Annotated in this window: 51 protein-coding genes (2 of these 51 cut by a window edge); 31 read left to right on the forward strand and 20 right to left on the reverse strand. The window is 60.2% G+C overall.

All coding sequences use genetic code 11. The features are described from left to right. Positions 1–453, forward strand: partial view of a lysylphosphatidylglycerol synthase domain-containing protein gene (locus BUB69_RS09975; protein ID WP_073165416.1) — the 3' portion only. Its footprint begins 558 nt before the window's first position; the window shows 453 of its 1,011 coding nt (coding positions 559–1,011); the start codon falls outside the window, past its left edge; the stop codon is at positions 451–453. A 62-nt stretch (positions 454–515) separates the two neighbouring features. On the opposite strand, the gene BUB69_RS09980 is transcribed toward BUB69_RS09975, so the two are convergent. After that, positions 516–1,424, reverse strand: a complete 909-nt coding sequence (locus BUB69_RS09980; RefSeq protein ID WP_073165419.1) for a MurR/RpiR family transcriptional regulator — start codon at positions 1,422–1,424, stop codon at positions 516–518. A 266-nt stretch (positions 1,425–1,690) separates the two neighbouring features. Here BUB69_RS09980 and BUB69_RS09990 point away from each other — a divergent pair, with 266 nt between their 5' ends. The 14 genes from BUB69_RS09990 to BUB69_RS10055 all read left to right on the forward strand — a co-directional run bounded on the left by BUB69_RS09990 (position 1,691) and on the right by BUB69_RS10055 (position 20,459). Further along, complete coding sequence (locus BUB69_RS09990) at positions 1,691–3,628, forward strand: bifunctional 5-dehydro-2-deoxygluconokinase/5-dehydro-2-deoxyphosphogluconate aldolase (protein ID WP_073165427.1); 1,938 nt, start codon at positions 1,691–1,693, stop codon at positions 3,626–3,628. 47 nt (positions 3,629–3,675) lie between these two features. Next, positions 3,676–4,575 (forward strand): myo-inosose-2 dehydratase, encoded by a 900-nt coding sequence (iolE, locus tag BUB69_RS09995; RefSeq protein WP_073165709.1) that lies wholly within the window; start codon positions 3,676–3,678, stop codon positions 4,573–4,575. A gap of 13 nt (positions 4,576–4,588) precedes the next feature. Continuing rightward, positions 4,589–5,398 carry a 5-deoxy-glucuronate isomerase gene (gene iolB, locus BUB69_RS10000; protein WP_073165432.1) on the forward strand — a complete coding sequence of 270 codons (810 nt, stop codon included), beginning with the start codon at positions 4,589–4,591 and terminating at the stop codon, positions 5,396–5,398. A 27-nt stretch (positions 5,399–5,425) separates the two neighbouring features. Beyond that, positions 5,426–6,928, forward strand: a complete 1,503-nt coding sequence (locus BUB69_RS10005; RefSeq protein WP_073165435.1) for a CoA-acylating methylmalonate-semialdehyde dehydrogenase — start codon at positions 5,426–5,428, stop codon at positions 6,926–6,928. 32 nt (positions 6,929–6,960) lie between these two features. Beyond that, on the forward strand, positions 6,961–7,788 hold the full coding sequence (locus tag BUB69_RS10010; RefSeq protein ID WP_073165438.1) for a TIM barrel protein: 828 nt from the start codon (positions 6,961–6,963) through the stop codon (positions 7,786–7,788). 232 nt (positions 7,789–8,020) lie between these two features. Continuing rightward, positions 8,021–9,958 (forward strand): 3D-(3,5/4)-trihydroxycyclohexane-1,2-dione acylhydrolase (decyclizing), encoded by a 1,938-nt coding sequence (gene iolD, locus BUB69_RS10015; protein WP_073165441.1) that lies wholly within the window; start codon positions 8,021–8,023, stop codon positions 9,956–9,958. Between the two features lie 60 nt (positions 9,959–10,018). Beyond that, positions 10,019–11,029 carry a bifunctional inositol 2-dehydrogenase/D-chiro-inositol 1-dehydrogenase gene (iolG, locus tag BUB69_RS10020; RefSeq protein WP_073165445.1) on the forward strand — a complete coding sequence of 337 codons (1,011 nt, stop codon included), beginning with the start codon at positions 10,019–10,021 and terminating at the stop codon, positions 11,027–11,029. A gap of 67 nt (positions 11,030–11,096) precedes the next feature. Further along, positions 11,097–12,116 carry a Gfo/Idh/MocA family protein gene (locus BUB69_RS10025; RefSeq protein ID WP_073165448.1) on the forward strand — a complete coding sequence of 340 codons (1,020 nt, stop codon included), beginning with the start codon at positions 11,097–11,099 and terminating at the stop codon, positions 12,114–12,116. A gap of 496 nt (positions 12,117–12,612) precedes the next feature. After that, positions 12,613–13,542, forward strand: coding sequence for a sugar ABC transporter substrate-binding protein (locus tag BUB69_RS10030; protein WP_073165451.1), 930 nt, complete (start codon positions 12,613–12,615; stop codon positions 13,540–13,542). Between the two features lie 62 nt (positions 13,543–13,604). Beyond that, positions 13,605–15,182: a sugar ABC transporter ATP-binding protein gene (locus BUB69_RS10035; RefSeq protein WP_073165455.1), complete on the forward strand. Its 1,578-nt coding sequence runs from the start codon at positions 13,605–13,607 to the stop codon at positions 15,180–15,182. 67 nt (positions 15,183–15,249) lie between these two features. Further along, entirely contained in the window at positions 15,250–16,275 is a 1,026-nt protein-coding gene (locus BUB69_RS10040) for an ABC transporter permease (RefSeq protein WP_073165458.1), read from the forward strand. A 312-nt stretch (positions 16,276–16,587) separates the two neighbouring features. Then, on the forward strand, positions 16,588–16,992 hold the full coding sequence (locus tag BUB69_RS10045; protein ID WP_004883780.1) for a TraR/DksA family transcriptional regulator: 405 nt from the start codon (positions 16,588–16,590) through the stop codon (positions 16,990–16,992). A gap of 527 nt (positions 16,993–17,519) precedes the next feature. Continuing rightward, positions 17,520–18,749 carry a methyl-accepting chemotaxis protein gene (locus BUB69_RS10050; protein WP_425439361.1) on the forward strand — a complete coding sequence of 410 codons (1,230 nt, stop codon included), beginning with the start codon at positions 17,520–17,522 and terminating at the stop codon, positions 18,747–18,749. A 228-nt stretch (positions 18,750–18,977) separates the two neighbouring features. Then, positions 18,978–20,459: a T6SS phospholipase effector Tle1-like catalytic domain-containing protein gene (locus BUB69_RS10055; protein WP_073165465.1), complete on the forward strand. Its 1,482-nt coding sequence runs from the start codon at positions 18,978–18,980 to the stop codon at positions 20,457–20,459. A 35-nt stretch (positions 20,460–20,494) separates the two neighbouring features. On the opposite strand, the gene BUB69_RS10060 is transcribed toward BUB69_RS10055, so the two are convergent. Then, a complete protein-coding gene (locus BUB69_RS10060) occupies positions 20,495–20,731 on the reverse strand; it encodes a DUF2789 domain-containing protein (RefSeq protein WP_024695611.1) in 237 nt (78 codons plus the stop codon). A 443-nt stretch (positions 20,732–21,174) separates the two neighbouring features. Here BUB69_RS10060 and BUB69_RS10065 point away from each other — a divergent pair, with 443 nt between their 5' ends. After that, complete coding sequence (locus tag BUB69_RS10065; protein WP_073165468.1) at positions 21,175–21,642, forward strand: hypothetical protein; 468 nt, start codon at positions 21,175–21,177, stop codon at positions 21,640–21,642. Between the two features lie 19 nt (positions 21,643–21,661). Here BUB69_RS10065 and BUB69_RS10070 read toward each other — a convergent pair whose 3' ends face one another. The 7 genes from BUB69_RS10070 to BUB69_RS10100 all read right to left on the reverse strand — a co-directional run bounded on the left by BUB69_RS10070 (position 21,662) and on the right by BUB69_RS10100 (position 28,824). Then, the gene (locus BUB69_RS10070) at positions 21,662–22,042 is read right to left on the reverse strand and encodes a Na+/H+ antiporter subunit G (RefSeq protein WP_073165471.1); all 381 of its coding nucleotides are present in this window, start codon (positions 22,040–22,042) and stop codon (positions 21,662–21,664) included. Then, positions 22,039–22,317: a K+/H+ antiporter subunit F gene (locus BUB69_RS10075; protein WP_073165475.1), complete on the reverse strand. Its 279-nt coding sequence runs from the start codon at positions 22,315–22,317 to the stop codon at positions 22,039–22,041. The genes BUB69_RS10070 and BUB69_RS10075 overlap by 4 nt, the downstream gene beginning before the upstream one ends. Then, positions 22,314–22,802: a Na+/H+ antiporter subunit E gene (locus BUB69_RS10080; RefSeq protein WP_073165478.1), complete on the reverse strand. Its 489-nt coding sequence runs from the start codon at positions 22,800–22,802 to the stop codon at positions 22,314–22,316. Before BUB69_RS10080 ends, BUB69_RS10075 begins: the two co-directional genes overlap by 4 nt. Further along, the gene (locus BUB69_RS10085; protein WP_073165481.1) at positions 22,799–24,484 is read right to left on the reverse strand and encodes a monovalent cation/H+ antiporter subunit D; all 1,686 of its coding nucleotides are present in this window, start codon (positions 24,482–24,484) and stop codon (positions 22,799–22,801) included. The genes BUB69_RS10080 and BUB69_RS10085 overlap by 4 nt, the downstream gene beginning before the upstream one ends. Beyond that, a complete protein-coding gene (locus BUB69_RS10090) occupies positions 24,481–24,825 on the reverse strand; it encodes a Na+/H+ antiporter subunit C (RefSeq protein ID WP_024689242.1) in 345 nt (114 codons plus the stop codon). The genes BUB69_RS10085 and BUB69_RS10090 overlap by 4 nt, the downstream gene beginning before the upstream one ends. After that, positions 24,825–27,743, reverse strand: coding sequence for a monovalent cation/H+ antiporter subunit A (locus tag BUB69_RS10095; RefSeq protein ID WP_073165485.1), 2,919 nt, complete (start codon positions 27,741–27,743; stop codon positions 24,825–24,827). The genes BUB69_RS10090 and BUB69_RS10095 overlap by 1 nt, the downstream gene beginning before the upstream one ends. 148 nt (positions 27,744–27,891) lie before the next feature. Further along, positions 27,892–28,824, reverse strand: coding sequence for a DMT family transporter (locus tag BUB69_RS10100; RefSeq protein WP_073165489.1), 933 nt, complete (start codon positions 28,822–28,824; stop codon positions 27,892–27,894). Between the two features lie 102 nt (positions 28,825–28,926). Here BUB69_RS10100 and BUB69_RS10105 point away from each other — a divergent pair, with 102 nt between their 5' ends. Further along, positions 28,927–29,496, forward strand: coding sequence for a helix-turn-helix domain-containing protein (locus BUB69_RS10105; RefSeq protein WP_073165492.1), 570 nt, complete (start codon positions 28,927–28,929; stop codon positions 29,494–29,496). Positions 29,497–29,541: 45 nt separating this feature from the next. Next, entirely contained in the window at positions 29,542–30,948 is a 1,407-nt protein-coding gene (locus BUB69_RS10110) for an FAD/NAD(P)-binding protein (RefSeq protein ID WP_073165495.1), read from the forward strand. An 11-nt stretch (positions 30,949–30,959) separates the two neighbouring features. Here the strand turns inward: BUB69_RS10110 and soxR are convergent, their stop codons facing one another. After that, positions 30,960–31,421, reverse strand: coding sequence for a redox-sensitive transcriptional activator SoxR (soxR, locus tag BUB69_RS10115; protein WP_122697930.1), 462 nt, complete (start codon positions 31,419–31,421; stop codon positions 30,960–30,962). A gap of 88 nt (positions 31,422–31,509) precedes the next feature. Between soxR and BUB69_RS10120 the strand changes: the two genes are divergently transcribed. Next, positions 31,510–31,857 (forward strand): hypothetical protein, encoded by a 348-nt coding sequence (locus BUB69_RS10120; RefSeq protein WP_073165501.1) that lies wholly within the window; start codon positions 31,510–31,512, stop codon positions 31,855–31,857. A gap of 13 nt (positions 31,858–31,870) precedes the next feature. Here the strand turns inward: BUB69_RS10120 and BUB69_RS10125 are convergent, their stop codons facing one another. Further along, on the reverse strand, positions 31,871–32,977 hold the full coding sequence (locus BUB69_RS10125; protein WP_073165505.1) for a sigma-54 interaction domain-containing protein: 1,107 nt from the start codon (positions 32,975–32,977) through the stop codon (positions 31,871–31,873). Continuing rightward, complete coding sequence (ssuD, locus tag BUB69_RS10130; protein ID WP_024689234.1) at positions 32,977–34,116, reverse strand: FMNH2-dependent alkanesulfonate monooxygenase; 1,140 nt, start codon at positions 34,114–34,116, stop codon at positions 32,977–32,979. Before ssuD ends, BUB69_RS10125 begins: the two co-directional genes overlap by 1 nt. A gap of 265 nt (positions 34,117–34,381) precedes the next feature. On the opposite strand from ssuD, the gene ku reads away from it, so the two are divergent. The 4 genes from ku (at position 34,382) to BUB69_RS10150 (ending at position 40,390) form a co-directional block, all read left to right on the forward strand. Then, positions 34,382–35,329, forward strand: coding sequence for a non-homologous end joining protein Ku (gene ku, locus BUB69_RS10135; protein ID WP_073165509.1), 948 nt, complete (start codon positions 34,382–34,384; stop codon positions 35,327–35,329). Between the two features lie 20 nt (positions 35,330–35,349). Beyond that, positions 35,350–37,932: a DNA ligase D gene (gene ligD, locus BUB69_RS10140; protein WP_073165513.1), complete on the forward strand. Its 2,583-nt coding sequence runs from the start codon at positions 35,350–35,352 to the stop codon at positions 37,930–37,932. 168 nt (positions 37,933–38,100) lie between these two features. Continuing rightward, positions 38,101–39,393, forward strand: coding sequence for an NTP/NDP exchange transporter (locus tag BUB69_RS10145; protein WP_073165517.1), 1,293 nt, complete (start codon positions 38,101–38,103; stop codon positions 39,391–39,393). A 10-nt stretch (positions 39,394–39,403) separates the two neighbouring features. Beyond that, the gene (locus tag BUB69_RS10150) at positions 39,404–40,390 is read left to right on the forward strand and encodes an aldo/keto reductase (RefSeq protein WP_240033525.1); all 987 of its coding nucleotides are present in this window, start codon (positions 39,404–39,406) and stop codon (positions 40,388–40,390) included. A gap of 48 nt (positions 40,391–40,438) precedes the next feature. Here the strand turns inward: BUB69_RS10150 and pssA are convergent, their stop codons facing one another. Continuing rightward, positions 40,439–41,782, reverse strand: coding sequence for a CDP-diacylglycerol--serine O-phosphatidyltransferase (pssA, locus tag BUB69_RS10155; protein WP_073165521.1), 1,344 nt, complete (start codon positions 41,780–41,782; stop codon positions 40,439–40,441). Between the two features lie 385 nt (positions 41,783–42,167). Between pssA and BUB69_RS10160 the strand changes: the two genes are divergently transcribed. Continuing rightward, complete coding sequence (locus BUB69_RS10160) at positions 42,168–44,357, forward strand: TonB-dependent receptor (protein ID WP_073165524.1); 2,190 nt, start codon at positions 42,168–42,170, stop codon at positions 44,355–44,357. Between the two features lie 53 nt (positions 44,358–44,410). Here BUB69_RS10160 and BUB69_RS10165 read toward each other — a convergent pair whose 3' ends face one another. After that, positions 44,411–45,565 carry a glycerophosphodiester phosphodiesterase gene (locus BUB69_RS10165; protein ID WP_073165527.1) on the reverse strand — a complete coding sequence of 385 codons (1,155 nt, stop codon included), beginning with the start codon at positions 45,563–45,565 and terminating at the stop codon, positions 44,411–44,413. 324 nt (positions 45,566–45,889) lie between these two features. Here BUB69_RS10165 and BUB69_RS10170 point away from each other — a divergent pair, with 324 nt between their 5' ends. The 4 genes from BUB69_RS10170 to BUB69_RS10185 all read left to right on the forward strand — a co-directional run bounded on the left by BUB69_RS10170 (position 45,890) and on the right by BUB69_RS10185 (position 48,585). Then, a complete protein-coding gene (locus BUB69_RS10170; protein WP_073165531.1) occupies positions 45,890–46,822 on the forward strand; it encodes a 2-hydroxyacid dehydrogenase in 933 nt (310 codons plus the stop codon). Between the two features lie 110 nt (positions 46,823–46,932). Beyond that, complete coding sequence (locus BUB69_RS10175) at positions 46,933–47,655, forward strand: CTP synthase C-terminal region-related (seleno)protein (protein WP_073165536.1); 723 nt, start codon at positions 46,933–46,935, stop codon at positions 47,653–47,655. Continuing rightward, positions 47,652–47,972 (forward strand): antibiotic biosynthesis monooxygenase family protein, encoded by a 321-nt coding sequence (locus BUB69_RS10180; RefSeq protein WP_073165539.1) that lies wholly within the window; start codon positions 47,652–47,654, stop codon positions 47,970–47,972. Before BUB69_RS10175 ends, BUB69_RS10180 begins: the two co-directional genes overlap by 4 nt. 121 nt (positions 47,973–48,093) lie before the next feature. Further along, complete coding sequence (locus tag BUB69_RS10185) at positions 48,094–48,585, forward strand: MarR family winged helix-turn-helix transcriptional regulator (RefSeq protein ID WP_073165543.1); 492 nt, start codon at positions 48,094–48,096, stop codon at positions 48,583–48,585. Between the two features lie 16 nt (positions 48,586–48,601). On the opposite strand, the gene BUB69_RS10190 is transcribed toward BUB69_RS10185, so the two are convergent. From BUB69_RS10190 to BUB69_RS10200, 3 genes are all read right to left on the reverse strand, one after another. Continuing rightward, a complete protein-coding gene (locus BUB69_RS10190) occupies positions 48,602–50,020 on the reverse strand; it encodes a short-chain fatty acid transporter (protein WP_024689223.1) in 1,419 nt (472 codons plus the stop codon). A gap of 243 nt (positions 50,021–50,263) precedes the next feature. Next, positions 50,264–50,920 carry a CoA transferase subunit B gene (locus tag BUB69_RS10195; protein WP_073165546.1) on the reverse strand — a complete coding sequence of 219 codons (657 nt, stop codon included), beginning with the start codon at positions 50,918–50,920 and terminating at the stop codon, positions 50,264–50,266. Between the two features lie 59 nt (positions 50,921–50,979). Next, positions 50,980–51,681 carry a CoA transferase subunit A gene (locus BUB69_RS10200; RefSeq protein WP_073165549.1) on the reverse strand — a complete coding sequence of 234 codons (702 nt, stop codon included), beginning with the start codon at positions 51,679–51,681 and terminating at the stop codon, positions 50,980–50,982. Positions 51,682–51,807: 126 nt separating this feature from the next. Between BUB69_RS10200 and BUB69_RS10205 the strand changes: the two genes are divergently transcribed. The 3 genes from BUB69_RS10205 (at position 51,808) to BUB69_RS10215 (ending at position 53,826) form a co-directional block, all read left to right on the forward strand. Next, a complete protein-coding gene (locus tag BUB69_RS10205; protein WP_073165552.1) occupies positions 51,808–52,701 on the forward strand; it encodes a LysR family transcriptional regulator in 894 nt (297 codons plus the stop codon). 109 nt (positions 52,702–52,810) lie between these two features. Beyond that, complete coding sequence (locus tag BUB69_RS10210; RefSeq protein ID WP_073165555.1) at positions 52,811–53,092, forward strand: hypothetical protein; 282 nt, start codon at positions 52,811–52,813, stop codon at positions 53,090–53,092. Positions 53,093–53,217: 125 nt separating this feature from the next. Further along, positions 53,218–53,826, forward strand: a complete 609-nt coding sequence (locus BUB69_RS10215) for a LysE family translocator (RefSeq protein WP_073165559.1) — start codon at positions 53,218–53,220, stop codon at positions 53,824–53,826. Between the two features lie 51 nt (positions 53,827–53,877). Here the strand turns inward: BUB69_RS10215 and ssuE are convergent, their stop codons facing one another. The 3 genes from ssuE to BUB69_RS10230 all read right to left on the reverse strand — a co-directional run. After that, positions 53,878–54,459: an NADPH-dependent FMN reductase gene (gene ssuE, locus BUB69_RS10220; protein WP_073165563.1), complete on the reverse strand. Its 582-nt coding sequence runs from the start codon at positions 54,457–54,459 to the stop codon at positions 53,878–53,880. A 249-nt stretch (positions 54,460–54,708) separates the two neighbouring features. Further along, positions 54,709–55,797, reverse strand: a complete 1,089-nt coding sequence (locus tag BUB69_RS10225; protein WP_073165568.1) for a polysaccharide biosynthesis/export family protein — start codon at positions 55,795–55,797, stop codon at positions 54,709–54,711. A 164-nt stretch (positions 55,798–55,961) separates the two neighbouring features. Further along, a protein-coding gene (locus BUB69_RS10230; RefSeq protein ID WP_073165571.1) for an undecaprenyl-phosphate glucose phosphotransferase crosses the window boundary here: on the reverse strand, positions 55,962–56,339 show its 3' end. It continues 1,032 nt past the right edge of the window; the window shows 378 of its 1,410 coding nt (coding positions 1,033–1,410); its start codon lies beyond the right edge, outside the window — the gene reads right to left on this strand; the stop codon is at positions 55,962–55,964.

Raw genomic sequence — 56,339 nt, forward strand, 5'->3', positions numbered from 1 at the left:
GTGTGTTTCGCCTACCTGCTGGCCTGTCGTTTTTCCAGGCGCCGCTCGTGGAAGATCCGCGATCAGGAATTTAATCTGCCTTCGCTTAAACAGGCCCTGATGCAGGCCAGTCTCGGCGCGCTGAACTGGTCGTTGATGGCTGCGGTAATCTTCACGTTATTGCCGGAAAAGGCGTTTTACCCGGCGATTCTGGGTGTGTTGCTGATCAGCAGTATCGCGGGGGTCATTACCCATATTCCAGCGGGGCTTGGCGTACTCGAGACGGTGTTCATCACGTTGCTGTCGCATCAGTTTTCCAAAGGCACTCTGCTCGCCGCACTGATCGGCTACCGTGCCATCTACTTCCTGCTGCCGCTGATGCTGGCGGTAGTGGTTTACCTGGTGCTTGAAAAACGCGCCAAAAAGATGAACGCGAAAAACCAGCAACGTATGGGTGATCAGGCCAAGTCTTGAGCCCGGCGGGGAAGTGCAGAGGCTGTGCTGACGAACTGCACTTTCCCGTGTCGTTTACCCGGTCAATCGTCGAAGCCGACCTGCTCGTGTATCTCGTCCACTTTCAGTTCCAGACGGTAAGCCACGGCGATGAACAGCGCCTGGCATAAACACAGGGTTGCACTGAGTGAGCGAAAGGCGAAGGAGCTGCCTTCATTGACCAGCAACACCGAATGGGCGCGCTTGGCCAGTGGCGACAGGTTGCTGTCGGTGATGATCAGCGTCTTGGCCTGATGGTGCTGGGCGATACGCAGGCAATGCTGCGTTTCCTTGCCATACGGTGTGAAGCTGATGGCGATTACCAGATCGTTGGCCCGCACGCTGCGCATCTGTTCGCGGTAACTGCCGCCCAGTCCTGAAATCAGATGAATACGCTTGTTGGTGTGCTGCAGGTTGTAGACCAGATAATCGGCGACTGCAAACGAACGGCGCACGCCCACCACATAGATGTTGTCGGCGTTGACCACAAGGTCCACGGCTTTTTCGAACTCCTCGTCATCCAGCTCCGAGCCCAGGCGTTCCAGCCCGGACAAGGTCGCATTCACGCACTCCCGGGCCAGGTCTGCACCGCTGGCCTTGTGCGACTTGTTGGCGATCATGCTGCGAATGCGCTGCTGATAGTTCTGCACCGGCGTGGTCTTGTGCGTATACGCCTCGCGAAACAGGGCCTGCATTTCACTGAAGCCGCTGAAGCCGAAACGTTGCGAGAAGCGCACGATGGCGGAGGGGTGCACTTCGCACTCCCGGGCGATATCGCTGATGCGGTCGACCATGATCCGGTCGCTTTGCTGGCTCATGTAGCTGGCAATGCGCTTGAGCTGGCGGGGCAGGGTGTCGTATTCCTCAGTGATCAGCCGCAGCAATCCATCGGCACTGGTCGGTGGCATGTCGACGTTCGTGTCGGGCAGAGGCGGTTGATCGGGGCTGTTCATATTCAATCCTTTTACTGTTTTCTTTTCAGGACACAGGGTGCTGATGTGCCCGGACAATAAGCGCTGCGTGTGGCGTGATCGCGAACTATATCGCACCTGTCAGCCCATTGTGCCAGCACTTGATGATGGGTATGGAAAAAATATTCCACATTAAAAAATTATAGAATAAATATTGATTGCTGCGCCGGGACGTTTTAGGCTGCATCACAAAGCAGTCGTGCGCCTGAAGCATGCACTGCAGGCTGATAAAAATAACAGGAGCCACCATGGGCCAGACACGCTTTGCCTCCGGGCGTCCGTTGGATCTGATTTGCCTCGGACGACTGGGCGTCGACCTCTATGCGCAGCAGGTCGGCGCCCGGTTGGAAGATGTTTCGAGTTTTGCCAAATACCTGGGCGGATCGTCCGCAAACATAGCGTTCGGCACCGCCCGGCTCGGGCTGCGGTCGGCCATGCTCAGCCGCGTGGGCGACGACCACATGGGGCGGTTTCTGGTCGAATCGCTGGCTCGCGAAGGCTGCGACGTCAGCGCCATCAAGCGCGATCCCGAGCGCCTTACTGCCATGGTGCTGCTGGGTCTGAAGGATCGTGAAACATTTCCGCTGGTGTTCTACCGTGAAAATTGCGCCGACATGGCCCTGCGCGCCGAGGACATCAATGAGCAGCAGATTGCTTCCAGCAAGGCACTGCTCATCACCGGCACACACTTTTCCACCGATCAGGTGTTCAAGGCCAGCATCCAGGCGCTCGACTACGCGGAAAAACACCAGGTGCATCGGGTACTCGATATCGATTACCGACCCGTGCTCTGGGGGCTGGCGAGCAAGGCCGACGGCGAAACACGTTTTGTCGCCGATCAGAACGTCAGCCAGCATGTCCAGCGCATCCTGCCGCGTTTCGACCTGATCGTCGGGACCGAAGAAGAGTTTCTGATTGCCGGCGGTGCAACCGATTTGCTCACTGCCTTGCGCACCGTGCGCGGGCTGACTGCCGCCACATTGGTGGTCAAGCTCGGTCCGCAAGGCTGCACGGTCATTCATGGTGCGATTCCTGCACGCCTCGAAGATGGCGCGATCTATCCCGGTGTGCGGGTTGAGGTCCTCAACGTGCTGGGGGCAGGTGATGCCTTTATGTCAGGGTTCCTCAGCGGCTGGCTCAAGGATGCGAGCGACGAGCGTTGCTGCCAGTTGGCCAACGCCTGCGGCGGGCTGGTGGTGTCCCGTCACGCCTGTGCCCCGGCCATGCCGACGCCCGCAGAACTGGAGTACCTGTTCAATAGCCCGGAACCGGTCACCCGGCCGGATCAGGATGTCGGCCTGCAACGTCTGCATCAGGTCAGCACCCCGCGCAGGCAGTGGCGGCAACTGTTCATTTTTGCCTTCGATCATCGCGGTCAACTGGTGGAACTCGCGCAGCAGGCCGGTCGGGACCTGAGCAGCATCGGCCAGCTCAAGCAGCTGTTCGTGCAGGCGGTGGAGCGGGTCGAGCATGATCTGCGCAGCCGTGGCATCGAGGGCGATGTGGGCTTGCTGGCCGATCAACGGTTCGGACAGGATGCGCTCAACGCGGCTACCGGTCGCGGGTGGTGGGTGGCTCGTCCGGTGGAAGTTCAGGGTTCCAGGCCTCTGGCGTTCGAGCACGGCCGTTCGATTGGCAGCAACCTGATCAACTGGCCGCAGGAGCAGATCATCAAGTGCCTGGTGCAATACCACCCTGATGACGAGCCCATGCTGCGCCTTGAGCAGGAGGCGCAGATCAAGGCCCTTTATGATGCCTCGAAGGTCAGCGGGCATGAGCTGTTGCTGGAAATCATTCCGCCCAAAGACCATCCCTCGACCTATCCCGACGTAATGCTGCGTGCGTTCAAGCGCCTGTACAACCTGGGCATCTATCCTGCCTGGTGGAAGATAGAAGCGCAGACCGCCGAGGTCTGGCAGCAACTGGACGCGTTGATTCAGGAGCGTGACCCGTATTGCCGTGGCGTTGTGTTGTTGGGGCTGAATGCGCCTGTCGAACATCTGGCTGAAGGGTTTGCCGCCGCGCGCCACAGTCGTACCTGTCAGGGATTCGCCGTCGGTCGGACGATCTTTCGCGAACCGAGCCGGGCCTGGATGGCCGGTGAGATCGACGATGCCACGCTGGTTGCCAGAGTGCAGGGCACGTTCAACTGGCTGATCGAGTCCTGGCGCGAAAGCCGGGCGTGAAGCCAATCGTCACTGACGCCGTGATCACTACAAAAAAAGGTCCAGCCATGCCTGTTTCCGTACCCACTATCCGCATCGGCATCAACCCGATTTCCTGGAGCAACGACGACCTGCCTGCGCTGGGTGGCGAAACCCCGCTCAGTACCGCGCTGAGCGAGGGCAAGGCCATCGGCTACGAAGGATTCGAGCTCAACGGCAAGTTTCCCAAGGACGCCAAGGGCGTCGGCGATGTCTTGCGCCCCTACGGCCTCGCATTGGTCTCCGGCTGGTATTCCAGTCGGCTGGCACGACGTTCGGTGGCCGAAGAGATCGAAGCCATTGCTTCTCACGTGCAACTGCTTGCCGAAAATGGCGCTTCGGTACTGGTGTACGGCGAAGTGGCCGATTCGATTCAGGGGCAGCGTGTTCCTCTGGTCGAACGACCGCGTTTTCATACCGATGAGGCGTGGCGCGAATACGCCGACAAGCTCACTGAACTGGCCCGCTATACCCTGTCGCACGGCGTGCGTCTGGCGTATCACCACCACATGGGCGCATACATCGAGTCGCCACAGGACATCGATCGGCTGATGGCAATGACCGGCAGTGAGGTCGGGCTGCTGTTCGATTCGGGCCATTGCTACATGGGCGGTGGCGAGCCGCTGGAGGTGTTGAGCCGGCACATCGATCGGGTGTGTCATGTGCACTTCAAAGACGTGCGCAAGCCGGTCGTGCAACTGGCGCGCAACAACCTCTGGAGTTTTCCGGATTGCATCATCAACGGCACGTTCACGGTTCCGGGCGATGGTGATATTGATTTTTCGGCGCTGCTCAACGTGTTGTTGCAGGCCGACTACACCGGCTGGCTGGTGGTCGAGGCCGAACAGGATCCAGCGGTAGCGCCGAGCTATGTCTACGCCAAAAAAGGCTATGACACGCTGCGCCAGTTGCTGGCCGATGCCCGATAAGGAGGACTGGACAATGAATCTGTTGATCAAAAGCAACGCTCAGGGTCGAGACATCGTCGCGTTGCCAGAAGGCGCGCTCGAGTACGTGGGCTTTACTGCGTACCGCCTTGAAGCCGGGGAACGTTTGCCGCTGAATGCTGCAGACAATGAGCTGTGCGTGGTGCTGCTCACCGGCCACGCCAGCGTGAGTGGCGAGGCTCCGGGGCAGGGCGCTTTCAGTTGGGAAAACATTGGCGACCGACATTCGGTGTTCGAGGAGAAATCGCCATTCGCGGTCTATCTGCCGCCCAACAGTCAGGCGCATTTCACCGCGCTGGGGCCTGCTCATCTGGCGGTCTGCGCGGCCCCCGGCGACAGCACAAAGCGCGTCCCGGCCCGCCTGATCACACCCGACAGCATGAAGCGCAGCGTGCGCGGCAAACATGCCAACACACGTTACGTGTGCGACATCCTGCCGGACACCGAAGCTGCGCACTCGCTGCTGGTGGTGGAGGTGCGTACGCCGTCGGGTCACTCCTCCAGCTACCCGCCGCACAAGCACGATCTGGACAATCTGCCCCACGAAAGCTTTCTCGAAGAAACCTATTACCACCAGGTCAACCCGCCTCAGGGGTTCGTGTTCCAGCGCGTCTACACCGATGACCGCAGCATCGATCAGGCCATGGCCGTGGAAAACAGCGATCTGGTCGTCGTGCCCAAGGGCTATCACCCGGTCACCGTGCCTTATGGTTACGAGTCTTACTACCTCAACGTGATGGCCGGCCCGACCCGCGCGTGGCAGTTCCATAACGATCCGCAGCACAGTTGGCTGCTGGAGCTTTAATTCCCCTTTTTAACTGGAGTCAGTCAGATGAGCGAGTCACCGGTGATCGGCCACTACATCAACGGGCAGTTGCACAACGGCGATGGCGAGCGCTACAGCGATGTCTTCAATCCGGCGCTGGGCAGTGTTCAAGCTCGCGTGGCACTGGCCAGCCTCAAGACCGTCGATGAAGCGGTTGCCTCAGCCAGGGCGGCCTTTCCGGCCTGGGCCGATCAATCGTCGCTGCGCCGTGCGCGGGTCATGTTCAAGTTCAAGGAATTGCTCGACCGCCATCATGACGAACTGGCGCAGATCATCTGCCGTGAGCACGGCAAGGTGTTGTCCGATGCACGCGGTGAAGTGGTGCGCGGCATTGAGATTGTCGAATTCGCCTGCGGTGCGCCAAGCCTGCTCAAGAGCGATTTCAGCGACAACATCGGCGGTGGCATCGACAACTGGAATCTGCGCCAGCCGCTGGGTGTCTGTGCCGGCGTCACGCCGTTCAACTTCCCGGTCATGGTGCCGCTGTGGATGATTCCCATGGCGCTGGTGACCGGCAATTGCTTCATCCTCAAGCCCTCAGAGCGCGATCCTTCCGCCAGCCTGTTGATGGCGCGCCTGTTGAAGGAAGCCGGACTGCCCGATGGCGTCTTTAGCGTCGTGCAGGGTGACAAGGTCGCTGTCGATGCATTGCTGCAACATCCTGATATCGAAGCCGTGTCCTTTGTCGGCTCGACGCCGATTGCCGAGTACATCCATCAGCAGGGCACCGCGCATGGCAAGCGTGTGCAGGCGCTGGGGGGGGCCAAGAACCACATGATCGTGATGCCCGATGCCGACCTGGATCAGGCGGCCGATGCGTTGATCGGTGCGGCTTTCGGTTCGGCCGGCGAGCGCTGCATGGCAATTTCCATCGCGGTGGTCGTAGGCGACGTCGGTCAGGCATTGATTGAAAAGCTGCTGCCGCGCATTGATCAGCTCAAGGTCGGCAACGGGATGGACGCCGACTCGGACATGGGGCCCTTGGTTACTGCCGTGCACAAGGCCAAAGTGGAAGGTTACATCGCCCAAGGCGTCGAGGAGGGCGCGAAGCTGATTGTCGATGGACGCCATTTCAAGGTGCCGGGTGCCGAGCAAGGCTTCTTCGTCGGTGCGACCCTGTTCGACAATGTCACGCCTGACATGCAGATCTATAAGGAAGAGATTTTCGGTCCGGTGCTGGGCATCGTGCATGTGCCTGATTTTGCCAGTGCTGTCGAGCTGATCAATGCTCATGAGTTTGGCAACGGTGTGTCCTGCTTCACCAGTGACGGCGGGGTGGCACGCGCCTTTGCCCGCTCCATCAAGGTCGGCATGGTCGGTATCAACGTTCCGATCCCGGTACCGATGGCCTGGCATTCGTTTGGTGGCTGGAAGCGTTCGCTGTTTGGCGATCACCATGCTTATGGCGAAGAAGGCCTGCGTTTTTACAGCCGCTACAAGAGCGTCATGCAACGCTGGCCGGACAGTATCGCCAAGGGTCCTGAATTCAGCATGCCGACCGCCAAATAACCTTTTTCATCGGGACATGGAGAATAAAAACAATGAGCCAAACCCTGCGTTTTGCCCTCAACCGAATGGTCGCACCGCGCCTGTCACTGGCTGATTTCCTGGACCTTGCCGTGAGCCTGGGAACGGATGCCATCGAGATTCGCAACGACCTGAAAGGAATCGAGATCGAGGACGGTACGCCGCCGCAGGTGGTCCGCGAGCAGTGCGCTGCCAAAGGCGTGCGGGTTCTGTCGATCAATGCGTTGTACCCGTTCGATGTCTGGAACGACGAGCGTTGTGCTCAGGCGACGAAGCTTTCCCAGTACGCCCGTGAGTGCGGGGCAGAAGGTCTGGTCCTGTGCCCGCTCAACGACCGCGAGGATTCACGCACAGCCGCCCAGCGCGCTGCTGCTTTGCGTACGGCGTTGAGCGCACTGGCACCGATCCTGCGTGAACACGGTCTGCTGGGCTTCGTCGAACCGCTGGGTTTTGAGGAGTGCTCGTTGCGTCTCAAGCGTCAGGCGGTCGAGGCTATCAAAGGCGTCGGGGCTCTGGACGTGTTTCGTCTGGTTCACGACACCTTCCATCACCATCTGGCGGGCGAGGTCGAAGTGTTTCCTGAGCTGACCGGGCTGGTGCATATCTCCGGCGTCGAAGATGCAGAGGCACCGCTTAACAGCATCCGCGACGGGCACCGGGTGCTGGTGGGCGACGCTGACATTCTCGGCAACGCTGCTCAGATTGAGCGTCTGCTGGGTGGCGGTTATACCGGCTACCTGTCGTTCGAGCCGTTTGCCGAGAGCGTGCATGCGCTGGATGATATTTCGCAGGCCATGTCGGCGAGCATGGACCACCTGTCCCGCGCCGTGGCGGCGGGATGAGATGGCGTTGGTTGACGTGCGGCGACATACAAACACTCGGCGTGGGTTGCCTGTTTATCGCTGACACAACGCGGTCTCGCAGCAGACAAGAAGTCGTGGGAGCGAGCTTGCTCGCGAAGTCTTGTGTTTTCTGCGCACAAGCTGCGTGCCAGAGACAAGGCCGAAACGCGCGGAGCCTGGCCTCAGCAGGGCTGACAACACCTTCCACCTCAAACAACAACAAGGTGCGAGCATGAGTACTACCCGACTGACCATGGCTCAGGCTCTGGTGAAGTTTCTCGATAACCAGTACGTCGAAGTCGATGGGGTGCAGAGCAAATTTGTCGCTGGCGTATTCACCATCTTTGGTCACGGCAATGTCCTGGGCCTGGGTCAGGCACTGGAGCAGGACAGCGGCGAGCTGGTCGTTCATCAGGGCCGCAACGAACAGGGCATGTGCCACGCGGCCATCGGTTTTGCCAAGCAGCATCTGCGTCGCAAGATCTACGCGTGTACTTCGTCGGTTGGACCGGGGGCGGCGAACATGATCACGGCAGCGGCCACTGCATCGGCCAACCGCATTCCGTTGCTGCTGCTGCCGGGCGATGTCTATGCCAGCCGCCAGCCGGACCCGGTGCTGCAACAGATCGAACAGTTCCACGACCTGAGCATCAGCACCAACGACGCGTTCAAGGCTGTGAGCAAATACTGGGACCGCATCAACCGTCCCGAGCAGTTGATGAGCGCGGCGATCAATGCGATGCGCGTGCTGACCGACCCGGCCGATACCGGCGCTGTCACGCTGTCGCTGCCCCAGGATGTGCAGGCTGAAGCCTGGGATTACCCGGACAGCTTCCTGCAGAAACGCGTGCACCGGATTGACCGTCGACCGCCCAGCAAGGCGATGCTCGACGACGCGCTGGCATTGCTGGTGGGCAAACGCAAACCGCTGCTGATCTGCGGCGGTGGCGTGCGCTATTCCGGCGCGGCGCAGGCTTTACAGTCGTTCGCCGAACGCTTCGGCATTCCCTTCGCCGAAACCCAGGCGGGCAAGAGTGCCATTGTGTCGGCGCATCCATTGAACATGGGCGGCATTGGCGAGACAGGCACGGTTGCGGCCAATCGGCTGGCAGAGGAAGCGGACCTGATTATCGGCGTCGGCACGCGTTACAGCGACTTCACCACCGCGTCCAAGTGGCTGTTCCAGAACCCGGACGTGCAGTTCCTTAACCTCAATGTCGGCGCCTTCGATGTACAGAAGCTGGACGGCGTGCAGGTGTTGGCGGACGCCCAGGTCGCTTTGCTGGCATTGACCGGGCAACTGCAAACCCTTGATTACCGGGCCGCCTGGGGCGATGCGCCCACGGCGGCCAAAGCCGAACTGGAGGCCGAAGTTGATCGCGTTTATGCCGTCCAATACCAGCACGAGGATTTCGTTCCTGAAATCAACGACCACATGGATCCGGCCGTGTTGCGCGAGTTCATCGAGCTGACCGGTTCGTGTCTCACTCAGAGTCGGGTGCTGGGCATTCTCAATCACAGCCTGCCCGCTGATGCGGTGATCGTTGCCGCTGCGGGTAGCCTGCCGGGCGACCTGCAGCGCGCCTGGCGCAGCACGGGCGTCGACACCTACCACGTCGAATACGGCTATTCCTGCATGGGCTACGAAGTCAACGCTGCGCTGGGCGTGAAGCTGGCCCAGCCGCATCGGGAGGTCTTCGCGCTGGTGGGGGACGGCTCCTACATGATGTTGCATTCCGAGCTGGCCACCTCGATTCAGGAGCGGCGCAAGATCAACATCGTGCTGCTCGACAACATGACGTTTGGCTGCATCAACAACCTGCAGATGGGACACGGCATGAACAGCTTCGGCACCGAGTTCCGCTTCCGCAATGAGCAGACTGGCCAGCTCAATGGCGACTTCGTGCCGGTGGATTTCGCCATGAGCGCAGCGGCCTATGGTTGCAAGACTTATAAGGTCAGTACCGCCGAACAGTTGCACGACGCGCTGGTGGATGCGCAGCGACAGACCGTCTCGACCCTGATCGATATCAAGGTCCTGCCCAAGACCATGATTCACAACTACCTGTCGTGGTGGCGGGTCGGCGTGGCCGAAGTGTCGACCACCGGCACCACGGCCCAGGTGTACGAAAAACTCAACCAGCAACTGGCCAAGGCTCGCCAGTATTGATCACTCGCGTTTTTGCAGAGCGTCTTCCAACAAAAACAATCATTCAGACAGGACAGTGAAATGACTTTGAAACTAGGTGTGATCGGTACAGGCGCAATCGGTCAGGATCATATCCGGCGTTGCAGCAAAGCCTTGATCGGCAGTCAGGTGGTGGCCGTTACCGATATCAATCTGGAACAGGCTGCGAAAGTAGTCAGCGACCTGGGCCTCAGCGCCGAGGTGTATGCCGATGGCCACGCACTGATCGCCGCGCCCGACGTGGAAGCGGTGCTGGTCTGCTCCTGGGGCGCAACCCACGAAGAGTACGTGCTGGCCGCGATCGCAGCGGGCAAGCCCGTGTTTTGTGAAAAACCGCTGGCCGTGACCGCTGCGGGTTGCCGACACATCGTCGAAGCGGAGATTGCAGGCGGCAGGCGCCTGGTGCAGGTCGGTTTCATGCGGCCTTACGACCACGGCTATCGCGCCCTCAAGGCGGTGATCGACAGTGGTCAGATCGGCGAGCCGTTGATGTTGCACTGTGCGCATCGCAACCCGCGGGTCGGCGAGAACTACAAGACCGACATGGCGATCACCGACACGCTGATCCACGAACTCGACGTGCTGCGCTGGCTGCTCAATGACGACTACGTCTCGGTGCAAGTGGTTTTTCCGCGCAAGACCAGCAAGGCGCTGGCGCATCTGCGCGACCCTCAGATCGTCATGCTGGAAACCGCGCGGGGGACACGCATCGACGTCGAGGTCTTCGTCAATTGCCAGTATGGTTACGACATTCAGTGCGAAGTGGTCGGCGAGACGGGCATTGCCAAACTGCCTGAGCCATCGCAAGTGCAGTTGCGCAGCGACGCCAAGCTGTCGAACGCCATTCTGATGGACTGGAAGGATCGTTTCATTGCTGCTTATGACGTCGAGCTGCAGGCTTTCATTGACGGCGTGGCTGCTGGCACACTCACCGGGCCTTCGGCCTGGGACGGTTACTGCGCCGCTGTCGCCGCCGACGCCTGTGTCGAAGCGCAAGGCAGTGGTGCGATTGTGCCGATCAATCTGGAGCTGCGCCCTGCGTTTTACGGCTGACCCATAAAGTCGCAGTAACGCGCCTGCACCTGGGGCGCGTTACGTTCAACGAGTACAGGAGAAAGCCATGCGAGCAGGATTGGTGGGCTACGGCAAGGGAGGGCGTTACTTCCATGCGACGCTGATTTCAAGTTTGCCCGGCGCGACGTTTGTCGGTGTAGTGACCCGGTCGCCCGAACGCAAGCAGCAGGTAAGCCACGATCATCCCGGGGTGCCGACGTTCGACACGCTGGCGCAACTGGTGTCAGCCGGCGTCGATGTGGTGGTGATTTCCACGCCCCTGGCGTCGCGCCGTGCCCTGATACTGGAAGCCATCGAGCTGGGGGTCGGCGTGGTCAGCGACAAGCCCTTTGCCAACGACGCGGCCCAGGCGCGCGAGCTGGTCGAGGCTGCCGAGCGACGAGGCGTACTGCTCAGCGTTTATCAGAACCGGCGCTGGGACTCGGATTTTCTGACCGTGCGCAAGCTGATCGACAACCAGGTGCTGGGCTCGATCAGCCGCTTTGAATCCAGCATTGAACGCTACTCGCCGCGCTCTGTGGGCAAGGCCAGTGGCGGCGGTGTGTTGCGTGATCTGGGCAGTCATCTGGTGGATCAGGCGCTGGTGCTGTTCGGGCCGGTGGAACGGGTTTATGCCGAGCTGCAGTTTGCAACACCGGACGACGAGCTGGACCATACCTTTTTTGTGGCGCTGACCCATGCCAATGGCGTGGTATCGCACCTGTCCGGCAGTTGTCTACAGAACACCCCCAAACCGCGTTTCAGGGTCAGCGGCTCGCTGGGTTGTTACAGCGTCGATGGGCTGGACGGCCAGGAGGAGGCTGCATTTGCCGGTTTGACGCCGCGGTCCGAAGGCGAGCGCTGGGGCGTGGAAGAACATCGCCGCTGGGGCTGGTTCGAGCAGGGCGATCATCGCGAGCGTGTGCCTTCGGAGCGTGGCTGTTGGCTGGCGTTCTATCGCCAGCTAAAGGACGCGGTTGACGGGCAGGGCAGTGTTCCGGTGAATCCACATGACGCTGTGGCATCTGCAACGGTGATGGACGCCGCGCGTCTGAGTGCCCGCGAGGGGCGCGTCGTGCTTCTGTAACGTTTTGAGTGGATGAATAGACGCATTCGGACAGCCCGACGCCCATCAGGACGTCGGGCTTTCTGACATTTTCAGCCTGACAAAATAAAAAAAACAGAATAAATTCTAAATTCAGTTGAATTGGAAAATATTTTCCAATAGAGTCGTTTTCAGGTTACCGACTATCGAATCACCTTTGCTGTCAGACACGTCTGAACATCACAGGTAGCAATTCAACAAAAACAAAACAAGATAGGTACTGTCGATGAAAACCCTCACCTGCGCCTCTGGCGTACCCGCCGAGCGTTCTGCACCCCCTGCATTCTGGATCCGGCTCATGGAGCGGTTCCTCACCCTCGTCGCTCGCGGCATGTGCGTGCATCACAAGGATGCGCTGCTGTTCTGCATGCCTGGCGCGACCGGCGTTCGCCTGCCGCGATAGACCGCTTGCTGGACCGCTTCAAGGCTACGTCGTTACCAAGTCCGAACAACAACAAGAATTTGGAGACAGACTTTCATGAAGACCCCGATTCGCTTCACTGCTCTGACACTGGCCCTGATGCTTGGCAGTGGCGCTGCCCTGGCCGATCTCAAGGTGGGCGTGGCCATGTCGCAGTTCGATGACACCTGGCTGACCTACCTGCGTGAAGACATGAGCGCCAAAGCCAAGACCATGCCCGATGGCGTGTCGCTGCAGTTCGTCGATGCCCGTGCAGACGTGAACAAACAGCTCGATCAGGTCCAGGAACTGATTGGCAAAAAAGTCGATGCCCTGATCGTGAACCCGGTAGACACCGCCGCAACGGCCAGAATCACCAAGATCGCCGTGGCTGCCGGTATTCCCCTGGTGTATGTCAACCGTCGGCCCGATGACCCCAAACTGCCCGAGGGTGTCGCGACGGTCACCTCCGACGACGTCGAGGCAGGTCGGCTGCAGATGCAGTACATCGCCGAGAAGATGGGCGGCAAGGGCAGCGTGATGATTTTGTTGGGCGATCTGGCCAACAACTCCACCAAGGGCCGTACGGACGGCGTGAAGGAAGTGCTGAAAAAATACCCCGGTATCAAGATCGATCAGGAGCAGACCGGTATCTGGTCGCGGCAGAAAGGCATGGACCTGACCAATGACTGGATCACTCAGGGCAGAACATTCAACGCGGTGATGGCCAATAACGACGAGATGGCGATCGGCGCAGCCATGGCGCTCAAGCAGGCCGGTATCAAGCAAGGCACGGTATTCGTCGCCGGCGTCGATGGCACACCCGATGGGCTTAACGCCGTGACCCGAGGTGATCTGACGGTTTCGGTTTACCAGGATGCCAAAGGCCAGGCCAACGGCGCTATCGATGCAGCCGTCAAAATGGCCAGGAAGGAAAAACTCGAGACCCAGGCCATTGTCATTCCGTACCGCCTGATCACGCCTGAAAACGTGGTCACCTTCAAATAAGAACAGCCGACAGGCCGGGCGGCTAGTGCGTCCCGGCCCTGTCGCTCAAGGAGCTTGTCATCATGTCCGGTTCAGCTACTGCCACTCCGCCCGCTCAGCGCGATTCCTCTTCTGGTAGTGCAGGTCAAGACGCCCTGAATGCCCAGCCACCTTACTTGCTGGAAATCACGAACATCAGCAAAGGCTTCCCTGGCGTCATTGCACTCAACGATGTGCAACTGCGGGTCCGCCCCGGCAGCGTGTTGGCGCTGATGGGCGAGAATGGCGCCGGCAAATCCACCCTCATGAAGATCATTGCCGGTATCTATCAGCCCGACGCAGGCGAAATCCGCCTGAAGGGCAAGCCAGTCACCTTTGACACGCCGCTTGCGGCCCTGCAGTCAGGGATTGCCATGATCCATCAGGAGCTGAACCTGATGCCCTTCATGAGCATCGCGGAAAACATCTGGATCGGCCGCGAACAGCTCAACGGCTTGCACATGATCGATCACCGGGAAATGTTCCGCTGTACCGCCCAGTTGCTGGAACGCCTGCGTATAAAACTGGACCCGGAAGAGCTGGTCGGCAACCTGAGCATCGCCGAGCGGCAGATGGTCGAGATTGCGAAGGCGGTATCCTACAACTCCGATGTACTGATCATGGACGAGCCGACGTCGGCGATCACTGAGACCGAAGTTGCGCATCTGTTCTCCATCATTGGTGACCTGCGCGCCCAAGGCAAAGGCATCATTTACATCACCCACAAGATGAACGAAGTGTTCGAGATTGCCGACGAAGTGGCCGTGTTTCGTGATGGCTGCTACATCGGCCTGCAGCGTGCCGAGAGCATGGACGGCGACAGCCTGATTTCGATGATGGTAGGCCGTGAGGTGACCCAGCTGTTTCCGGAGCGCGAAAAACCGGTGGGTGATCTGCTGCTCTCGGTACGGGACCTGCGCTTGAACGGGATCTTTCAGGGTGTGTCTTTCGACCTGCATGCCGGAGAGGTGCTGGGCATTGCCGGACTGATGGGCTCGGGCCGGACCAACGTCGCGGAAACCCTGTTCGGCATCACGCCCAGTGACGGCGGCGAGATCCACTTCGATGGCGCGGCCGTGCGCATCGGCGACCCGCACCAGGCTATCGGGCTGGGGTTTGCGCTGCTGACAGAAGATCGCAAACTCACCGGGCTGTTTCCCTGCCTGTCTGTGATGGAAAACATGGAGATGGCGGTGCTGGCCAATTACGCCGGCAATGGCTTCGTGAAGCAGAAGGCCCTGCGCGCGCTGTGTGAGGACATGTGCAAAAAGTTGCGGGTCAAGACGCCGTCGCTGGAACAGTGCATCGACACATTGTCGGGCGGCAATCAGCAGAAGGCCTTGCTGGCCCGCTGGCTGATGACCAACCCCAGGGTGCTGATTCTCGACGAACCTACCCGCGGCATCGACGTCGGCGCCAAGGCCGAGATTTATCGTCTGATTGCTTTCCTGGCCAGTGAGGGCATGGCGGTCATCATGATCTCCTCCGAGCTGCCCGAAGTCCTGGGCATGAGCGACCGGGTCATGGTCATGCACGAGGGTGAAATGATGGGCATCCTGCCGCGCAGCGAAGCGACCCAGGAAAAGGTCATGCATCTGGCGTCCGGGCATCGGGCCCATTGAGTTTGCACGACCGGACGATTGCCATAAGAACTCGCCAGAAAAAGAACAAGAGCCAGAGGGAAAGAACATGAGCAACGCAATCCTGCAGAACAAACCGGCCCTGGCGCCGACCAAAGGCAAGCGGCGCCTGCCGACCGAATTAAGCATCTTTCTGGTGCTGATCGGAATCGGGCTGATTTTCGAACTGTTTGGCTGGATCGTTCGCGACCAGAGCTTTTTGCTCAACTCGCAACGGCTGGTGCTGATGATCCTGCAAGTGTCGATCATCGGCCTGCTGGCCATCGGCGTGACTCAGGTGATCATCACGACGGGTATCGATCTGTCGTCAGGCTCGGTACTGGCCTTGTCGGCGATGATTGCCGCGAGCCTGGCGCAGACGTCGGATTTCTCGCGTGCGGTATTCCCTTCGTTGACCGATCTGCCCGTGTGGATACCGGTGGTGGTCGGTCTGGGTGTCGGGTTGCTGGCTGGTGCCATCAACGGCAGTATCATCGCCATCACCGGTATTCCGCCTTTTATCGCTACCCTCGGCATGATGGTGTCTGCCCGTGGGCTGGCGCGCTTCTACACGGAAGGCCAGCCTGTCAGCATGCTCTCGGATTCCTACACCGCTATCGGTCAGGGCGCGATGCCGGTGATCATCTTTCTGGTGGTAGCGGTCATCTTCCACATTGCGCTGCGCTACACCAAATATGGTAAGTACACTTACGCCATCGGCGGCAACATGCAGGCGGCCCGCACGTCCGGGATCAACGTCAAGCGTCATCTAGTGATTGTCTACAGCATCGCCGGTCTGCTGGCCGGCCTTGCAGGCGTTGTCGCCTCGGCGCGGGCTGCCACAGGTCAAGCGGGCATGGGCATGTCTTACGAGCTGGACGCCATTGCCGCAGCGGTGATTGGCGGCACCAGTCTGGCCGGCGGAGTAGGGCGTATCACCGGGACCGTCATTGGTGCGTTGATCCTGGGGGTGATGGCCAGCGGGTTTACCTTTGTCGGTGTTGACGCCTACGTGCAGGACATCATCAAGGGGCTGATCATTGTGGTGGCGGTCGTGATCGATCAATATCGTAACAAGCGCAAGACCAAGCGCTGAGCGACACCGGAGCAAACCATGCGCACAAGGGCCTTCAAGGCCCTTTTGTGCGTGATAAGGAAGCTGGAACCGATGGGGTCTGCGTCGGTCAGACCCTCATCCAGCCAAGCGCGATACAGGTTTGGTGCCGGGTTTTCAGGGGCTAACGCGCAATTGTTGTCCAAAATACCTTCAATTGTGTTGCCGAGTGCGCGAGGCGGCCTTAGACTGCCGCCCCTCGTAAATTGAGTGCCAGGTGGCGCTTGGAGATCATGGCGCTTGTACGGCAACGTTGAGCCGCTCCTCAATGCACGTTTTTTTATAGAGAAATCAATGACAAAGGAAAAGTTGCTGGCCATGCCGGCCGATGACTACATGAACGCCGAGCAGCACGCTTTCTTCGTCGAGCTGTTGCAGAACATGAAGGTCGAAATCCACGAGCGAATCGAGCAGAGCCGCATTGCCATCGAAAGCCTGGATACGCCTGCCGACCCTGCTGATGCTGCTTCTGTTGAAGAAGAGCGTCACTGGCTGGTCAATGTTATTGACCGTGATCAGCGCATGCTTCCGCAGCTGGAAATGGCATTGTCGCGCATTGCCGAAGACACCTTCGGCTGGTGCGATGACAGCGGCGAGCCTATCGGCCTCAAGCGCCTGCTGATCAGCCCGACGACCAAGTATTGCATCGAAGCGCAAGAGCGCCACGAGCAGATCGACAAGCACCAGCGCCAGGCCTGATTCACAGGACCCTTGTGGTGCAATGCGACCGGGAGGCAAGAGATTGCCTCCCGGTTTTGTTATGCCTGAAATTTGCCATGACGCTCATTCCTGCTTACAACCATAGGCTCATGGCACATTGCTGTTTTCTGGCGTTTAATGAGGAGAATAACGACAAATCACAACAGGGGTAACGCAGCATGTCCGAGAGCGCATTGGAAGCGGTCCGCTTGTGGGTTCCCGCATTGCAGAGCGTCGTGCTGTGTGTGCTGTTGGCGGCAATGACCTTTGCCGGCCTGTCGTTTTATTTCGCCATTCCCGCTGGCCTGTTGTTGCTCTGGCTACCGCGTCTGCTGCATAGAGGCACTGCCCGACCTGCCGCGCAATCGACCGATAGCGCCATCGGGCTTTTGGCCCGCGACCTCTCCCACACCACCAGCCACAATGCGCTGTCCGCCGCGCAGGTGGCGTTTGCCGTGCGCCAGTTGGCGGGCAAGGTTCAGTCGCAACTCGACGCAGCCGAGCAGGTGGTCAGCAGCGCCGATCTCATGATCGCGACCGAGCAACAAACCGCCCAGTTGAGCCAGCAGGCATTGTCTGCGGCCAGCCAGGCGCGTCAACGCAGCGATGCCGGAAGCGGCGTACTGACCGAGTCCATCCAGCGCATGCACCGGTTGAGTCAGGGCGCTGTGCAGAGTCGCGAACTGATCGAGGCGCTAAGCCAGCGCAGCGAAGAAATTCAACGTGTGACGATGGTGATCCAGTCCATCGCCAGCCAGACCAACCTGCTGGCGCTCAACGCAGCGATCGAAGCGGCCCGGGCGGGCGAGCACGGCCGAGGCTTTGCCGTTGTCGCCGACGAGGTGCGCGGCCTCGCCGGGCGTACCGCCAGTGCGACCCAGGAAGTGGGGCAGATGGTGGCCGATATCCAGCAGCGCACCTCGCAGGTCGTGGGGCAAATACGTCAGCTTTCAACCGATCTGGATGCCGGTGTCGAGCAGGTCGAACTCACCGGGCAGCACCTTGAAAGCATTGCGCGCCTGGCCGTAGAGGTGGAAAGCCAGGTGGGTGAAATCGCGCACGGCGCGCAAACCAATCAGGACCAGTTGGCCAGTTTGTTCGTGGCGGTCGAACGCATGCGCAGTGATCTTGCGGTCAGCGATGAGCAGACGCGGCACTTGGCCAAGGCCGCGGTACAGATGGAAGGACAGGCAGAGACCATCAGTCAGCGTCTGGCGCAGGTTGGCCTGGATGATTATCACCAGCGTATCTATGACCTGGCTCGTGAGGGTGCGCAGCAGATCGCGGCGAAGTTCGAAGCCGACATTGATCGAGGCGCTGTCAGCCTCGATGATCTGTTTGATCGACAGTACAAGCCTATTCCAGGCACCTCACCGACGCGCTTCAATACCCGCTTCGACCGGTACACCGATCAGGTGCTGCCCGGTGTTCAGGAACCGTTGTTGTCGCGCCACGAAGGCCTCGTGTTTGCGATTGCCTGCACCCAGCAGGGCTACGTGCCGACTCACAACGCTGCGTTCAATCAGCCGTTGACTGGCGATCCTTCAGTGGATAACGCACGCAATCGCAGTAAGCGAAAATTCGATGATCGCACGGGTATTCGTTGCGGCAGCCATCAGCAGCCGGTCCTGCTACAGACCTACACCCGGGACACTGGCGAGCTGATGCACGATCTTTCGGTGCCGATCCTGATCAAGGGACGGCATTGGGGCGGGTTGCGGCTGGGCTACAAGCCTGAAGGTGCGGTCGCGAAGTAGTCACTTGTTGTGTCTGTAACAGGAAACGCTTACACATATAGTTATCGACTCATCCTGAGCGGCAACGCTATATCGGTTAAATACCGCATGTTTAATACGTAGGAAGTTTCTGAAAAGTTTCTCCGTTACTTGACTGTTTGCTCTCGCTGAGCAAGCTACTTGAATCAACGTAATGATTTGTTGATTTAAAAGCGGCTAATACAGGGCCGATTCAAGGACGGAAATAAAATGAAAAGTACAAGGGATGTTAAAGAAAAGTGTTCGGTCTCCGATGCTGCTGCGTTAAGAGTCACCGTTCGTGTAGGTCTTTTCTTCGATGGTACGGGGAATAATCGCATCAATAGCCGCATTGGCGCTGATTGTCAGGCGCTGATGGAAGTCAATGGCGATCGCCACATCAAAGAGTGTGCAGGGCGTCACGCTGATCCAGGCAGTAGTTACAGTAACGACCTCAGTAATATTGCGAGGCTTGTCGATCTGTATCGTCATCAGCCTGTTGCGGCAAACGATGGACATGGCCTGAGAGTGTATTGGCCTGTGTACGTCAGCGGTGCGGGAACGACGTCGGGTTGCCGTGATTCGTTGTGGCCCGGGCAGAGCTTCGGTAGGGGCCCTACCGGCGTCGTGGCCAAGGTCGAGCGGGCATTCAAGAAGCTGGACGCACGTTGCCGGGCATTTACCGATGAAAATCCCGGGTGTGTGATCGCGGCCCTCGAACTGGATGTATTCGGTTTCAGCCGCGGCGGCGCGTCGGCCCGGCATTTTGTCAATGAGATACTCAAGAAAACCACAGGCATGCTTGAGCCCGTGCTGCGCAGCAGAAAAGTGCGCCTGAGCGAGGATTTCAGCTGGGCAAACGACAGCGTACGGATCAAGGTCGTCGGTCTTTTCGATACGGTCGCGGCCATTGGCAGTTTCAAGGATCTGGGTAATGTCAGCGACTTCGCCAATGGTCGGGTGAACCTTTATCTGCCCCCCGGTTGTGCTCAGCAAATCCTCCATCTGGTGGCCCGTGACGAGCTGCGCCGCAACTTTGCACTCAATAGCATCAGACCCGTGTGGTCGCGTGAGATTGTGCTGCCCGGCGTGCATTCGGACATCGGAGGGGGGTATCCGCCGCAAATGCAGGAAAGCGTACTGTTGACGCGACCCCGTATCGACAATGGCTGCACCGACCATCCCACTGCATCGACCTGTGCCTGGCTGCAAGCCCGTGAAGAGTTGCAACAGCTCGATGCCGAGCGCTGGCTGGACCCGCAGGATGCTCAGGCAATGCTGCAGGTGCAGGCCTGCGACACGTTCTACAAAGCGAGCCGCTCTTCATTGGGTGGGCGTTCTGCGGTGGTGGCGGCCTGCTTGCGAAGGCAGGTTTTTGGTCACTTGTCTCGCGTGCATCTGCGGGTCATGCATGCGCTGGCGCTTGACGAAGGTGTGCCGTTCGAACCCATTCCCTTGACGCAGGATCTCCAGTTGCCGGGAGAGCTTGAAGGGATCGCACGCAAGCTGATCGACTATGCGCGGGGCGAGCCGTATTCACTGAGTGACGATGAAGAGCAGGTACTGCGCTGGCGCTATATTCATCATTCGGCACACTGGGGGGCGGCCATTGGAAGTCTGGGCAGTCTGGGCGATGCAGTGTTCGTGCATGCGCCTGAGCCGGGGGGCCGGATACTTCACCCCAATATCGGGCAGCCCGGCTATCCCCAGTGAGGCCCGGTGACTGAACGCGTCATCGGTTTTTCGAATCAAGGGCTCTTGTGCAGCAGGGCGTTCAACTCGTCCACCACAGGGGCCCACTCTGCATCGCTGCGCAGCTCTTCTTTCAGAAAATCTGCCTGCTGTCTTGTCCAGAAATCGGCATCGACCAGTTTGACGTCGTCAGGCAATTGGTGGGCCTGGGCAAACTTTGTAATGTCGTCTTCATCCGAGGGCAGTCCCAATTGATCAAACAGTCCAGCCAGAGTCGGGTTCGGCAATTCCATGTCATCTCCTCGACGAGGGGTTGCCTCGTACAGTCATTGGTTCTGTATCGGAGTCTCGTGAGGCGATGAGAGTTCGATGCATTTTACCGTGATGTCACGTTGGTCTTTTACCCAGGCAGGTCAGGTGATATGTTCTGCATGCTGAGGGGCCCTGTAGAAGCCGGGTTCTGCCTGTTCAGCTACTCTTCGGTTGTCACGACGGCGTCTTCAGGCTGAAGGTGCGGCGTGCGCGACATCGTTTGTACAAAAGGCATATATCCCGTTGATGCTGCGAGCCGGTAGAATCCGTGCCCAGCCTGCACAGGGGCTCGGATGGCCTGCCCGGCAGTCCGGGGTGCAGCGTATCAACAGGTCTTGGCCGCACCCGGCGGCAACACGGATGAACGACTTTTAACTGCCTGAATGCCAGGCAGCTTCATTTATCACGTTTGGGGGTTTGTACTTTGGCTGTAAGCAACCTGGATACCCACGCTCTGTTTGTGCTCGGCGATTTGCGTGCACAGTTGGTCAAGCAATTTCAATCGCGTTTCGTGTATGTCGTTGAACAATCGGCCGAAGGCATTTATATCGCTGAAATCGACACCGACACTGCTCTGGTCGTTGATGACAAACCACGTCTTGAACTCAAGGTCGGCGATCATTTTCGGGCGTCGGTATTACCCAGCCGCGAAGGCGGAAAGTTTGAATTGAAGTTTCGCGAGATCAAACTGACTGTTTACGGTCTGGGTGAATACGCATTTGTCGACACCGCCGAAGGTCACGGCATCGTGTTCAAGGAAGGTCATACCGTGCTCATGGTCTTTGCAGCCACCGAACAATTGCAGGCAGGCATGAGCAAGACGTTAAAGACTGCCGTTGGCAAGGCCGCCAAATGGCGCAAGGGCGAACTCGCGTTCAAGGCCAGCGAATAAGGCGAGTCTGGACGGCCCTTCAACTGCCTGCTGATTCACCTTCGGTACGCCCGCCGCTGACTTCCGCGGGCACATCCTCGCCCGCCATGCGTTTGCGAAACAGGCCGGTGCGAGCCAGCAACAGTGTCGTGACCGGGACCGTTATCGCCAGCAGGACAGGGATGAGCCAGGCGTGAATCACCGGTTCGGACTTGAGTGCAGAAAAGTAGATGATCGACGCCAGGGCCACGCACCATGCCCCCAGCGTCGAGGCCAGGGCGGTTGGGTGCATGCGCTGGAAAAAGTCTTTCAGGCGCAGCAGCCCCAGCGCGCCGGTCAGGGTGAACAGGCTGCTGGCGACCAGCAGCACGGCTGTCAGGACTTCGGCCCAGAAGGGCACTTGCAACGATAGGCCGGTCATTCTATTACCTCTCCGCGCAGCAGGAACTTGGCCAGGGCGAACGAGCCGACGAAGCCGAACAGGGCGATCAGCATCGCCGCCTCGAAATAGGTATCGCTGGCATAGCGTATGCCCAGCACCAGCATCATCAGCATGGCCGTGATGTAGAGGTAATCCAGCGCCAGGACGCGGTCCTGGGCCGAAGGGCCCTTGAGCAGGCGCAGCAGGGTAATGACCATGGCCAGCGCAAAAATCAGCAGGCTGATCAGGATGGCGTTGTCGAGCAGTGCACTCATTGAAAGATCTCCATCAAAGGGCGCTCATACGTAGTCTTGAAGTGCTCAATGAATTGCGCTTCGTCTTCCAGATCGAAGACATGCATCAGCAGCACGCTGCGGTCCAGCGCCAGCTCCGACCAGACCGTCCCGGGCACCACGGTCGTCACCATCGCCAGAGCGGCCAGGCCGTTGGCATTGTGCAGGTCCAGCGGTACCCGTACGAAAGCCGAGCGCGGTGGACGGTGCTTGAGTTTCCAGACGCTCAGGCCCACCTGCAGGTTGGAAACCACCACGTCGCGTCCGACCATCAGCAGAAACTTCAGGATTGTGCCGGGCTTTCGAATGCGCACCGGCATTGGCCGCAAGGGTGCCATCAGCAGCGGCGCGAGAAAGCCCAGCACGGCACCGAGCAACAGCTGGCCAGGGCTGATCGACAGGTTCAGAACCAGCCACAGCACCCACAGGGCAAGCGAAAAAACCGGCGCAGGGAACAAACGCTTCATGGTTGTACCTCCGGTGTGCCCGCGTTGCTGTTGGGGCCCGGCACTGGACGCGCAGCCAGAACCGACTGCACGTACTGCTTGGGTTCATGCAGCGCTGCTGCGGTGTCCTGCGTGTAGCGCAACAGGGGTTCGGCCTTGAACGTCAGGGCGACGCACAGGCCCAGCAAAATGATGATCGGCAGGCATTCATTGCGGCGCAGTACCGGCGAGGGACGTTCGTACGGCGTCCAGAAACGCTGAGTTCCCAGTCTTGAGAAGGCGATAAGTGACGCCAGCCCGGAAAAAATCAGCAGGGTGATCAGCATCCAGGACGGGAGTGACAGCGCTTCATCCTGCGCCACATCAAGGCCGAGCGGATTCATCAGTGCGCTGAGCAGCGTCAGCTTGCCGATGAAGCCCGACAGCGGTGGCATGCCGATGATCAGCAGCGCGCAGATCACGAAGCTCAGGCCCAGAAACGCCATGGTGACCGGAATGACCTGCCCGACCACGACTTTCTGTTGCTCATCCAGGTTGGTGCCCGGAGGCGGATGCAGCGATTCCAGCGAACGCGGCAACTGATCCACATCTTCTTCCAGGGGGATTTCGTTGGCCGAGCGCGAGCGCTCGACCAGCTCGGCCAGCAGAAACATGGCGCTCAGGGCGAGGGTCGAGCTGACCAGGTAGAACAGCGCGCCTGAGGTAAGGCTCGGCTGTGCGAAGCCGATGGCCGACAGCAGAATGCCTGCCGACACCAGAATGCTCAGGCTGGCCATACGTTCCAGTCGCTGTGCCGCGATGATCGCGATGGCTGCCGTGAAGATGGTCGCCATGCCGCCGTAGATCAGCCAGTCGCCACCGAAAAACGCAGACGCACCGGCCTGACCCGAGAACAGCAGTGTCCATAGGCGCAGCAGGGTATACACGCCGACCTTGGTCATGATCGCGAACATCGCCGCAACCGGAGCGCTGGCGGCGGAGTACGCCGGCACCAGCCAGAAGTTCAGCGGCCACATCCCGGCCTTGGCGAGAAATGCGGTGGCCAGAATGGCCGCACCGGCATGCAGCAAACCCTGATCGGCTGCCGAAACCTGCGGGATCTTTATTGCCAGATCAGCGAAGTTAAGCGTGCCCGTGACACCGTAGATCAGCGCAGCCCCGATCAGAAACAGTGAGGAGGCCAGCAGGTTGATGGAGATGTAATGCAGCCCCGACGAAACCCGGGCCCGCCCCGAGCCATGCAGCATCAAGCCGTAAGAGGCGGCCAGCAGGACTTCGAAGAACACGAACAGGTTGAACAGATCCGCCGTCAGGAATGCGCCGTACAGCCCCATCAACTGAATCTGGAACAGGGCATGGAAGCTGGCCCCGGCCCGGTCCCAGCGCGCCAGTGCGAACAGCAGTGCGCAGACGGCGACAATACCGGTCAGTACCATCATCAGGGCAGACAGGTGATCGACCACCAGCACGATGCCGAAGGGCACGCCCCAGTTGCCTGGCAGATAAACGCCGATGGAGCCGCTGGTGCCGCTTTTCTGCACCCAGAGCATGAGCGCGATGGAAATGCCCAGCCCCAGCATGCTGGACAGCAGATTGATTCGGCCTTTGAGCGGGCGGTGCTTCTCGCCCAGCCACAGCATCAGTCCGGCGGTCAGCAGGGGGAGCAGAATGGGCGCAATGATCAGTTGATTCAGCCAGCTCATGCCTTCGGCTCCCGGCCATCAACATGGTCGGTGCCGGTCAGGCCTCGGGAAGCGAGCAGAACCACCAGAAACAGTGCCGTCATGGCGAAGCTGATCACGATAGCGGTCAGCACCAGCGCCTGCGGCAGGGGGTCTGTGTAGTTGAGCAGGTCCTGTGGAATGCCGTCCTTGATGATCGGCTCCCTGCCGATGAACAGGCTGCCCATGCTGAAGATGAACAGGTTGACGCCGTAGGACAGCAGGCACAGCCCCATCACGACCTGAAAGGTCCTGGGGCGCAGCATCAGCCAGACGCCTGACGCGGCCAGTACGCCGATGGCAATTGCAATGACTTCTTCCATCAGAGGGCTCCTTGCGGGTTGGCAACAGGCTTGGGCAGCAGGGTCGGGCGATGGCTGCGCACGGACTGGTGAGCCAGGGCGGTCAGGATCAATAGCGTTGCGCCCACGACGACCGCGTAGACGCCCACGTCGAAGAACAGCGCGCTGGCGAAGTGGAGGTCGCCCAGGATCGGCAGGTGCAGATGCGCGGTGTGGGTGGTCATGAATGGATAGCCCAGCGCCATGGAACCTGCGCCGGTCAGCACCGCACACAACAGCCCCGTACCCATCCAGCGCAGCGGTCGCAGGCTCATCTGGGCTTCGACCCACTGAGTGCCTGCGACCATGTATTGCAGGATGAACGCTACCGACATCACCAGACCGGCGACAAAACCGCCGCCCGGTTGGTTGTGACCGCGCATGAACAGATACATCGAGATCATGAAGGCGATTGGCAGCAGCAGGCGGACCAGCGCGGCGGGCACCATCATGAAGCCCAGTGCGGTATCGCTGGCGCTGCGCGGGTTGATCAGGTCGGTCACCACGTCACGCGCCAGCAAACGCTGCTGTGCGGGCAGCGCGATGCTTTCCTTGGGCGGTCTGAAGCGGCGCAGCAAGGCAAACACGGTCAGGGCCACGGCTGCCAGTACCGTGATCTCGCCGAAGGTATCGAAGCCCCGGAAGTCGACCAGCATCACGTTGACCACGTTGGTGCCGCCACCTTCCGGAAGGGCACGGCTCAGGTAGAACGAAGAAATGGCATTGGGCGTCTGACGGGTCAGCATGGCGTACGACAGGATCGCCATGCCGAGACCGACCATGACTGCCAGCACGAAGTCACGGACCCGGCGAGTGCGGGCTTTGAGGCGTGTACTGGTGGCAGCGACGTCCTCGTTACGCCTTGGCAGCCAGCGCAGACCGAGCAGGATCAATACCGTGGTCACGACTTCAACCACCAGTTGGGTCAGCGCCAGATCCGGTGCCGAGAACCACACGAACGTGATGCAGGTCATCAGTCCGCACACGCTGACCATGATCAGGGCGGCGAGGCGATGGTATTTACCCTGCCAGGCTGCACCCAGCGCGCAGACGATTGCGATCAGCCACAGGGTCACGAAGACCCCGGACCCTGGAATCTTCGGGCGGTCGCCCCAGGTCAGGCCATTGAAGAACATGGGAATGAAGCCGCCGACGACAGCCGCGAGCACCAGCAGAAACAATTGGGGCTGCAACCGACGCGTACTGACCTTGCGCTCGAAACGTCGCGCCCAGTGCATCACGACCACCAGACTGCGGTCGAAGAAGCGTTTGCCGTTCAGGCGTCCTACCAGCGGCGGGACCGGGAATCGGTCGGTCTTGAGAGAGTTGCGCAACAACAGGTAGAGCAGAATGCCGCCCGCCATGGCCACCAGGCTCATGATCATGGGGGCGTTCCAGCCGTGCCAGATCGCCAGACTGTACTCGGGCAACGTACCGCCCACCACGGGTTGCGCGGCGGCGGCGAGCAGAGGCGCAACTGATTGAGCTGGAAAGATGCCGACGACCAGACAGGCCAGTACCAGAAATTCCACCGGCGCACGCATCCAGCGTGGTGGTTCATGGGGCATGTGCGGCAGATCCTTGGCGGCCGGACCAAAAAAGACGTCCACGGTGAAGCGCAACGAATAGGCCACGCTGAACACACCCGCGATGGTCGCCACCACCGGCAGGGCGATTTCAACCCAGGCCGTGGCAGAAATGAACACCGTTTCGGCGAAGAACATTTCCTTGGACAAAAAACCGTTGAGCAGCGGTACGCCGGCCATGGAGGCGCTGGCGACCATGGCCAGCGTCGCGGTATAGGGCAGCAGCCTTATCAGTCCGCTGAGGCGCTGGATGTCCCGAGTGCCGCTTTCGTGGTCGATGATGCCCGCTGCCATGAACAGCGAAGCTTTGAAGGTGGCGTGGTTGAGGATGTGGAAGACTGCAGCGACGGCAGCCAGCGGGCTGTTGAGGCCCAGCAGCAGGGTGATCAGGCCGAGGTGGCTGATGGTCGAATAGGCCAGCAGGCCCTTGAGGTCGTTCTGGAAGATCGCCGCGTAAGCGCCAAGAATCAGTGTACAGGCCCCGGCACCGCTGACGATCCAGAACCACTGTTCGGTGCCTGACAGGGCGGGCCACAGGCGCGCCATGAGAAACACCCCGGCCTTGACCATGGTTGCCGAGTGCAGGTACGCCGAGACCGGTGTCGGTGCGGCCATGGCGTGGGGCAGCCAGAAGTGGAACGGAAACTGCGCGCTTTTACTGAGCGCGCCGATCAGGACCAGCGTCAGCATCACCGGGTACAGCGCATGGGCGCGAATCGCGTCGCCGGAGGCCAGAACGCGGTCCAGATCATAGCTGCCCACGATGTGGCCCAGGATCATCATCCCCGCCAGCAGCGCCAGGCCACCGGCGCCAGTGACCATCAGCGCCATGTACGCGCCGCGCCGTGCATCGGCGCGATGGTGCCAGTAACCGATCAGCAGGAACGAGAAGACGCTGGTCAATTCCCAGAAAAACACGATCTGGATCAGATTGCCGGACATGACGAGGCCGAGCATGGCCCCCATGAATGCCAGGAAAAACGCGAAGAAGCGCGGCACCGGATCATCCGGGGACATGTAGTAGCGCGCGTACAAGGACACCAGAGCACCGATGCCCATCACCAGCATCGAGAACAGCCAGGCAAAGCCGTCGATGCGCAGGACGAAATTCAGGCCCAGGCTGGGCAGCCAGAAATACTCTTCACGAATCACGCCGCCGTCGGCAATCTGCGGAAACCACAGCGCCATCTGGACTGCGCCGATCAGGGCGACGAGGCCCGCAAGAAGGGATTCTGCGTTACGCGCATTGTGCGGCAAAAAGGCCGCCAGACAGCTGCCGATAAAAGGCAGAAGCAGTAGAACTATCAGGGACATAGGCTTCTAATCTGCAGGGAAATGTCAAGCATCATACGTGCCAGACACTTCGATACCAAAGGGACAGTTTTTTAAATTTCCTACAAAAAATGTCTGGCAGCGATTTACAAGCCATCATCAAGACGTCTGATGTCAGTTGCAGCGTCGGTCAAACCGGTCCGTCCGGCTTTTTCACACCGTCCTCTTCCAAGCCCGATTGTTCAACGGGCGCAGGACGACGCTTCATCTCACTGACAATCACACCGACCACGATCAGTGCCGCACCCAACAGCGCGATACCCGGCAAACGCTCGCCAGCCAGTCGTCCGACAATACCGGCCCACACGGGTTCACCCGCATAAATGACGGTCGCACGAGTGGGAGAGACGCTTTTCTGTGCCCAGTTCATGGCAACCTGAATAATGGCGCTCATTGCGCCCAGGCCGACAGCGATCAGCACCAGCAACCAGGAGAACTCCGGCAGCTTCTCTTGCGTGGGCACCACCATCAGAAAGGCCAGCACCGACGCCGTTGCCAGTTGAACCACTGTGACCCGGCGCACATCCACCTGACCGGCGTAGGCGCTGATCATGATGATTTCTGCGGCAATGGCCACGGCGCTGATCAACGTCGCAATTTCGCCGGCGCTCATGTGCAGCGATGCGCCTTGCGGGCCAGACAGCAGCATGAGGCCGGTGAACGCGAGCGCAATCCCGATACTGGGCATCAAGCCTGGACGACGCCCCAGCACCATCCATTGCAGCAGCGGTACAAAGGGCACGTAGAGGGCGGTGATGAAGGCCGACTGACTGCTTGGAATTGTCTGCAGGCCGATGGTCTGCAAGCCATAGCCGAGCATGATGGCCGTGCCGATGAACACCCCTGCCTTGAGTTCGAACAGGGTCAGTCCGCGCATGATCTTCATCGAGAACAGCGCGACGAACAGAGCTGCCGCCGCGAAGCGCAGGCCGACGAAAAACATCGGGCCGCTGATCGTCATGGCAAACTGGACCAGCAGGAAGGTGCCGCCCCAGAGCATGGTAATGAAAATAAGTACGGCTTCTGCCTTGCTGATGCGGGGTGTACGGCTGATAGACTTCATGTCGTTTCCAGATCCCGTGATCTTTGTGACGAGGGCGTTGACACACAATAGCGTCGCGAAAGTGTGCAGTATAATGCGCAATTGATTCGGATAAGCACTCCCATGGACAAAGAAAATTCCCCGCGCGCCCCGGTTTTGCAGCACGTCAGCCAGAACGTGCGACGTTTGCGTAATGCCGCAGACTTGAGCCAGACCGCTCTGGCAGAGAGGTCCGGCGTCAGTCGACGGATGCTGGTAGCCATTGAGGCTGGAGAAAAGAACGTCAGCCTGGCCACGCTCGATCGTGTGGCCGAAGGGCTCGGGGTTGCCTTCAGTGATTTGATCCAGGCACCTGATATCCGTGACCACAGTCGTATCAACGAACTGGCGTGGGCGGGTGCGATCCATGGCAGCAAGGCGGTATTGCTGGCCAAGGCCAACGCCCGGCGGGAGGTGGAATTGTGGGAATTCTGCCTGGAGCCGGGCGACCTGTACGCCTCCGATGCTGACCCTGAGGGCTGGAGCGAGCAGGTCTATGTCGTCGAAGGTCACCTGATGATTCGGTTTGCCGAGTCCGTCGAGGCCCGGTCAGTCGGCCCTGGTGAGTTCTACATGTTCCCCAGCAGCCAGCCACACCGCTATTGCAATGAAGGCACCGAGACGCTGCGCTTTGTGCGCAACGTGGTGCTGTAGCGCACCGACTTTCACTCACCGCAGCACTCGCCGAGGCCACGTTCGATGATCGAAGACAAGCACCCGACTGCCGATGTTCTGATCATTGGCGGCGGCCTGAGTGGCAGTATGCTTGCCGTGCAATTGCTGCGCAGGCCGGGGCCACGTCGAATCCTGATCGTCGAAACCCGGCCGGAACTGGGACGCGGCGAGGCCTACAGCGCGACTGAGTTGGGGCATACGCTCAACGGCAATGCGGCGCGCATGAGTGTCGACCCGGACGATGCCGACGATCTGACGCGGTGGCTGACCCAGTACCTGGCCGACGGCGGGTGGCCCGAGGCCGCCGGGCAACAGGTGCCCATTGCCGAGCTGTTCCCGCCACGCGGAGTGTTCGGGCTTTATGTACAGCAACGTTTGCGCGAAGCCCAGGTGGTGGGCGCGGCCCACGGTTCAGTCCTGGAGCACGTGCGTGGCGAGGTCGTCGACTTGCAGACGTATGCCGAGGGGCTGTGTGCGACGCTGGGCGATGGCCGGGAGTTGCAGGGGCGCTTCGCGGTCCTGGCCACGGGCATGTATGCCGCAGCACGAACGCCCCGGCGCGACTCCAATGAACTCAATACCGCTGCGCTCGACCCGTGGGACGTCGCGGCCATGCGCCGGCTCGATCCTCAGGCGCGGGTGCTGATCATCGGTTCCGGGCTGACCATGGTCGATGCAGTGGTGTCTTTGCAGGAATCCGGGCATCGCGGTCCGATTCAGGTCTACTCCCGACATGGATTATTGCCGCATGTCAGGCGTCAGCCACCAGAGTGGTCGGATTTTCTCGGGCAGGACCACAGCCTTCGCAGCACCCGGCAGCTGGTTCGCAAGGTACGTGAGCAATGTGAACTGGCGATCGAGAGCGGCATCGACTGGCAGGCGCCACTGGACACCGTGCGCGCCAATATCGGCAGGCTATGGAATCAGGCGTCCGACAGCCAGCGTCGGCAGTTCGTTCGCCACGTGCGTCCCTGGTGGGAAAGCCATCACCATCGCTCGCCGCCACCGAGTGCGGCGTTGCTGGCGCGATTGGTCAGGGAAGGGCGCCTGTCCATCCAGGCGGCATCGCTGCAAGGCGTCGCGACCCTGGCGTCAGGACAGGTGCAGGTCAGGCTGCGTTATCGAGGCGATGAACTGCCATCGCAGGTTACCGGTGATGCACTGATCAACTCCACCGGCATCGAATACGACTGGCGTCGTGTGGACCGGCCCTTGCCGCGCCAGTTGCTTGCCAGAGGAATGATTCAGCCAGGTCCCTTGGCGTTGGGCATCGCTGCCGATGCTCACGGTGCGGTACTCGACGCACAAGGCCACTATTCGCCACGTCTGTTCGCCATGGGCCCGCCGTTGCGGGGCATGTGGTGGGAAAGCACAGCCGTTACCGATGTGGCGATTCAGGCCAAGGCACTGGCCCTTCATCTCGCGGATTGACACAGGAGGCCTCAGGGCTGCTCCAGGAGGCGGGCACCTGCGCCGCGCTTGCCCAGTTCATCTCCCCAATTGCGCAACGGGCAGGCGTCCATCGACAGGCAACCACAGCCGATGCAGCCCGTCAGTTGATCGCGCAGGGCGATCAGGCTGCTGATCCGTTCGTCAAGCTCAGCTTTCCATTGTTCGGACAGCTTCTGCCAATGAGCAGCACTCGGCGAGCGTCCTTCGGGCAGGTTCTGAAACGCGGCATGAATGCTTGCCAGCGGAATGCCCAGGCGCTGCGCGACCTTGATCAACGAAACGCGGCGCAGCGTTTCTCTTGGATAGCGTCTTTGATTGCCAGCATTACGCTGGCTGCTGATCAGGCCTTTGGTTTCGTAAAAATGCAGGGCTGTCACCGCCACACCGCTGCGCGCTGCCAGTTGGCCCACCGTCAGCATTGCGGTCGATTTTTTTTCGGAATGAGTGTTCATGTCCACACCGTTCGCTTGACCTCTAGTTAAGTAGAGGTTTTACCCTGCCTGCACTTTGGTAGCAACAGCGCCCAGCGGGGAGAGCGTCATGGCATCATTCGTTACTCAGCAGCCACACAACCAGCCCTACAGCCAACTCGTGGAGTTTGTCGTCGATGCACAGCATCAGCTTGAATTGATCAAGGCCCTGATAGCACGAGACGACCGATTTACGTCAACCTGCCCAGGCTTCATCAGCTCAAGCGTGCAGGCCAGCGAAGACGGTCTGCGGGTGTTGCACCTTGTGCTCTGGCAATCCAGGCCTCAGTGCGAAGACGCTGGGCTTAACGTCGAAACCCGCGAGATGGACCTGCACGTGATGATGCGCCGCTATCGGGCCACGAGTGCGACGTTTGGCAGCTTTCGGATGATGGGGCAGGTATCGGCTCGTCCTTGAGCGACACAGCGGATTACACGGAAAGGTGCAGCATCCGGTCACCCTGAAGCGACTCGCCCGGCCTGCGTTTGTTGACGGCCAGTTCACCGATCCTGATCAGACGGGTGCGGGTGACGTTACGCGTCAGTCCCAGCAGGCTGGCGGTGTGCACCTGGTTATGGTGGCAGAAACGGTAAGCGGCCCTGAGCAGGGCGTCCTCGACTTTTTCGTGCAGGGCGCCGGCCTGTTCCTCGAACAGTTTCTGGAAGGCCCGGTTCAACAGTTGTTCCGGGGATTCTTCGTGGTGGGAGTACTCGTCCTGACGCTCGATTCTCAGGTTGGACAGGCGCAGATCATCACGCTGGATCACGCCGTCGCGGCAGACCAGCAGCGTGTGATGAATCACGTTTTCCAGTTCGCGGATATTGCCTGGCCAACTGTAGGTTCTGAGCTTGTGCTCGGCCTCGGGGCTTACCTGAATCGGGCCATGCCTGAGACGCTGGCTATAGACCTGAATGAAGTGCAGCGCCAGCGGCAGGATGTCACCCGGTCGTTCACGCAGCGGGCTCAGCTCCAGATTGACCACGTCCAGTCGGTAGTAAAGGTCCTCCCGGAAATGCCCGGCGTTGATGGCTTTTTCCAGCTGCACGTTGGTGGCGGCCAGCACGCGCACATCTATCGGGATGCTCTTGCGCGAGCCAAGGCGCACCACCTCGCGCTCTTGAAGCACGCGCAGCAGCTTGACCTGAAGGCTCATGGGCAGGTCGCCGATCTCGTCGAGAAACAGCGTGCCGCCATTGGCCTCTTCGAACCACCCGGCCTTGGCCCCGACAGCGCCGGTGAACGCGCCTTTCTCGTGACCGAACAATTCTGCCTCGATCAGGTTTTCGGAAAACGCGCCGCAGTTAACCGCCACGAATGGCTTGTCGCGGCGCGCGCTGAGTTCATGCACATGCCGGGCGACCAGTTCCTTGCCGGTGCCCGTTTCGCCAATGATCAAAACGCTGGCGTCGCTCGGTGCGACCTGTCGAACATGCTCCAGCAGGGCTCGTGACTTGGGGTCTTCGAACACCTGCGCAGTGGCCCTGATCGAGGTGGCCAGCGCAGGCGAGTGCGGCAGGGTCAGCAGTTGCACTGACATCACTTGGCCTGCGGCGGCAAATCGTTGGCGATCATCTCGCCGAACGGGCCGGTCAGGTTGGTGATGCCGCGTCCCGCCAGACTGGCATAAGGTTCCGGCAGCAACGGAAACACCAGTTCTGCGAAACGATAGGCCTCTTCCAGGTGCGGGTAGCCGGAGAAAATGAAACTCTCGATGCCCAGGTCTGCGTATTCCTTGATGCGCGCGGCCACTTCTTCAGGGTTGCCGACCAGCGCTGTGCCAGCCCCGCCGCGCACCAGGCCAACGCCCGCCCAAAGGTTGGGCGCGATTTCCAGGTTGTCGCGACGTCCATCGTGCAGGGCGGCCATGCGGCGTTGCCCTTCGGAATCAAAGCGTGAAAATGATTTCTGTGCCGCAGCGATGGTCTCGTCACTGATGTGTTCAATCAGCGTACTGGCTGCTTTCCAGGCTTCTTCGCTGGTTTCGCGCACGATAACGTGCAGGCGAATACCGAACTTCACGGTCCGTCCCTTGCGCGCCGCACGCTCGCGCACATCGGCCAGTTTCTGGGCGACGGCCGCTGGGGGCTCGCCCCAGGTCAGATACACATCCACCTGGTCGGCTGCCAGGTCATGAGCGGCGTCCGAGGAGCCGCCAAAATACAACGGCGGATACGGTTTCTGAATCGGTGGGTACAGCGCCTTGGCGTTCTGCACGCGCAGGTGTTTGCCTTCGAAGTCCACGGCTTCGCCTTGGAGCACGCGACGCCAGATCTTCAGGAACTCGTCGGTGACTTCATAACGCTCGCTGTGGTCGAGAAAGCTGCCATCGCCACGGTTTTCATCCGGGTCGCCGCCGGTCACCACGTTGATCAGCAGCCGCCCGCCAGACAGGCGATCCAGCGTGGCGGCCATACGTGCCGACACCGTAGGGGAAATAATGCCCGGGCGAATCGCAACCAGGTATTTCAGCCTCTCGGTGAGCGGCACCAGCGCCGAGGCGATCACCCAGGAGTCCTCGCAGGAGCGTCCGGTGGGGATCAACACGCCGTAGTAACCCAGATCATCAGCCGCTTGAGCCACTTGCTTGAGGTAGTTGAGCGTGACCGGGCGCGCACCTTTGGTGGTGCCCAGGTAGTGGCCGTCGCCGTGAGTCGGAAGAAACCAGAAAACGTTCATGACAAATCCTTGAGTGGTCAGCCGGGTCTGAGTCTGTGAAGGCTGGTGTTGGCTCCCCAACAGTGGGCCAACAGCGCTTCGAGGTGACGCCATTTATAGACACTCGGATTTATTCCGTAAAAGAACGTTAATCCATATTTTTAGATTGTTAGGTTATATGTCAGTCAAACCCTCTTGATTACCGGGCCATCAAGGCGCTCGTCATCCAGCCGAAACTTTGCCCATCCAGGCCTGTCACTTTTCTACGTCCAACGGGAGTCAGGCAATGGCAAGGGCAATCTGGAAGGGTGCGATCAGTTTCGGGCTGGTACATATACCGGTGGCGCTGATCTCGGCGGCATCATCCAAAGGCGTCGACTTTGACTGGCTCGACAAACGCAGCATGGACCCGGTGGGCTACAAGCGCGTCAATAAGGTGACTGGCAAGGAAGTCTCCAGCGAGAACATCGTCAAGGGCGTCGAGTACGAAAAAGACCGTTATGTGGTGCTCAGCGAGCAAGAGATCCGCGCCGCGCACCCCAAGTCGACTCAGACCATCGACATCTTCGGTTTTGTCGACAGCCAGCAGATCCCTTTGCAGAACATCGATACGCCTTACTATCTGACACCTGACAAGCGTGGCGAAAAGGTCTACGCGTTGTTGCGTGAAACCCTGCACGACACCCGGAAAGTAGCGCTGGCCCATGTGGTGTTGCATACCAAGGAGCATCTGGCCGCGGTCATGCCCCTGGCGTCAGCGCTGGTTTTGGTGATGCTGCGCTGGCCTGCCGATGTGCGCGAGCTTGATGACCTGGACCTGAGTGACGCCGTCACCGATGTGCAGTTGAACAAGAGCGAACGCGACATGGCCAGGCGCCTGGTCAAGGACATGAGCGCAAACTGGAAGCCGGAAGAGTATCGCGACACCTTTCAGGACAAGATCATGCAACTGGTCGAAACCAAGGCACGGCAGGGCAAGATTCAGGACATCGAGACCGATCCGGGCGAGGAGGAGCGCAAGAGCGCCGACGTCATCGACCTGACCGACCTGTTGCGCCGCAGCCTCGCCGGTAAAGGCAGTGCGAGCAAGGGCGGTTCAGGCAAAAGCAAGGCGGCCAGGTCTGCGCCGAAAACCAAGGCTGCCGAAAAAACATCCAGCAGCGACAGTGCCAAGCCTGCGGCAACTGCCAAGCGCCGAGCGCCGGCTCGCAAGAAGACCGGCAAGGCGTCCTGAGCCGTACGGAGACATCGACCATGTCCAAGCCTGTCAGCGAGTACATGCGCAAACGCAATTTCGGGATTACCTCGGAACCTGCCGAGACCCCTGGCAAGAAGCGCAGAGCAAAGAATCACGCGTTGAGCTTCGTCATTCAGAAGCACGACGCGCGTAATCTTCATTACGACTTTCGCCTTGAATTTGATGGCACGCTCAAGAGTTGGGCAGTGCCGAAAGGGCCGAGCCTTGACCCCACTCAAAAACGTCTGGCAGTGCATGTCGAGGATCATCCGCTGGATTACGCCAGCTTCGAGGGCAGCATTGCGAAGGGCCAGTATGGCGGCGGCGACGTGATCGTCTGGGATCGCGGGGTTTGGGAACCTCATGGTGATCCGCGCAAAACGTACGAGGAGGGCAAGCTTAAATTCACCCTGATCGGGGAAAAACTGACCGGTGAATGGGCGCTGGTCCGCACCCGGCTCAAAGGCAGCGGCAGCAAGGAACAGTGGCTGTTGATCAAGGAAAAGGACGCGATTGCCCGCCCTGCCGACGAATACGACATTACCGAGCAACAGCCGCTGAGTGTGATCAGCGGAGCGCAGGTCGGCGTCGGGCGAGTTACGGCGACCAAGGCTCGTTCGACGAAGACTGGCGCAGCCTCTGCCCAGGCGAAAAAGTCCCGTGCCAAGACAAAGAACGCGCTCCCCGAATTATTGCCCCCGCAACTCGCCACGCTGGTGGAGGCACCGCCTGCTGGCGAGTGGCTGTACGAGATCAAGTTCGACGGCTACCGGATCCTGACGCGCATTCAAGACGAGGAGGTGCGCCTGTTCACGCGCAACGGCCACGACTGGACTGATCGATTGCCTGAGCTGGCCAAGGCGATCAAGGCCCTGAAACTGCAGGACACCTGGTTTGATGGCGAAGTCGTAGTGCTCAATGATGAAGGCCTGCCGGACTTTCAGGCGTTGCAGAATGCGTTCGAGACCGGGCGTAGCAAGGGCATTCTCTACTACCTGTTCGACATGCCCTATCTGAGCGGCGAGGACCTGCGCGAGGTGCCCGTCGAGCAGCGTCGTGATGCGCTGGGGCAAGTACTCGGCACACAACGCAGCCGCCTGCTGCGCTTTTCCGACGCCTTTCGTTCGGGGCATAAGGACATCATCGAGAGCGCCAGCGCGATGGGCCTTGAAGGCGTGATCGGCAAGCGTGCCGGCAGTCCGTATGTCAGCAAGCGAAACGCCGACTGGATCAAGCTTAAATGCCGATTGCGTCAGGAGTTTGTCATCGTCGGCTACACAGCACCGCAAGGCAGTCGCTCGGGATTCGGAGCGTTGCTGGTGGCGGTCAACGACGACAATGGCCTGGTTTACGCCGGGCGGGTCGGAACCGGTTTCAACGACTTGACCCTCAAAAAACTGCATGAGCAGCTGCAACCACTGGCGCGTGAAACTTCGCCGCTGGACAGGAAACTCACCTCGGCGCAAGGACGTGGCGTGCAGTGGGTAGCGCCACAACTGATCTGCGAGGCGGAGTTCGCCGAGTGGACACGTGAGGGGATCCTGCGTCAGGCCGCGTTCGTGGGGCTGCGCAGCGACAAGTCCGCAGGTGAAGTGGTGCGTGAATACCCGCAACCTGCGCAGCTCGCCAGTCGCCCCAAGGCTGGCAAGCCTGGGAAAGCAAAGCCTGCCGACAGCCCTGCCGCGTTTAAAACGGCGCGCGGCAAAGTCACGGTGGCAGGTGTCGGCATCAGCCATCCCGATAGAGTGATCGACAGCAAGACAGGCACCCAGAAGATCGAACTGGCGCAATTTTATGAAGCGATTGGTGAGTGGGTGTTGCCGTATCTGCGCAAGCGTCCGGTGGCACTGCTGCGCTGTCCCGAGGGGATTGAGGGCGAGCAGTTCTTTCAGAAACATTCCGAGCGCCTGGCGATTCCCCACATCCGTCAACTGGACCGCCAGCTCGACCCGGACCATGCCGCGCTGATGGAAATCGATACCGTTCAGGCGTTGGTCGGGGCCACACAAATGGGGACTGTTGAACTGCACACCTGGGGTGCTACCCGCGATCGAATCGAAACCCCCGACCACCTGGTGCTGGACCTCGATCCTGACCCGGCGCTGCCCTGGCGCAGCATGCTCGAAGCGACGCAAATGGTGCTGGCGGTACTCGACGAGCTGGGCCTTGACGCGTTTCTGAAGACCAGCGGCGGGAAGGGCATGCACATTGTCGTGCCGCTTGCCCGGCATGCCGACTGGGATACGGTCAAAGGTTTTGCCAAAGCCATCGCCGAATTCGTGACCCGACAACTGCCCGAACGCTTTACGGCCACCATGGGGCCGAAAAACCGGGTTGGCCGCATCTTTGTCGATTACCTGCGCAACAGCCGCGGCGGCAGCACGGTCACGGCCTATTCGGTGCGCGCCCGGCCCGGATTACCGGTGTCGGTGCCGATTGCGCTTGATGAACTGCCGGGGCTCACGTCCTCTGCCCAGTGGGACATCACTAACCTTGAACAACGCCTGCGTCAGTTGAAACACGACCCGTGGGCCGGTTACAGCAACCGGCAGAGAATCACCCGCACCATGTGGAAGCAGTTGGGAGCTACGAGGCCTTAGGACGCTGGACTGACAGGTTTTGTCGAATGCGCCTACGCTTTCACGGAGCCGTACGTTCCTGCGATGAGGCTGCCCGACGGTAGACGCGGACGCTTTCACGCAGGTCTGGCGTCAGGCAACGCACATCGCTCGCTGCGCAGCAGCTGGCCCACTCCAGAGGAGACCCCCATGCCCGCTGCATTGCTCCTGAAATGGGTCAAAGTCGAGGCTTGCGAGCGGGCTGCGCTGTTGCTGGGTTTCGCGTTTCACTTTTGTGTGCTGGCCAGTTATTACCTGGTGCGGCCGCTTCGTGATGCGCTGGGGCTGGAGGGCGGTGCCGATAAGCTGCAATGGCTGTTCACGGCCACGTTTGTGGTCATGCTGGTGATGGTGCCGCTCTTTGGCGCGCTGGTCTCGCGACTGCCCGCCAGGCGTTTCGTGCCGCTGGTCTATCGGTTGATCGCACTTTCGATGCTGCTGTTCGGCGTGCTGATTGCCAATCACGTGGCCCCGGTGGCGGTGGGGCGGGCGTTTTTCGTCTGGATCAGCATCTACAATCTGTTCATTGTTTCGATCTTCTGGAGCGTGCTGGTCGACCGCTTTTCCAGCGAGCAGGGCAGACGTCTGTTCGGCTTCATTGCCGCCGGAGGTACGTTGGGGACCTTTATCGGCCCGTTGCTGGCGGCGACCATGGCCACTTATTTCGGCCCGCTGGCCTTGAGTGTCGGTGCGGCCCTGCTGCTTGAAGGAGCGGTGCTGTGTTATCGCGCGTTGTTGAACAGAACCCGGGCCCGTCAGAAGGCCCCGGTTCGTGAGGAGCGTCTGGGTGGATCGGTGATGGCGAGCGTGAGCCTGATCGCGCGTTCCCCCTATCTGTTGGGAATGGTGCTGTTCATGCTGCTGCACACCAGCGCGGCAACCCTGCTGTACTTCGAGCAGGGGCGAATCATCGCCGACAGCTACGGTGATGTAAGCAGTCGCACCCGATTCTTCGCATGGGTCGATCTGACGGTTTCGACATTGACGCTGCTGTTTCAGTTGCTGCTCACGGCGCCTTTGATCCGTTGGGTCGGCGTGGGTGGAGCATTGGTGGCGTTGCCGTTGGCCACCGTGGTGGCATTCATCGCCATGGCGTTGTCGCCGGTGCCGACCACCGTCGCGCTGGCTCAAGGGCTGCGCCGCGCTGTGGAATACGCCGTGGTTCGCCCCGCCAGGGAGGTGCTCTGGACGGTGGTCAGCCGCGAGGAAAAGTACAAGGCCAAGAACGTCATCGATACGCTGGTGTACCGGGGCGGCGACGCTGCCAGTGGCTGGGTGTCGGTCGGCCTGACCGCGATGGGCGCGGGCTTCGGCCTGCTGGCGCTGTTGGTCATGCCGTTTGCCGGCATGTGGGCATGGGTGTCGCTGTGGCTGGCCCGCAGGCAGGCACTGCTGGCCAGGTCCAGGTCGCTCACGAACGCAGAATCAGAACAGGACAGATAAGGAGAACGTCATGACGCCACCCCATCACCTGACCCGCAGGCGACTGCTGACGCTGGCAGCGGGAGTTACCGCCGCGATGGTGTTCGATACGGCCGCAGGTGACGAAAAAACACCGACGCTGCCGTCGCCTTCCGCCTCTTCATCACGTCCCCCGAAGCCGAGCCCCGGAGCCAAGACCATGCTGACCCGAGCGATTCCTTCCAGTAACGAGCCCCTGCCTGTCGTGGGCCTGGGCACTTACCGCGGTTTTGACGTGGCGACATCCAGTTCTGCCTACAAGCAACTGCGTGCAGTGCTGGATGCGTTGTTCGCCGCCGGTGGCACTGTGGTCGACAGCTCACCGATGTATGGCCGCGCCGAGCAGTCCACAGGGGAGTTACTGTCTATCCATGAACCACGATCACCTGCGTTTCTGGCCACCAAAGTGTGGACCCGAGGGCGCAAGGAGGGCATCGAGCAGATGGAGGCTTCGTTCAAGTTGCTGCAAACCGACAGAATCGACCTGATGCAGATTCATAATCTGCTGGACTGGAAGACCCATCTGCCGACATTGCGAGCATGGAAAGAGCAGGGCCGCATTCGCTACATCGGCATCAGCCATTACACCTCTTCGGCGTATGCGGACGTAGAGGCCGTACTCAAGAGTGAGCCGCTGGATTTTCTGCAGATCAACTACGCGCTCGACGATCGCGAAGCCGAGAAGCGGATTCTGCCATTGTGTCGGGAGCGCGGCGTGGCGGTCATCTGCAATCGGCCGTTTGGTGGCGGAGGTTTATTGACGCGGCTCAAGGACAAGCCCCTGCCGGGCTGGGCTGCGCAGGTTGAAGTCAACAGCTGGCCGCAACTGGCACTGAAGTTTTTGCTGGCCAACCCGGCCGTCACGTGCGTGATTCCGGGCACCGGCAACCCGCGTTACATGGCTGAGAACGTGGGTGCCGGATTTGGCCCGACGCTGACCGATGCGCAGCGTCAGCAGTTGATTGCGCTGGTCGGCTGATCGCAAGGGTGTTCGCGAAACCATGCCACGAACACCTTGCTCGACCGCTTACAGAATCCGGTACAGCAGGCGCTCGACCCGGACACGACTGACGCGGCGCAGAAACTTGCGCACGCCTTCGGGGTAGCTGGCCAGTGTGTCCAGCTCATCGTATTGGCTGACGCGCTGGGTGTTGCGCATCAGGTGGGTGATCTCGGCCTTTCGTGGTGCGACCCACTGACCTTGCGGATCGTCGATCAACAGGCCGTTTTCCAGATCCAGATTGAACGCACGCGGGTTGAGGTTATTGCCGGTCAGCAGGGTGTAACGCTGATCCACCCAGATCCCTTTCAAGTGGAAGGTGTTGTCGCCGTGCTTCCACAGATGGACGTTCAAACGATGCTGGGCGATGGCCTTGCGGTGCTTCTGGGTGAAGCGCCTGAGGCTGATCTCATACAGATAGGGCAGGGCAGAGATCACCTTGAACGGTTCGTCCGGGTGGATGAAGAAGTCGTTGGCGGTCTTGTCGCCAATGATGATGTCGACGTTCACTCCACGCTTGAGCGCGCGATTGATCTCGCGGGTCACGGCCACTGGCAAATTGAAGTAGGGCGTGCAGATCGTCAGCTGGATCTTGCTCGACGCGATCAGGTCGCAAATGGTGCGGTTCAGGCCGTTGCGCGGGCCCACGCCCAACAGCGGCACGATACGCAGCTCCCCGTTCTCTTTCTCGCCCGCCGAGGTGTCATAGGCCGCTCGCTTGAGGTTGCTGCGAAAGGCGCGAATTTCGCCGCGCAGGCTGCGCGAGCTGGGTGGCGATTGCAGGTCGAGTCGATGCACGGCCGGTGAAGGCAGGATTTCGCGCTGCACCATGCCCACGAAGCTGTCCGCCAGCGGTGCGCTCTGGATCAGGTGATAGCGGTCCAGCCGGTATTTGTCGAGCTTGTGCAGGTAAACGTTGTTGAGGCTGGCGCCGCTGTAGATCACGCAGTCGTCGATCACGCTGCCCTTGAGGTGCAGCACGCCGAACAATTCACGCGTCTGGACAGGCACGCCGAAGATCGGGACTTCCTGGTCATACTCCAGGTTCTGCGCCTGGTACCAGGTCGAGTTGCCCGGCTGGCGTCCGGCACCGATAAGGCCACGCTGCGCGCGAAACCAGTCCACCAGCACCACCACGTCCAGCTCGGGCCGTGCGGTTTTGGCCGCGTAAAGGGCGTCGAGGATTTCCTGGCCTGCTTCATCCTGCTGCAGATACAGCGCGATGATATAGATGCGGCGAGTCGCCGAAGCGATCCTTTCCAGCAGGCAACGCCGATAGTCGGCAGCAGAGGGGACGATGGATATTGCATCGCTCGGCAAGTCAAAGCCGCGGAGCGCCGCCAGGGTCGAGCGTCGGAAGTTGGACTGCATAGGCCTCTCGATGGGATAACCAACAGCGCATGAGCTTACACCAGAGCACGCATCAGGTCGCCGCCAGTGTCCTGTTTCAGGTGGTGACCATGCGTTTCAAGGCATTTCCTGCCCGGACTGATTCGAGAAGGTGCCCCGAATCGTGAGCATGACCTGATTCACTGTCAGGTTATGGCTGGGCGATTGCGCCCAGCCATATGTGCGGATGCTATCGGTTGGGGCATCCCCGCACCTTTCGTCGTGAAACCCGTTCTGTAGACGCCTGCACTGAAATAAACGATAACTGATCCCATTAACACCTGATAGCATTTCGCATTCAATTCTCAGGGGCGCAGTCATGGAAGGACGCTGCCCGGCCCACTTTATCGTTTAGCAGGACATCTCCATGAACACCTCGCCGTTTCCCTTCCGTCTCTCGCTGGTTGCGTTTTGCTGTTCTTTTGGTCTTCCCGTCTGGGCAGCGTCCGAGACGCCGGGTTCTTCGGGCGGTGCCATGGTGCTTGGCGAAACCGCGATCAGCGCCGACAAGGTCGCGCCGCAGGCACTGCCGCCCGTTTATGCCGGGGGCCAGGTCGCCCGCGGCGGGCAACTGGGGGTGCTGGGCAGTTCGGACATCATGGATGTGCCGTTCAGCATGACCAGCTACACCGAGCAGTTGATCGAGGACCAGCAGGCCGAGGACATCGGCGACGTGCTGCTCAATGACGCCTCGGTTCGCCAGTCGTCCGGTTATGCCAACGCGTCGCAAGTGTTCGTGATTCGCGGGTTTGCGCTGAACACTGACGACATTTCCTACAACGGGCTCTATGGCGTGCTGCCTCGCCAGATCATCTCGACTGACGCGCTGGAGCGGGTCGAAGTCTTCAAAGGCCCCAATGCGTTCATCAACGGCGTGACGCCGACCGGCTCCGGCATCGGCGGTGGCGTCAACCTGCAGCCCAAACGTGCCAGGGACACGCCGACACGTCGCTTCACCACAGACATCAGCAGCGATGGCCGGATCGGTGAGCACCTGGATGTGGGCCAGCGCTTTGGTGAGGACAACCGGTTTGGTGCGCGCCTCAATCTTGCCCAGCGCGAGGGTGAAACCGGCGTCGATGACGAAGAGCACCGCAGCAAGCTGTTCGCCCTGGGCCTCGACTATCGGGGTGACAACTGGCGTGTATCTGGCGATTTCGCGTACCAGAAGCAGCGCATCAACCAGAGTCGAAATACCGTGTTCGTTGGCAGCGGCCTGACCCACGTACCCCATGCGCCTGATTCCGATACCAACTACGCGCCCAACTGGACCTGGACCGAAACCGAAGACACCTTTGGCATGAGCCGGATCGAATACGACCTCAACGAGGACTGGATGCTTTACGCCGCTGCAGGTGCCAAACACACCCGCGAGACGGGTGTTTATGGATCCCCGACCATCAACGATGCCGCGGGCAACCTCACGGCGCGGCCGTCGTTCATCCCTCATGATGAAGACAACAAGACGGCAATGGCCGGCATCAATGGCAATCTGCAGACCGGCCCGGTCAGCCACAAGGTCAACTTCGGCCTTTCGGGGATCTGGACCGAGCAACGCAATGCTTACGTGTTCGGCAGTGGTCGAATCGCGAGTAATCTTTACGAGCCGGTCTCGACGTCGCAGCCCGCTCTGGATGGCGTGCCAGGCGGTGATCTGAATGACCCCGGCATCACCGGCAAGAGTCGCATGCGCAGTGCGGCGTTCTCCGACACGGTGGGTTTCTTCGACGACCGTCTGTTGATCACGGCTGGCCTGCGCCGCCAGCAATTGCGTGTTCAGGGATATGCCTACGGCAGCGGTCCGCGCACGTCGCTGTATGACGAGGCGATCACCACGCCCATCTACGGTGTCGTGTTCAAACCCTGGCGTTATGTGTCGTTCTACGCCAACCGCATTGAAGGTCTGGCGCAAGGCCCGACGGCCCCCAATACCGTGACCATCAACCCCGGCGAGATCTTCCCGCCAGCGCGCTCCAAACAGGTCGAAGCGGGTGTGAAACTGGACATGGGCACCTTCGGTGCGAGCCTGGGTGTGTACCGTATCGAGCAGCCAGCCGATGGTTATCAGGTGCAGGACGGCACGGGGACGCGTTATGTCCGCGATGGCGAGCAGCGCAACAAGGGCGTGGAAATGAACGTGTTTGGCCAGCCGGTGAGCGGTCTGCGCCTGCTGGCCGGTCTGACCTTGATGGACACTGAGTTGAGCGGTACTGCGGGCGGCAGCAACGATGGCAACAACGCGGTGGGTGTACCGACCTTCCAGTTCAACGCCGGGGCTGACTGGGATATTCCAGGCATCGAAGGGGCGGCTATCAATGCGCGCATGCTGCGCACTGGCGGTCAGTACCTGAATGCCTCGAACACCTTGAGCATTCCGACCTGGAACCGCTTCGACCTGGGCGCACGCTACACCTTCAACGTGGCGCAGAAGGACGTGACCCTGCGGGCCAATGTCGAAAACCTGATGAACAAGGATTACTGGGCCTCGACCAACGGCGGCTACCTGACTCAGGGTGAGCCACGTACGCTGAAACTGTCGGGCACTGTCGACTTCTGATCGATCACCGGCCGACTGCATCGCATGACGCAGCCGGTCGGTTGATCAGCGCATCAGTAGCCGTTGCGCTTGAGGATCGCGTCGATGCTTTCCTTGGACGGACGTCCGTAGAACTTCAACAGCTCGGCCGTGCGGTTGGTGAAGAAGCCATCCGAGCCGTCCTGGCTGATGCGCTTGAAGTCGGCCGCGTCATCCACGGTGTACGGATGAACGACCATGCCTTTTTCGTGAGTCAGGTTGTTCATCCAGGGTTTGACCAGGTCCATGTAGCTCTGGTCGCCACCCTTGGCCAGTTGTGAAGACGGACCGGTGCCGATGGCGCCATGCGCCTTGGCCCAGTTGATCCAGCGTTCGAACTCTTCCGGCGACTTGACCTCTTGCGCGGCGTAGTAGCTGGCCTTGTCCTTGAAGCCCGAATCGTTGAACGCGACGTCAGACTTGGGCTCGATAGAACCTTTGCCGATCCACAGCAGCATCACTTTCGGCACCTTCGGCATTTCTTTCTGAAGCAGTTCAAGGCTCTGCTTTTCGAATGTCTGCAACACCACACGGCCCGGCATGTGCGCGACGTTCACATGCCCCGGCGTTGCGGCGGGGCGCTGAGCGAGCCAGCCGCGCTTGGCCAGGACTTTCTTCAGATCGGCTTCGACCCCCGGAAACTGCGACGGCACCTTGGTTTCGATGTACAGCCCCGGTTTGTTTACGCCACCCTCGGCGATATCGATCACTTCATCCAGTGTCAGGATCTGCAGACCGGCATAGCTGTCGCGGGCACGGTCCGGGTAGGCCTTGTTGAACCACGTACCGGCGTCCAGTTGCTTGAGTTCGTCCAGGGTGAAGGTACTGACCGGGTCCTTGGCGCGTTTCGGAAAGACCTCGGCGATATTGGTGGTGCGCTCCAGCACGTCGTCATGCAAGGCGATCAGCACGCCGTCCTTGGTGCGCTGGATATCCATTTCCAGGTAGTCCGCGCCCAGATCACGCGCCAGGGTGTAGGCGGGAATGGTTTCTTCCGGCGCATCGAATGAAGCACCCCGATGGGCTATCACGGCAGGCCACGGCAGTCCCAGTTTCTCGCTCAATACTTTGCCCGGCGCATCCGCTGCCGACGCCGCGCCTGAAGACAGCATCACACCCGCCATGGCGGTCGCGACCAGCAGTCGGGCCAGCGGAGTCTTGGTGAACCGGGAGGTGGAAAATCCTTGCATGGGCTGATGATTCCTTGAATTGAGAAAGCGTTTGATCGCCTCGGACTGTTGGACGAAGGCGCCTCCTGAAGCATTAACAACATCGCCTTCGATACGGCAAGCGGGGGTGTCGTTCCCTGTTGCGCGATGTCGCCTTGAGTGCCGCTTGCAGTACAACGCGGTGGCGCAATGCTATGTCAGCGTTATGCTCAGGGATTCTGCGCACAGTCTGTCCGCCGAATGAGACGACTGTATGAACGCAGGCGCGGCATTCGGCAACTGCCTCTGCCAAAGCGCGCTTGCTCGGGTTACTGTCAGTGTTTTGATCATCGAGCAGGAGTGGGCATGACAACGGTTTTGGTGCTGGTCGAAAATCTGAACACCTATTTGCCGATTCTGGAAAGCAGTGGCTTCGAGCTGATTCGCGCCCCCACCGCCGAGCTACGCGCCGAAGCGATTGCCACGCATGGGCAGGCCATTGGCGCCGTGGTGACGCGCGGGCCGCTGGGATTCTTCGCCGAAGAGATGGATGCGCTGCCCAATCTGCGCATCATTTGCGTCAGTGGCGCGGGCTTTGAAAAAGTCGACCTGTCAGCGGCCGAAGCACGTGGCATCACCGTGACCAATGGGGCTGGCGTCAACGCACCCACAGTGGCCGATCATGCGCTGGCTTTGTTGTTGTCGCTGGTGCGGGACATCACGCAGGCTGATGCCTCTGTCCGCCGCAGTGAGTGGCGCAAGGTCGTGCGCCCGTCGCTGGCGGGCAAGCGTCTTGGCATCATCGGGCTCGGCGCAGTCGGGCTGGCAATTGCCCGACGCGCCGCAGCGTTTGATGTCAGCATCGCCTATCACAACCGCAAGCCGCGTCCTGACTGCGACTACACCTGGCATGCCTCTGTTCAGGCATTGGCCGAAGCCTCGGACTTTCTGGTCATCGCCACACCGGGCGGCAGCGGCACGCACCATCTGGTCGATGCCTCGGTGCTTGCCGCACTGGGCGCTGACGGCTTTCTGGTGAACATCGCTCGCGCCAGCGTCGTGGACACCGAGGCGCTGGTCACTGCGCTGCAACAGGAGCGGATTGCCGGGGCCGCGCTGGATGTGTTCGACGACGAGCCTGAGGTCCCCGATGTGTTCAAGACGCTCGGCAATGTCGTGCTCACGCCTCATGTCGGCGGCCTTTCCCCTGAAGCGTCGAAAGACAGCGTACAGATGGTCAACGACAACCTGCTGGCGTTCTTCGCTGGCAAGCCGGTTCTGACGCCTGTACACAGTTAAGGACGTTTGCGTGGCTGCATGGATGAGTTGCCTGATCGCCCATTCTGCTTGCATGACTGCCTGTTTATAGTCCTGCCCATAGCGCATGACATAAACAAAAGGAGCAGGGCATGGACGTAGTAGACGTAAATGGCGAGGCCGTGCGAATCGGTCTGGTAGGGGATTTCAACACGCAGTTCGCTGCGCATCAGGCGATACCTCAAGCCTTGCAGATGGCGGGCGCAGCGTTGCAGCTAAAGGTCAACGCCGAGTGGTTACCGACGACTGAGATCGGCGCTGGCGATCGCCTGGCGCAATTGGATGGCGTGTGGTGCGTGCCAGGCAGTCCTTACCAGGATATGCAGGGTGCCATGACGGCCATTCGCCTGGCACGCGAGCTGCGCATTCCGTTTTTGGGAACCTGCGGCGGGTTTCAGCATGCGCTGCTGGAGTACGCTCGCAATGCTCTGGGCTGGAGCGACGCCGAGCACGGGGAGTCTGCCCCGGACTCGCCGAACGTCATCATCGCGCCTCTGAGTTGTTCACTGGTCGATGCACTGTGCTCCATTCATCTGGTCCCGGACACATTGATCGCCAAGGCCTATGGTCAGCTGGAAATCGAGGAGCGTTATCACTGCCGTTACGGCTTGCTGAGTGAGCTGGAATCGCGGGTGTTCGGCGATGCAATGAATGTCACGGGACGAGGACCTGAAGGCGAGGTGCGCAGCATGGAACTGGAAGGGCATCCGTTTTTCGTCGCCACGCTGTTTCAGCCTGAGCGAGCGGCGCTGCTGGGCAAGACGCCAGCGCTGGTCAAGGCGTTCGTTCAGGCGTGCGGCGGTGATGCACGATGATCGCCGCGCGTTTCCCCACGCCTTATTACGCGGTGGTCTTCACGTCACTGCGCAGCGTCGATGATGGACAGGACTACGCTTCAGCCGCGCAGCGGATGATTGAACTGGCCTGCCAGCAACCGGGTTTTCTCGGTGTGGACTCGGCACGTGATGAAAGCGGTCTGGGCATCACTGTCTCGTACTGGGCCGATCAGGCCGCCATTCAGGCCTGGAAGCATCACGCCGAGCATGCCGAAGTCAGAGAGCAGGGGCGGGAGCGCTGGTATCAGGCGTTTACGACGCGAGTCTGCAAGGTCGAGCGCGACTACTCGTTTTGATCACGGGCGATTCTGAGATCGGGCAGCGTCAGTCACGGCGCTGAAACAGTGAATGCGACCCAAGGTGCTGTTTCAATTTGCGGGGATATGCCAGCATTGGGCTCTCTACATGGGAGCCCTTATGAATCACGACCTTACCCCGAACGGCACCCTGCGCATTCCGGAAGGCCTGAACATTCCCGCGCAAGTGATATGCCACGCCACCAGCCTGCGCAGGGCGAGCCGACGGATTTGCCAGCTGTACGACGCTGTGATGGCGCCGTGCGGCTTGCGCTCCACGCAACGCTCGATCCTGATGCAGATCGCTCGTCATCAGGCACCGACCATGACCGAGCTGGCGACGATTCTGGTCATCGACCGTTCGGCGCTGGCGCAGAATCTCAAGCCACTGGAGCGTGAGGGACTGGTGTCGGTGGATGTCGACCCTGACGACAAACGCAGCCGTCTTGTGCGCCTGACCCCGGCGGGTATCGAAAAGCTGCTCGAGTCCCAGGCACTCTGGGAGCAGGCCCAGCGCTCCTATGAAACCGCGCTGGGGCCTGAGCTGGCGTTGGAGCTGCGTACCTTGCTGGCGCAGGTCGCAGCGGCCGACTATGGCGACGATTCTGTCTGAATCACCGTCGCTGCTGTCAGGGCATGATCGGTGGTGTGTAGGTCAGTGTCGTGCCCAGCGCCCATAGCAGGAAAAGCACCAGCGGCGCGTGGACCAGCAACTGGACGAACGAAAAACCGATCAGGTCGCGCGCCTTCAACCCCAACACGCCCAGCAACGGCAACATATAGAACGGGTTGATCAGATTGGGCAGGGCTTCGGCCGCGTTGTAAATCTGTACCGCCCAGCCCAGGTGGTACTGCAGTTCGTTGGCGACCTGCATCACGTAAGGCGCTTCGATAATCCATTTGCCGCCGCCCGACGGGATAAAGAAGCCGAGCACGGCCGAGTACACGCCCATCAATACCGCGTAGGTATCGTGCGAAGCGATGCTGGTGAAGAACGTCGAAATGTAATGCGCCAGGGTTTGCGCATCGCCACCTTTGACCGTGGTCAGCAGCGCGGCAATCGAGCCATAGAGCGGAAACTGGATCAGCACGCCCGTGGTGGTCGGTACAGCGCGCGCCACGGCATCCAGGAAACTGCGTGGCCGCCAGTGCAACAGTGCGCCCAGCATAATGAACAGGAAGTTGTAGGTGTTCAGGCCGGAAATCGCGGTGATCGCCGGCTTGGTCGAAAACTCGTTGAACAGCCAGCCCGCGCCCAGCAGCACCATCAGAATGATCAGCAGCGGGCTGTATTCCAGCCATTCGCCAGGACGCGAGCGGGCAGGCAGGGGTGGCAGGTTGAAGGCCGGGTCCACACCGCAGGCCTTGGCATCGCGGGCGCTGTTGGGGCCAGGCGCTGTGGCGTAGGCAACGATCAGCGAAATGACCACCAGTGCCGCCAGCATCACCCCGGACTGCCAGAGGAAGATGGTTTCGGTGAAGGGGATGACACCCGTGATCGCCAGGATCGACGGGGGCAGGCTGGCCGGATTGGCCTGCAGTTGTGCCGCCGATGACGACAGCCCCAACGCCCAGACGGCACCCAGCCCCAGATAGGCCGCTGCACCGGCGGCTCGATAGTCCATGCGCAGATCGGTGCGGCGGGCGAGGGCACGCACCAGCAAGCCCCCGAACACCAGCGACAGGCCCCAGTTGAGCAGAGACGCGAGCATGGAAATCAAGGCCACCCAGGCCACTGCCGAGCGGCCGTTGCGCGGAATGCGCGCCAGTCGGTCGATCAGCCTGACAGCAGGCGGCGAGCTGGCCACCACATAGCCGCCGATCACCACGAAGGCCATCTGCATGGTGAACGGAATCAGGCTCCAGAAGCCGTCACCGAACGCCTTGGCCGCTTCGGCAGGCCTTGCGCCGATGGCCAGCGTTGCCACGGTGACAATCACCACTGCCAGGGCAGCGAAGACCCATGAGTCGGGGAACCAGCGTTCAGCCCAGGCGGCGCAGCGCAGGGCAAATCGGGCGGAGCGGCTTTCTTCGAGGTTGGCGGCCATCTGGGCGTCCTGTTGTCATTATTATGGGGGGCACGTGTGCGAGAGTTTCCGGCGTGTCTCGTGGCAAACACCGGACGGTGGGAGGCGGCTTGCCAGCGATGACGTCAGTTCAGTCGCAGCGGTAGCGCCTGAAAAAACCTGTCGCCGGCAAGCCGCCTCCCACAGGAGATTGCGTTTATTCAGCAAGTTACATTTTTGTATGAAGAGCAGTCGTTTGAAACAGGTTTGCGTCAGGTTGCTGGATCAAAACGTCATCTCGATCACATCATCCGGCACGATCAGCTTGCCAGCGGTCTTGGCGATGATTTCCTCAACGCTGACCCCAGGCGCACGTTCGCGAAGGATGAACGCGCCGTCTTCGATTTCAAGATAGGCCAGATCAGTCAATACCTTGCGGATACAGCCCGCACCGGTCAGTGGCAGGCTGCAGCGGGGCAGCAGTTTGGATTCGCCGTCCTTGGAAGCATGGGTCATGGTCACGATGATGTTGTCCGCGCCCGCCACCAGATCCATTGCGCCGCCCATGCCCTTGACCAGCTTGCCGGGAATCATCCACGAGGCGATGTTGCCCTCGACGTCCACCTCGAATGCGCCCAGTACCGTGAGGTCCACATGGCCGCCACGGATCATGGCGAAGGATTCGGCCGAGGAGAAAATCGACGCGCCGACACGGGCGGTGACGGTTTGTTTGCCGGCGTTGATCATGTCGGCGTCGATGGTTTCTTCAGTCGGAAATTCGCCCATGCCCAACAGGCCGTTTTCCGACTGCAGCATGACGTCGATGTCACTGGGGACATAGTTGGCGACCAGCGTCGGAATGCCGATCCCCAGATTCACGTAATAGCCGTCCTTGAGTTCGCGGGCGACGCGTTGAGCCATTTGTTCGCGGGAAAGTGCCATGGTCTGAAATCTCTTTGTTGTTGTGTGCCGATTCCTGCTTCGTGTAGCGCCTGTCACCTTCAGGATTTTTTGAGGGTGCGCTGCTCGATGCGTTTTTCGAAAGTGCCCTGGATCACACGGTCGACATAAATGCCGGGCGTGTGGATCTGGGTCGGCAACAGCACGCCGGGTTCGACGATTTCCTCGACCTCGACCACAGTGATCCGGCCGGCGGTGGCGACCACCGGGTTGAAGTTTTGCGCGGTGTGACGATAGATCACATTGCCGAAGTGGTCGGCCTTCCAGCCTTTGATCAACGCGAAGTCACCGGTGATGGCTTCTTCGAGGATCACGTTGCGGCCATTGAACTGCCGGGTTTCCTTGCCCTCAGCCACCGGGGTGCCGTAACCGGTGGCGGTGTAGAACGCCGGAATCCCTGCGCCGCCAGCACGAAGTTTTTCAGCCAGGGTACCTTGCGGCGTGAGTTCGACTTCCAGCTCGCCGCTCAGCAACTGGCGTTCGAACAGCGCGTTTTCACCGACATAGGAAGAAATCATTTTTCGAATCTGGCGGTCTTCGAGCAGGATACCCAGGCCGAAGCCATCGACGCCGCAGTTATTGGAGACCACCGTCAGGCCCTTGATGCCCATGCGCTTGATCTGCGCAATCAGGTTTTCCGGGATGCCGCACAGGCCGAAGCCGCCGCACAGCACGGTCATGTTGTCGGTCAGCCCGGCGAGGGCCTCTTCGTAAGTCGCCACTCGCTTGTCGAGTCCAGCCATGATGATCCGCCTTTTATAGTTGTGACCGGCACGTGCTGCCGGAGGATCGCGTTGACGGTATCTTCTCTCGGCTTCAGTGATTTGTTAATTTTGTTTTTCTGATCGATTGATAAGAAATATAAATATATGAACGTGAAACAGCTTCGAGCGTTTCTGGCCGTCGCGCAGTACCTGAGTTTCGCTCAGGCGGGTGAGCGACTGCATGTGTCGCAACCGGCGTTGAGCCTGACGATCAAGAGCCTTGAGGAAGACCTGGGCGGCCAGTTGCTGACGCGTACTACGCGTAATGTCAGCCTGACGCCAGAGGGCGAGACGCTGTTGCCGCTGGCGCGCCAGCTGCTGGCAGATTGGGACAACACTGAAGAATTGCTGCGCCAGCGTTTCACCCTGCAAATGGGGCGCGTGTCCATCGCTGCCATGCCTTCGTTCGCAGGCAATCTGTTGCCCGGCGCGCTGAAGACCTTTCGTGGGCGCTACCCTCGGGTCAACGTGGCGGTGCATGACGTGGTCAATGAGCAGGTGCTGGAGATGGTGCGCCATCGCCGTGTCGAACTGGGCATAGGCTTTGAGCCCGAATCGAGCAATGCGCTGTCGTTCACACCGTTCTACATGGACCGATTCGTCGCGGTGGTCTCCACTGAATCGCCGTTGGCCGGGCGCACCGAGGTGTCCTGGGCCGAACTGCTGCAGGAGGATTTTATCGCGCTACAACGCCCATCCGCCGTGCGTTTGCTGCTGGAACACGCCATCGAGTCACAGCATGGCAAGTTATCGGTGGCGTTCGAAAGTCATCAGCTGTCGACCATCGGGCGTATGGTCGCCAACGGCCTGGGTGTGAGCGCGGTGCCGTCGCTGTGCATTGCGCAGATGCAGGAGCTGGGCGCGCATTGCGTGCCATTGATCGAGCCGCGTATCGAACGGCGCATCGGGCTGATGATGCTGGCCGATCACAAACTGTCGGCGGCGGCCCAGGCGCTACGCGAGGTGTTGATCGGGCATGCCCGTGAACAGGGCATGTGAAGGGCGTGTGAAAGTCGATAGCCACTATCACGGCGGTTGATTTCTGCCGCGACAGGGCGGGGCGTAACCTTGCTTCATTCCCGAAATGAAGCCAGCCTGGAGGCCCCTCATGAACCGCATACTCGCCCTCGCTCTTGTCCTGTCATTCACCGTCGCACTGGTCTCCGGCTGCTCCACGCATCACGCCGTCGAGCTGCGACCTTACTCTGCCGAAGAGAGCCACCAGCTGGCGCTGGAAGACCTGAATCGTCGTGGTCTGTCCTTTGAGGAATATCAGGCCCGCAAGGCGCAATTGCTGGCGGACCCGCAGATTCAGCAGGCTCGCGAGTTCGACAGCCAGGGTGAGATCAGCGTTGATCGTGGTGCGCTGACTCAGAATCCTCAGGGTTAACAGTCCGTCTCAGCCAACGTCTTTCGTCAAACTGTACGGTAAGAAACTTCGCTTAACTGTCCATGTGTTTCCTGTCCGCCCTTCGATAGGGTGAGTGCCTGACTCACACACACCTGGACCGCGTCATGTCGTTCTCTCTGGATCTATTGCTGGCCTTTGCGCTGTTTGCGTTCGTCACCTCGGTCACCCCCGGCCCCAACAACATGATGTTGCTGGCTTCGGGCGTCAACTTCGGTTTCGGCCGTACGCTGCCGCACATGCTGGGCATCAGCATCGGTTTCTTCGTCCTGGTGCTGGCGGTGGGATTTGGTCTGGGCAGCGTATTCAAGGCCTGGCCAGTGCTCTATACGCTGTTGCGTTACCTGGGCGCCGCCTACCTGCTGTACCTGGCGTGGAAGATCGCCACGTCCGGCCCGGCATCGGATTCGACCGAAAGCCGCGGCCAGCCCATGAGCTTTATGGGCGCGGCACTGTTTCAGTGGGTCAACCCCAAAGCCTGGATCATGGCGATTGGCGCAATCAGCACTTACACGCCGATGCAGGGTTATTTCACCAATGTGATCATCATCTCGGGCGTGTTCGCACTGATCAACCTGCCAAGCGTGGGCATCTGGGCCGGATTCGGCAGCCTGCTGCGCAACGTATTACGCGATCCGGTAGGGCTGCGAATCTTCAACGGCGTGATGGCGGCCTTGCTGGTGGCTTCGCTGTATCCGCTGATCGTCGAACATTGAGTCTGCTTTCGTGGGAGGTCCGCTCCCACAAAATCTGGCGTTGTCAGTGGATTACAACGCCAGTTGCAAATGTCCACCCGCTGCCTTGTGGCGCGCCTGCAATCGGTGTTGCAGGCTCAAGTAAAAATGCTCAAGCCCTTCATGCAGGCGCTCGGTAAGGATGTCGTCCAGTGTGCCGCCTTCTTCGTTGTCGCTGTAAGTGATCTGGGTATCGATGGCGAAGACCCCGTGCAACACTTCCTGAGATTTAAGCGCTGACAGCACAGGCTTCAAGGCGTAATCCACCGCCAGCATATGGGCGATGCTGCCGCCGGTTGCCAGTGGCAGCACGACCTTGCCGTGCAGGGCGCGTTCGGGCAAAAGATCCAGCAGGGTTTTCAGTGCGCCGGAAAACGAGGCCTTGTAGACCGGTGTGCCGATCAACAGACCGTCGGCCTGCCGCACCGCCTCGATAAATTCCAGCACCTTGGGGCTGTCGAATTTCGCGAACAGCAAATCTTCAGCATTGAAGTCGCGAATGCGCAACGTGGTAACGCCGACGCCATGACGTTGCAACCATCGGCCAGCATGAGCCAGCACGACACCTGAACGGGATTTGGGAGAGGGACTGCCTGAAAGTGACACAACGAGCATGCGGGAATTCCTTGCGATAAGCGTAAGGCGGTAAAGCAGCTTGTGTGCCAGACCTGCGTGCCTTTGCGTGGGCCCCTTGAATACGGGGGGCAAAGCCCTGTTCCCACGAAAGCAGCGATCGCACTCGCTGCTGATAAGCCGGGCAAGTGTTGAATGGCTGTTGCGCCAGCAACACTCCGAGTGCCAAAACGCAGGCAAAAAAATCCCCGCAACCGAAGTTGCAGGGAGGGCGTGTGGCGATGAGCCTGATCAGTTACTGAAGGCGGCGCCGGTCTGGACGACGCTGGCCGAGCCCAGCAACTGGCTGATGAACCGGCTCCAACGGGTGATGTTGGCCGGGCCGACGAACACCACGTCCTGTGCTTTGAGTTCGAATTGACCGGCCAGCAGGTAGGCAGTGGGCTTCTTGGCGTTCAGGTGGTAGACCGTAGACGGCGCGTCGGCGAAGTTCTCTGCGCCGCGAATCACATACACCGCGTCGCCATCGGCACTGTCCGGGCTGAGGCCGCCTGCATTGCCCAGGGCTTCCAGCAACGTCACGCTGGTGGTAGCGAAAGAAATCACCTGCGGATTACGCACCTCGCCCAGCACGTAGATCTTGTTCTTGGAGCTGCTGTTGAGGTGCAGGTAGTCGCCGTCCTTGAGAAAGATCCGGCTCAGTTGCGAGCCTTTGCGGTTGAGCGAATCGATGTCGATCAGGTAGTCGCGGCCGTCGCGTCGCAGGGTCAGGCCGGCCAGATTGGCATCGGTCAGGTCAATGCCGGCAACGCTGATCGCCTGCACCAGGCTCAACGGAATGTTGGTGATCGACTGCGGCCCGGGGGTCTTGAAGGCACCGGACAGCAGCACGCGCTGGTTGTTGTAACGCAGCACTTTCACGTCCACTTTGACCTCGGTGTATTGCGGCGCGAGGCCCATGCGCAGTTGTTCGCGAATCTGGCTGACGGTCTTGCCGCCCGCGCGGATTCGACCCACATAGGGGAAAAACAACGTACCGTCGCTCAGCACTTCCCGGGTGTTGGCGTCCAGTTGATCCTGCGAACCGGGGGCGGTCAGTTCAGGGTGTTCGAAGACCGTCACCAGCAGCGTGTCGCCAGGCCCGACGATGTACTCCGGCGTCTTGTAGTTCAGCAATTCGGCGGGCAATCCGTTGGTATCAGCGGCAACGCGCTGCTGTTGTTGCTGCAAACTTTTAGGGCTGATGTCGACCAGCTGCGCCTTGGGTTCGTCCGGGTCGCTGGTGGTGATATCGCCAGGTGTCATGTGTTGGCCGGGCGCGAATACGCACCCTTGCAGGATCAGAGAGGAGAGCAGCAAGACAGCCAGGCTTCGATTCATGGGTGTGTTCCTTCGTGACGGTGCACCTTGCACCTGAATGATGTCGTTACGTCCATTTCCACTACCGGCAGCAGCACCGGTCCACGTCGTGATTGTTTTTAGCGCGCGCACATACCTCCCTCCGGGCCAAGGCTGCCGGAGCCGTCGTCTAGTCAATGGAATGCTCAGAAGGCGTTCTTGTTGAAGAAGCCCTTGAACAGCGTCAGCAGAATGATTTTGAGATCCAGCCAGATCGACCAGTGCTCGATGTATTCCAGGTCGAACTCGATCCTTTTGCGCATCTTGTCCAGCGTGTCGGTTTCTCCGCGCCAGCCGTTGATCTGTGCCCAGCCGGTGATGCCCGGCTTGACCTTGTGACGCAACATGTAGCCGCTGACCTGTTTGCGATATTGCTCGTTGTGGGCCACGGCATGCGGGCGCGGGCCGACGATGGACATGTCGCCGCGCAGCACGTTGAAAAACTGTGGCAGTTCATCCAGAGAGGTACGACGCAGGAACGCGCCCAGCGGCGTGATGCGTGTGTCGTTGCGGGTGGCCTGGCG

This window comes from Pseudomonas asturiensis, assembly GCF_900143095.1.
Taxonomy (GTDB): domain Bacteria; phylum Pseudomonadota; class Gammaproteobacteria; order Pseudomonadales; family Pseudomonadaceae; genus Aquipseudomonas; species Aquipseudomonas asturiensis.

Excerpts from the sequence above, each read along its gene's own strand:
- BUB69_RS09980 (WP_073165419.1), bottom strand. The coding sequence starts at position 1,424 with ATGAACAGCCCCGATCAACCGCCTCTGCCCGACACGAACGTCGACATG.
- BUB69_RS09990 (WP_073165427.1), top strand. The coding sequence starts at position 1,691 with ATGGGCCAGACACGCTTTGCCTCCGGGCGTCCGTTGGATCTGATTTGC.
- iolE (WP_073165709.1), top strand. The coding sequence starts at position 3,676 with ATGCCTGTTTCCGTACCCACTATCCGCATCGGCATCAACCCGATTTCC.
- iolB (WP_073165432.1), top strand. The coding sequence starts at position 4,589 with ATGAATCTGTTGATCAAAAGCAACGCTCAGGGTCGAGACATCGTCGCG.
- BUB69_RS10005 (WP_073165435.1), top strand. The coding sequence starts at position 5,426 with ATGAGCGAGTCACCGGTGATCGGCCACTACATCAACGGGCAGTTGCAC.
- BUB69_RS10010 (WP_073165438.1), top strand. The coding sequence starts at position 6,961 with ATGAGCCAAACCCTGCGTTTTGCCCTCAACCGAATGGTCGCACCGCGC.
- iolD (WP_073165441.1), top strand. The coding sequence starts at position 8,021 with ATGAGTACTACCCGACTGACCATGGCTCAGGCTCTGGTGAAGTTTCTC.
- iolG (WP_073165445.1), top strand. The coding sequence starts at position 10,019 with ATGACTTTGAAACTAGGTGTGATCGGTACAGGCGCAATCGGTCAGGAT.
- BUB69_RS10025 (WP_073165448.1), top strand. The coding sequence starts at position 11,097 with ATGCGAGCAGGATTGGTGGGCTACGGCAAGGGAGGGCGTTACTTCCAT.
- BUB69_RS10030 (WP_073165451.1), top strand. The coding sequence starts at position 12,613 with ATGAAGACCCCGATTCGCTTCACTGCTCTGACACTGGCCCTGATGCTT.
- BUB69_RS10035 (WP_073165455.1), top strand. The coding sequence starts at position 13,605 with ATGTCCGGTTCAGCTACTGCCACTCCGCCCGCTCAGCGCGATTCCTCT.
- BUB69_RS10040 (WP_073165458.1), top strand. The coding sequence starts at position 15,250 with ATGAGCAACGCAATCCTGCAGAACAAACCGGCCCTGGCGCCGACCAAA.
- BUB69_RS10045 (WP_004883780.1), top strand. The coding sequence starts at position 16,588 with ATGACAAAGGAAAAGTTGCTGGCCATGCCGGCCGATGACTACATGAAC.
- BUB69_RS10050 (WP_425439361.1), top strand. The coding sequence starts at position 17,520 with ATGATCGCGACCGAGCAACAAACCGCCCAGTTGAGCCAGCAGGCATTG.
- BUB69_RS10055 (WP_073165465.1), top strand. The coding sequence starts at position 18,978 with ATGAAAAGTACAAGGGATGTTAAAGAAAAGTGTTCGGTCTCCGATGCT.
- BUB69_RS10060 (WP_024695611.1), bottom strand. The coding sequence starts at position 20,731 with ATGGAATTGCCGAACCCGACTCTGGCTGGACTGTTTGATCAATTGGGA.
- BUB69_RS10070 (WP_073165471.1), bottom strand. The coding sequence starts at position 22,042 with ATGACCGGCCTATCGTTGCAAGTGCCCTTCTGGGCCGAAGTCCTGACA.
- BUB69_RS10075 (WP_073165475.1), bottom strand. The coding sequence starts at position 22,317 with ATGAGTGCACTGCTCGACAACGCCATCCTGATCAGCCTGCTGATTTTT.
- BUB69_RS10080 (WP_073165478.1), bottom strand. The coding sequence starts at position 22,802 with ATGAAGCGTTTGTTCCCTGCGCCGGTTTTTTCGCTTGCCCTGTGGGTG.
- BUB69_RS10085 (WP_073165481.1), bottom strand. The coding sequence starts at position 24,484 with ATGAGCTGGCTGAATCAACTGATCATTGCGCCCATTCTGCTCCCCCTG.
- BUB69_RS10090 (WP_024689242.1), bottom strand. The coding sequence starts at position 24,825 with ATGGAAGAAGTCATTGCAATTGCCATCGGCGTACTGGCCGCGTCAGGC.
- BUB69_RS10095 (WP_073165485.1), bottom strand. The coding sequence starts at position 27,743 with ATGTCCCTGATAGTTCTACTGCTTCTGCCTTTTATCGGCAGCTGTCTG.
- BUB69_RS10100 (WP_073165489.1), bottom strand. The coding sequence starts at position 28,824 with ATGAAGTCTATCAGCCGTACACCCCGCATCAGCAAGGCAGAAGCCGTA.
- BUB69_RS10105 (WP_073165492.1), top strand. The coding sequence starts at position 28,927 with ATGGACAAAGAAAATTCCCCGCGCGCCCCGGTTTTGCAGCACGTCAGC.
- BUB69_RS10110 (WP_073165495.1), top strand. The coding sequence starts at position 29,542 with ATGATCGAAGACAAGCACCCGACTGCCGATGTTCTGATCATTGGCGGC.
- soxR (WP_122697930.1), bottom strand. The coding sequence starts at position 31,421 with ATGAACACTCATTCCGAAAAAAAATCGACCGCAATGCTGACGGTGGGC.
- BUB69_RS10120 (WP_073165501.1), top strand. The coding sequence starts at position 31,510 with ATGGCATCATTCGTTACTCAGCAGCCACACAACCAGCCCTACAGCCAA.
- BUB69_RS10125 (WP_073165505.1), bottom strand. The coding sequence starts at position 32,977 with ATGTCAGTGCAACTGCTGACCCTGCCGCACTCGCCTGCGCTGGCCACC.
- ssuD (WP_024689234.1), bottom strand. The coding sequence starts at position 34,116 with ATGAACGTTTTCTGGTTTCTTCCGACTCACGGCGACGGCCACTACCTG.
- ku (WP_073165509.1), top strand. The coding sequence starts at position 34,382 with ATGGCAAGGGCAATCTGGAAGGGTGCGATCAGTTTCGGGCTGGTACAT.
- ligD (WP_073165513.1), top strand. The coding sequence starts at position 35,350 with ATGTCCAAGCCTGTCAGCGAGTACATGCGCAAACGCAATTTCGGGATT.
- BUB69_RS10145 (WP_073165517.1), top strand. The coding sequence starts at position 38,101 with ATGCCCGCTGCATTGCTCCTGAAATGGGTCAAAGTCGAGGCTTGCGAG.
- BUB69_RS10150 (WP_240033525.1), top strand. The coding sequence starts at position 39,404 with ATGACGCCACCCCATCACCTGACCCGCAGGCGACTGCTGACGCTGGCA.
- pssA (WP_073165521.1), bottom strand. The coding sequence starts at position 41,782 with ATGCAGTCCAACTTCCGACGCTCGACCCTGGCGGCGCTCCGCGGCTTT.
- BUB69_RS10160 (WP_073165524.1), top strand. The coding sequence starts at position 42,168 with ATGAACACCTCGCCGTTTCCCTTCCGTCTCTCGCTGGTTGCGTTTTGC.
- BUB69_RS10165 (WP_073165527.1), bottom strand. The coding sequence starts at position 45,565 with ATGCAAGGATTTTCCACCTCCCGGTTCACCAAGACTCCGCTGGCCCGA.
- BUB69_RS10170 (WP_073165531.1), top strand. The coding sequence starts at position 45,890 with ATGACAACGGTTTTGGTGCTGGTCGAAAATCTGAACACCTATTTGCCG.
- BUB69_RS10175 (WP_073165536.1), top strand. The coding sequence starts at position 46,933 with ATGGACGTAGTAGACGTAAATGGCGAGGCCGTGCGAATCGGTCTGGTA.
- BUB69_RS10180 (WP_073165539.1), top strand. The coding sequence starts at position 47,652 with ATGATCGCCGCGCGTTTCCCCACGCCTTATTACGCGGTGGTCTTCACG.
- BUB69_RS10185 (WP_073165543.1), top strand. The coding sequence starts at position 48,094 with ATGAATCACGACCTTACCCCGAACGGCACCCTGCGCATTCCGGAAGGC.
- BUB69_RS10190 (WP_024689223.1), bottom strand. The coding sequence starts at position 50,020 with ATGGCCGCCAACCTCGAAGAAAGCCGCTCCGCCCGATTTGCCCTGCGC.
- BUB69_RS10195 (WP_073165546.1), bottom strand. The coding sequence starts at position 50,920 with ATGGCACTTTCCCGCGAACAAATGGCTCAACGCGTCGCCCGCGAACTC.
- BUB69_RS10200 (WP_073165549.1), bottom strand. The coding sequence starts at position 51,681 with ATGGCTGGACTCGACAAGCGAGTGGCGACTTACGAAGAGGCCCTCGCC.
- BUB69_RS10205 (WP_073165552.1), top strand. The coding sequence starts at position 51,808 with ATGAACGTGAAACAGCTTCGAGCGTTTCTGGCCGTCGCGCAGTACCTG.
- BUB69_RS10210 (WP_073165555.1), top strand. The coding sequence starts at position 52,811 with ATGAACCGCATACTCGCCCTCGCTCTTGTCCTGTCATTCACCGTCGCA.
- BUB69_RS10215 (WP_073165559.1), top strand. The coding sequence starts at position 53,218 with ATGTCGTTCTCTCTGGATCTATTGCTGGCCTTTGCGCTGTTTGCGTTC.
- ssuE (WP_073165563.1), bottom strand. The coding sequence starts at position 54,459 with ATGCTCGTTGTGTCACTTTCAGGCAGTCCCTCTCCCAAATCCCGTTCA.
- BUB69_RS10225 (WP_073165568.1), bottom strand. The coding sequence starts at position 55,797 with ATGAATCGAAGCCTGGCTGTCTTGCTGCTCTCCTCTCTGATCCTGCAA.